Below are 41567 nucleotides of genomic sequence, written 5' to 3' on the forward strand. Positions count from 1 at the left end.
CCTGGCTCCCCGGGTAGGACTCGAACCTACAACAGCGCGGTTAACAGCCGCGTGCTCTACCATTGAGCTACCGAGGAATTTAAAAGCCCAGCGGAATGGGCTGAGAAATTCTGGCTCCCCGGGTAGGACTCGAACCTACAACAGCGCGGTTAACAGCAGGGCCGAGGCCGCCTCGATCAATTTGCGAAAGAATCTTGACGGTACCTGTTGAGGTGGTGGGTCGCGGGATTACATCCTCGACACGAAATGTTGATATGGCAACGTTCGAGTCAAGTGGTCGCGGCATGAAAAAACCCGCCGCATAAGCGACGGGTTTTACAACCTGGCTCCCCGGGTAGGACTCGAACCTACAACAGCGCGGTTAACAGCCGCGTGCTCTACCATTGAGCTACCGAGGAATAGGTGCGTGCTCTCAAGCAACGAAGTTTATTATACGGACGAATCAGCTTAGGGCAAGAACTTTTTTGAGATTTTTTCCGACCTAGTCATTGAGGACGTCCCCAATGACCACATGAAAGCGCCCCCAAGCGGATGTGCTTGAGGGCGCTTCTTGCTTGACTAGCTTTCGATATAGTCTTTGAGCTTGCTGCTGCGGCTCGGGTGGCGGAGCTTGGCCAAGGTCTTGGACTCGATCTGGCGGATACGCTCGCGCGTGACGCCAAACTCGCGGCCGACTTCCTCGAGCGTGCGGGGATGCCCGTCGACAAGGCCAAAGCGCAGCTCGATAACCTTGCGCTCACGATCGGCAAGCGAGTCGAGCACCTGGGTGAGCTGCTCCTGCAGCATGGAGAAGCTGGCGGCATCGGGCGGAACGATAGCCTGGGAGTCCTCGATGAAGTCGCCCAGCTGGGAATCCTCTTCCTCGCCGATGGGGGTCTCGAGCGACACGGGCTCCTGCGAAATTTTCTGGATCTCGCGGACGCGGTCGGCGCTCATGTCCATCTCGGCACCGATCTCCTCAGGGGTCGGGTCGCGACCCAGGTCCTGAAGGAGCTGGCGCTGCACGCGGACGAGCTTGTTGATGGTCTCGACCATATGCACGGGAATACGGATGGTACGGGCCTGATCGGCAATGGCGCGCGTAATGGCCTGACGGATCCACCACGTGGCGTACGTGGAGAACTTAAAGCCCTTCTGGTAGTCGAACTTCTCAACAGCGCGGATCAGACCGAGGTTGCCCTCCTGGATCAGGTCAAGGAACAGCATGCCGCGGCCGACATAGCGTTTGGCGATGGAGACGACCAGACGCAGGTTTGCGCTGATGAGTGCCTGCTTGGCTTCGAGGCCCACGTTCTCAATGCGCGTAAGACGACGCATCTCGGCACGCGTGAGCTCGAGCTCGCCGGCATCGGCAGCCTCGAGCTTCTCGGTGGCCTCGAGACCGGCCTCGATCTTCATAGCCAAATCGACCTCTTCGGAGGCGGTCAGCAGGTCGACCTTGCCGATCTCCTTGAGGTACATACGAACCGGATCGCCGGTCAGCATCACCGTGGAGGCATCGATGCCACGCACGCGGGAGCGTGAACGGGACGTGCGCACGGTGCGCTTCTTCTTGCTCTTGGAAGAACCCATCTCGGCGTCGGCCTGACGGGCCATCTTGAGCTCGTGATCGTCGAGCGAGCCGGAATCGTGCTCGTCGTCGTCATCGAAATCGTCAGTATCGGTATCGTTATCGTCATCGTCGACGTCCATGGGGGCGTCGTCGTTTCCGCTCGCGGAGATAATCTGGATGCCGCTGTTGCGCAGCGCGGAATACACCGCGGTGAGCTGCTCGTCAGAAACATCGATATCCTTCAGGGCGACCTGAATCTCGTCCTCGGTTACCGAAGTCCTGTTTGAGCCGTTGCCCATGAGCTTTGCAACGTAGGATTCCAGCCCAGTACCCGTGCTCTCAGTCTTTTTTGGCACAGATTCTCCCTTCATAGTCCACAGGACTCAATACTTTAGCACACACATAGGCGTCTATACCCAAAAAGAGGGCTGGATATAGGCGAGAATACGCTGGTTGACCACAACATCTAGGCCTGTTCGGTGCCTGCGGCCTCCAGACCGATCAAACGGAACGGGTCCGCCACGCCGCCGATAGACTTTTGCAGCTCGCGCTGACGCTGCGAATCCTGCGCGGCCTGCACGGTCAGCGCGCGACGGGCCTCATCATCGAGCGAACGGTCCTGGCGCAGCTTGGCCTGTGCGGCACGCATGCGGCGCTTGATGGTGTAGAGCTCGAGCGTATCGAGCATGAACACGATGTTCGTCTCGGTGGGGTGCTTGCTCGTCGCGGAGATGCGCCCGGCACTCACAAGCGTTGCCGCCTCGGGACAGACCGAGCGCGCCGCATCCATGCAGGCTGCAGGATCGGTTCCCGGCGGCGTTGCCAGAACGGCCCATGCGATGGACTCGTGACGTGGGTCAACCCACTCGATAGAGCAGATGCGGTCGGCATACGTGCGGAACAGGTCGGGGTAGCTCGTGAGCATCGTCAACAGCTCGCGCTCCCCTGCCAAGGACTTGCGCTCAAGATCAGTAAGAACCATCGGCGCCGCCGCAGCCGGAGCGCCCGAACCATCAGTCACAGGCACAGCACCCATACCATCAGGCACATCGATCGGCGGCAGGTCGTCGACGACCTCCACGGGCGCGGCACCGTAGGCATCGAGCGGGACGTAGTCATACGGCTCTTCTTCGACCGGCGCGGACACCGGCGGCGTCGCGCCCGATGCCCAAGCACCGCGAGATGCCCCCTGCGAACCAGACGTCCGACCGCCCGCGCTACCAGAGCGCTCGGCTTGCGCCCGCTGGCGTTCATAGTTCTGCTCACGACGTCGTTCCGCATCTTCGCGCTTGGCGACATCGCGAAACACGCGACCCGAACTCGCGCGAACCGTCTCCAGATCCAAACCCAGCAGATCGGCAATCTGAATAAAGTATGTGTCGATCATATAGCTATCGCGCAGCGGATAGATAAGCGTCAGCGCATCTTCCAGCGCCTTGGCACGACCGCCCGGCGTGGTGATGTCACTCGACTCCTGCAGCGAACGGTAGACAAAGTCCATGAGCGGCTCGGCAGCGTCGATGCGCGCCTGAAGCTCCTGTCCACCATGCGCTGTGATGAACTCCATGGGGTCGTTGCCGTCGGGCAGCACCACGCAGCGCAGGTCCATCGAATCCTGCTCGATAAATTGAATCGCGCGACGGGCGGCCTTCTGGCCCGCGGCATCGCCATCGAACATATACACGATACGCTTGGCAAAGCGGGTGAGCGTCTTGACGTGATGCTCCGTGAGCGCGGTGCCCAGCGTGGCGACAACGTTTTTGATCCCCGCCTCCCAGCAGGCGATGCAATCGGTATAGCCCTCCACCACGATGGCCGTATCCTGCGCGACGATAAACTCCTTGGCCCAGTTAAAGCCATAGAGGTTTCGCTTTTTATGGAACACGCTCGTCTCGGCGGTGTTGAGGTACTTGGGTTGGCCGTCACCCATGATGCGACCGCCAAAGGCGATGTTGTGACCCTGCTCGTCAAAGATGGGGAACATCACGCGGTCGTAGAAGCGGTCGGCAAGCTGCCCGCGCCCTCGACTCACGGCAACGTTGGCGTCGATCATCTCCTGCGGAGTAAAGCCCGCCTGCGACAGATGAGCCACCAGCATATTACGACCCGGCGCAAAGCCCAGGCAGTAGCGGCGGCAGACGTCGCCACCCATGCCGCGGCTGGCAAAGTACTCACGTGGACGGCCATCCTTACCGCGCATAAGCATGGTGTGGAAGAACTGGGCGGTCTCGGCACACAGATCGTAGATGCGGGCACGCTTGGTACCGCGCTCGCGGCGATCTCCGGTGTCGTGCAGCTCAATACCCGCGCGATCGGCCAAATAACGGATTGACTCGGGAAAGCTCAGGTTCTCGCGCTTCATGATATAGGTGAAGACGTCGCCACCCTCGCCGCAGCCAAAGCAATGCCACACCTGCGTGGCGGGAATAATGTGGAAGGACGGAGTCTTTTCGCCATGAAAGGGGCAGCAGCCCCAAAACTCATGGCCGCGGGGCTTGAGCTCAACCGTTTCCTGCACGATAGCAACTAGGTCGGACGCAGCGCGTACCTGGTCTTTTTCCTCATCGCTAATCACGGATGCCCACCCCCTGCTCACCCAAGTTGTGACGAATGTCCTCGATGTTACCCTCGACGGTCGCAATCAACTCATCCAGCGAATCGAACACGCGCGACGGACGCAGCCAGCGCGTAAACGCCAGCGAAACGGAAGCGCCGTACAGGTCGCCCGTATAACCAATTAAGTTAGCCTCGAGATGCGCAGAAGCCGCATCGTCGGCATACGTCGGCGGCAGTCCGACGTTGACGGCAGCGGGCCACACGATGTCGTTGACCAGCACCAGGCCCTCATACACGCCATCGGCAGGCACCTGAATGCCGTCGGGAACATGTAGGTTTGCCGTGGGAAAGCCCATGCCAGAACCCTCGTGACGGCCGCGAATAACACCGCCGCGCACCATATACGGGCGGCCGAGTAACTCAGCAGCAAGCTCCACATGGCCCTGTCCCAGCTCATGACGAATGCGGGTGGCGCAAATGGCCTCACCGCCCTCGCAAAGCAGGTCGTGCCCGTATACGTCAACGCCGCGCTTGGCACCCCAGGTGCGCATCTCGTCAACACCAGAAGCACCGCCACGACCCAGCCTAAAGTCGCTGCCAACGCGAATCGAACGAATGTCGACCACGCGTGACAGCAGTGCGAGAAAACCGACATGGTCGAGTGCCGCAACCTCAGGCGTAAAGGGAACGGCCACCACCGCATCGACCCCGGTCTGAGCCAAGGCATGTAGACGGTCGGACGTCGTCATCAATTTTTGAGCGGGCGAAGGACTCACCACAACGTCCGGATCGGGATCGAAAGTGACCACGACCGCCTTACAGCCATGGGCACGGGCGTCACGGACAAGCGCCGCAATGAGCTCCTGGTGTCCACGGTGCACGCCATCGAACACGCCAACGGCGATCGAGGCAGCACCCAGGTGCTCACACTTATCAAACGCATCGGCAGTAACGATGTGAGCCTCGTCCGACTCGCCCGCGAAAAAAATACGCGCGAGCTCGTGAGCGGACAACATCATCGAACACCGCCGATGGCCTGCGGAAAGACATGCTCCATGACAAAGCGGCCACCCTCGATGCGGGCGAGCGCCTTGAGTCCCCCATCGAGCACCAACGCAAACGGCGCCTTCGAGGCATCAAAATCGGCAAGCGCACGCTCAACGGGAATGCGTCGGCCGCAGAGCAGGTCGTCGGCAAGATTGCCCGGCAAGTCAACACGCGTGGCGCCCAGGGCCGCAATGGGATCCAGGGCAAAGCCAGCCGCGGACTCGGGAGAAAGCTCCTCGACCGCATGACAAGCGCCAATGGAAACAACACCGGAGGCCGTGCGGCGCAGCGCGGAAATGTGCGCGGCGCTCTCGCAGGCGCGGCCCAAATCGCGAGCGAGCGCACGGATATAGGTACCCTTGCTCACCGAGAACGCCACGGTCCACACACACGTATCACCTTCGCCTCCCACGGCGATCAGGTCGGCGGCATAGACCTCGACGGGGCGCGGAGGTAGGTCCACCGCATTGCCCTCGCGAGCAGACTTGTAGGCGCGAACGCCATTGACCGAGATAGCCGAAAACGCCGGCGGCACCTGCATCTGCGGACCCAGCATAGCGGCCAGGCGCTCACGGGCATAGGCAGGATCGCGGAGCTCGTTGGCAACAGCCACCGTGCGGACCGCCTCGCCCTCCGCATCATCGGTATTGGTCTCGGCGCCAAACGAGATGTCGGCGACATAGCTTTTGGTATCGAGCGTGAGCATGCCCAGCAGACGGGTGGCCTGGCCCACACCCACCACCATGACACCCGATGCCATGGGGTCGAGCGTGCCGGCATGGCCGACGCGTCGCTCATGGAGGGCGCGCCGGCATTGCGAAACCACATCGTGGGACGTGCAGCCCACCGGCTTATCGACGGCGAGCAGCATATTCAGTTGAGAAGGCGTACGACGAGCCATGTACCATCCAAAAAGTTAAAGCTCGACGGTCACCGAAGCGGGATCCTCCCCTACCAGTTCGGCCAGCATGGGAAGTGCCACGGTGAGCGTCTCGAGAATCGTTCCGTTGTTGGAGAAACCGGCGGCAGCAGAATGTCCGCCTCCGCCAAAGGCAGCAGCGATCTCGGACACGTTGAGATCACCCTTGGAGCGCAGGTTGCCGCGCACCTTGGTATCGCCCTCAATGCCCTTCAGGAACAGGCAGACCTCGACGCCCATCACCGAGCGCACCACGTCAACCAGACCGTCGCACTCATCCGAGGTGACACCGCACGCCTCAAGGTCACTCTGGTACGCGTAGCTATACGCGACGCGCCCGTGGGCCACCGTCTTAATGCGGCCCATAACGATGGACTTGAGGTGCAAAAACTCAACGCGCATGCTCTGGTAGACCTCGAGTGCCACACGCGCCGGATCGGCACCGTGGGCAACCAGACGCGAGGCTGCATGGAACGCGGCGGCGTCGGCGTTTTGGTACTGAAAACGGCCGGTATCGGTAACCAAGCCACACAGCAGGCAGGTTGCAACGCCATCACGTGCGACAATGCCGCAATTGTCCAAGAAGCGGTCGATGATCATGGCGCAGGCTGCAGCTTCGACGCGCCTCAGGCTGAGCTCGGCAAACTCCTCGCGCGCCGGATGGTGATCGAAGCACACCACATGCTTGGAGCGACGAAGCACCTCGGCGGAATTATTGAGACGCTCGACGACCGGCACGTCCACCGAGATGAACAGGTCCGGATTGCCGGTATACGCAGATGCCGGTACCAGGCGATCGGAGCCTTCCATAAAGCGGTAGATGCGCGGAACCGGATCATCGTCTGCCAGCAGCAGCGCAATGTCCTTGTTGGGGAAAAACTTCATGAGCGAAAGGCCCAGACCCAACACGGAGCCCAAGGCATCGCCATCGGGAGAAGTATGTCCCGAAATCGCAATGGAGGACGCACCCTCGATGAGCTCGAGGATGCGTCGCTGAATATCTGCAGACTCGCACGAGGCGAGGTCGGCGGAATTAGTCATCTAAAGCTGCCTCCTGGGCGGCATCCGCTATCGGATAGCCGTCCTCGTCCTTTTCGATCGCAAGCGTGGCGGGAACGTTTTCCAGCGCACGCGTGATGCGCTCGGCCTCATCGGTCGAACGATCGATGCGAAAATCGAGCTCGGGCGTGACACGCCAATCGAGCGAGCGAGCCAACAGGCTGCGAATACGGCCCTTGGCGCTTGCGAGCGCCTCCATGACCTCGTCGTAGCGGCTCGCATCGCACGACACGTACACACGCGCAAACGAACGGTCCACCGCGACCTCGACCGCGGTCAAAGTAACCAGGTCGAGACGCGGATCGGAAACCTCAAAGAGCAGGATATAACCAAGCTTCTCGCGAAGCTGCTCGCCCAGACGGCGGGTTGCCTGCGTTTGCTTCATAGCGCTACCCCCTACTCGGTACGGGCAACCTGGTCGATGCGGTAACCCTCGATCTGGTCGCCGGGCTTGATGTCCTGGAAGTTCTCCAGGCCAATGCCGCCCTCGGAACCGCTCTTGAGGCTCTTGGCCTCGTCCTTGTAGTGGCGCATCGAGGCGATCTTGCCGTTGAAGACCACGATGCCGTCGCGCACCAGACGCACGGAATCGGTCGCGGCGATCTCGCCCTCTTCGACACGGACACCGGCGGCGATACCGACTTTGGGCACCTTGAAGGTGTCCAGGACGGTCGCGGTACCCGTGGAGACCTCGACCTCGGTGGGCTTAAGCATGCCGATACGGGCAGCGTCGAGTTCCTCGAGGCACTTGTAGATGACGTCGTAGCAACGGATCTCGACGCCCTCACGCTCGGCGGCGGAGCGGGCCTTACCGTCGGGACGGACGCCAAAGCCGATGATGATGGCGTTGGAGGCGTCGGCCAGGACGACGTCGGTCTCGTTGATGGCACCAACGGCGGAGTGGATCGTGTTGATGCGGACCTCGGACTGATCCATCTTGTCGAGCGAATCCTGAAGGGCCTCGATGGAACCCTGGACGTCGGCCTTGATGATCAGGTTGAGCTCCTTGACCTCGGCGTCGGCAATGGTCTCGAAGAGGTTCTCGAGCGTGACGTGCTTGACGCGGCTCTGCTCCTCGATACGGGCCTTGAGCGAACGCTCGTCGGCGAGGGCGCGAGCCTCGCGCTCGTCCTCGAACACGCGGAACTCGTCACCGGCGTTGGGCACGGACTGCAGGCCCAGGATCTCGACGGCGTCGGAGGGACCGGCCTCGGTGACGGCGCGACCCTTGGGGTCGAGCATAGCACGGACGCGGCCGTAGGTAAGGCCGGCGACCAGCGTATCGCCCACGTGCAAGGTACCGCGGGTCACGAGCACGGTAGCGACCGAGCCGCGGCCCTTGTCGAGCTTGGCCTCGAGGACGTTGCCGGAGGCAAAGGTGTCCGGGTTGGCCTTGAGCTCGAGCACATCTGCCTGGAGCAGCACAGTCTCCAGAAGGTCGTCGATACCAATCTTCTGCTTCGCCGAGATGTTGACGAACATGTTCTGTCCGCCCCACTCCTCGGGGATGACACCGTACTCGGTGAGCTCCTGGCGCACGCGGTCGGGGTTGGCACCCGGCTTATCGATCTTGTTGACGGCGACGACGATGGGTACGCCGGCGGCCTTGGCGTGGTTAATCGACTCGACAGTCTGGGGCATGACGCCGTCGTCGGCAGCCACGATTAGAATGACGATATCGGTCACCTTGGCACCACGGGCACGCATGGCCGTAAAGGTGGCGTGACCCGGGGTATCGATGAAGGTGATCTTGCGGTCGTTGATCATAACCTGCGAAGCGCCGATTGCCTGGGTAATGCCGCCCGCCTCGCCGGCAGCGACACCGGTGTGACGGATGGCGTCGAGGAGGCTCGTCTTGCCGTGGTCGACGTGGCCCATGACGGTGACGACCGGGGCGCGCGGTTTAAGGTCGGCGGGATCGTCGTAGAACGAGAAGGTGTTCTCCTCCTCGGGGGTGATGATCTTGATCTGACGGCCCAGGTCGTCGGCAACGAGCTCGACGAGGTCGTCGGACATGGACTGCGTCATGGTGAGCGGCGTACCCAGCAGGAACAGGCGCTTGATGATGTCGTTGGCCGGAACGTCGAGGGCCTCGGCGAGCTCCTGGACGGTAACGCCCTGGGAGACCTTGATGGCATCGAGCTCCTCGGGGTTCACGCCCTGGGCCAGCGCCTCCTCTATCTTGCGCTCCTCCTGAGCCTTGGCAGCCTCGCGCTCGCGCTTCTCCTTGCGCTTCTTGCGGCGACCGGTGGACTCGCGAGAGGCCTCCTCGACGGCAGCACGAGCCTCCTCGAGCACCTTCTCGCGGCTGTACTCCTCGGCCTCGCGAGCCATGCGGCTATAGTGGTCCTCTTCATTGTTGTGACCGCCCTTGCGCTTCTTGCCCTTGCCCTGCTTATCGGGGTTGGGGAAGTCCATGCCAGCAGCGACATTGTTGCTGGCGTTGGTGCGATGGCTGTGCGGACGGCTCTCGGAGGCGTTGCGCTCGGAGTTGTTGTCGGAAGCACTGCGATCGTTACGACGGCCACCGCGGCGGTCGTTGTTGCCGCCACGACGGTTACCACGCTCGGCGGCGCGCTCGGCCTTGGCCTTGTCCTCGGCGTCCTTCTTCTCCTTGAGCACGGTCTCCTGTGCGGCGATCTGGTCGAGCAGCGAACGGAAGCGCGAACCGGAATCGGAAGCGGGAACGGCGCGGCGCTGGGCCTCGCGGGCAGCCTCCTCCTTCTCGCGAGCAAGGCGCTCCTGCTCGGCCTTCTTCTTGGCCTCGGCCTCGGCGCGGGCGGCCTCCTCGGCAGCCTGGGCTGCGGCAAACTGGCGGCGCTCCTCCTCGCGTGCCTTCTCGGCGGCGATGCGCTCGCGCTCGGCCTCGGCGGCGCGGGCGGCCTCCTCGGCGGCAGCTGCCTGCTCCTCGGCCTGCTTGGCGGCCTCGACTTCCTGAGCGCGGGCCTCGATCACCGAGGCGAGCTGCTTGCGGACCATGGCAACGTAGGCATCCTCCAAGGTGGAGGAAGCGGACTTAGCGGGAATCTTCATATCGGCGAGATGACCCATCAGTTCCTTAGAGGTCATGCCGAACTCTTTGGCCAGGGTGGACACACGGACTTTTGCCATATGACTTCACCTACCCTTTCTGGCACCTTGGGTGCCTAGAGACTGAACGAGCGTGGGAGATGCGCCGGGACCTGCCCGGCGCGACCGCGCGCTAGATCAGGTCCTCCGCATCATCGAAGGCGTCGGTGTCGTGGACACCGCAGAAACGGGAGCCGGGACGGGCCTGGTTGCGGCACTGGATGCCGTCCTCGGACACGTACTCGCAGCGACGGACGTCCTCGTCCTCCTCGTCACCGATCAGGTCGGCGGCGGGCTCCTCGTGAACGGGAACGTTCTTGAGGATGTCGGCGGCAAGCGTCTCGGACTTGATGTCGATGTGCCAGCCGGTCAGGCGCGCAGCGAGGCGGGCGTTCTGGCCCTCCTTGCCGATGGCGAGGGACAGCTGGTCATCGGGCACGATGACGCCGGCGTAGGCCTTCTCCTCGTCGATGAGGACGCGGGTGACCTTGGCAGGCGACAGGGCGTTGGCAACGTAGACGGCAGGATCGGCATCCCACAGGATGACGTCGACGCGCTCGCCACGGAGCTCGCCCACGACAGCGCGAACACGGCTGCCCTTGGGGCCGACGCAGGCGCCCACGGGATCCAGACGGTCGTCGAGCGAGTGGACGGCGACCTTGGAACGCTGGCCGGGCTCGCGGGCGATCGACTTGATCTGGACGGTGCCCTCATAGATCTCGGGCACCTCCTGCTCAAACAGACGACGCATGAGCTCGGGGTGGGTACGGGAGATGACAATCGGTGGACGGCTGTGCTCGCCACGAACCGGCTGCAGGTTGGAGTTGGGGTCGCGAACGTCGATGATCACGGCCTTGATGTGCTGGTTGTGCAGGTAACGCTCGCCCATCGGGCGCTCGTTGCGCTCGTTCTCGTAACGGCGCTGATCGAAGTGCGGCAGCTCGGCCTCGACGCCCTCGCGAATCTTGACGATCGTGAAGTCGGGCGTGGATTGCAGCACGGTACCGCTGATGAGGTCACCGATGCGGCCGGAGAACTCCTCGTAGATCTGCTCGCGGGCGGAGTTGCGCACGATGGCGTTGATCTCGGCCTTGGCGTGCTGGGCAGCGATGCGGCTCGTGTTCTTGGGGGTGACGTCGATCTCCTCGAACTCGGTGAAGTTGCCCTCCTCGTCCATGGAATCGTCGATCGGCTCCAGGCGGTAGACGTAGATCTTGCCGGTGGTGCGGTCGATGGTCACCTTGGCGCCCCACTCAAGATGCAGGATCTCGGCATAGCTCTTGGCGAGCGACTGCTCCAGGCGGTCGATCAGGTAGAGCTGGTCGATGTGCTTCTCCTGGCAAAGCTCCATCAGGGCGGACATCATGTCGGATGCTGCCATCTTACTTTCCTTCCTTCGCGGGCTTGAAGTCATAGGTGGGCTTCAACTTGCACTTTTTAACATCAGAGAAATCGAGGGTGACGGACTCGCCGTCCTCGAGCTCGAGGGTCACGTCGGTCTCGGTCGCAGCGGCAATCTTGCCGGCGTACTTGCGACGGCCCTCGGTGGCGGTGGAGGTGAGCTCACAATTCTCGCCCACAAAGCGGGCAAAGTCGCGCGGACGGCGCAGCGGGCGCGCCATGCCCGGGCTCGACACCTCGAGTGTATAGCTCGAAGAGATGGGGTCGAGCTCCTCGATTACATCGCCGACCCATTTGGTGTTGGCCGTGACGTCGTTGAGCGACAGGCTCTGACCCTCAGCACCCTCGATACGCACGCGCACGCAGGGGGCCTTGGTGGCGCCCACGAGCTCGACGTCGACGATGTCGACATCGTGCTGGGGAGCGACGGCCTCGAGCGCGTCGATGATCGCCTGCTCGGTCTTGGTCTTGACCATTGCGGCACCTCCATCCATACAAAAAAGAAGCGGGGCCGAAACCCCACTTCTTTCAATTACAACTTCATTTGCAAGCAAACTATACCAATAGCTGCGGAAACGTGCAAGCACCGTACGAATCTGCAGGTCAGCGTGCGCACAGGTTCTCCACAAGAATAGGACAATTGGCCGAGGAGCCCCATGCGGCGCACCCTCAACAGTCCCAAAACGGGCCATGCGTCCCAATCCACAGGTCTGTTCGGACCCCAAGGGCATTCCTCCCCGAGCCCTTATCGATCAGACTTACGCTAAGGGACATTCCGCAACAAGCCGGCCAGCAAGTCGCGCAACGACGAACCTTTCCAAATCCTCTACGGCAAGGAGGCACCTATGAAACGCCTAGGCACCCTCTGCATGACTGCGCTCGCCATCGCAACGTGCTCGTTGGCCCTCTTAGGCTGCGGCAAAACGAACAGCAAAACCGGAACATGCGAACCGGATCCTGGCAGCACCAAAGCCATCGAAAAAACCGAACCCCCGGTGAGCTTCGACAAAATAGACGAGGACATCGTCGATCCCCAGGGTTTGGGCCCCGACCCCCAAGAACAATTCCCCATCGACCTAGAGGCGGACGAGAACATCCATGTTACCTGCGTGGGCAAGGACGCCGACGGCTATGGCGACGCTGCGCTCATCTTTACGGTGAACAACAACACCGGTGTCGACATGATGTTTGGCGATGTGGACTCCTATGCCTACGTCAACGGCGTGGTCCGCGATGTGCGCATGCGCCAGCAGGTCGCAGCAGGCGAGGAAACGCGCGCCACGCTCACCTTTGTTGGCACCTTCGACGACCCGGACTTTGATGTGAACAACGACCTCAACGACATCTACCTCAACATTTGGATGTTCGAAGAGGCAACGGGCAACGTTTACTTTAGGGACCTAGTACACATCCCATAGAAGACGGTGCGACGCACCGACTAAGCAGGACACACAACAAAGACGAGGGGCGATCCCAACGGAATCGCCCCTCGTCTTTTACGAGTCAGCTATGCGCGCAGCGCTTACTTGACCACCAGGTTGACCAGCTTGCCGGGCACGCAGATGGCCTTGACGACCGTCTTGCCCTCGAGCCACTTGGCGACGGCGGCCTCGGCGGCAGCCTGCATCTCCTCATTGGAGGCATTGCGGGGCACCTCGACGCGGCCGCGGACCTTACCAAGCACCTGGACCACGATCTGCACCGTGTCCTCAACGGACTCGGCCAGGTCGAACTCGGGCCAGGCGGCGGTGTAGACGTTGCCCTCGCAGCCGAGCGCCTCGTGCCACAGCTCGTCGGCCCAGAACGGGCAGATGGGGGCAAGGACGCTCACGATATCCTTAGCCACGCCGTAGCACATCGCCTTGTCACGGGAAGCGCCCTCAGTAGCATTGAGGTAGGCACTCGCGGCATTGACGAGTTCCATGACGGCCGAGATGGCGGTGTTGAACTGGCCGCGATCGAAGTCCTCGGTGCACTTGGCGATGGTGCGGTGACGCTCGCGATAGAGCTTCATCGCAACCTCGTCGAGCGCGGACTTGTCGAAGGCAACGTTGGCGTCGCCGGACTGGACGAGCTGCCAAACGATACGCCAGGCGCGCTTGATGAAGCGGTTGGCGCCCTCAACGGCCTTGGGATCCCAGTCGAAATCCTTCTCGGGCGGGGCGATAAACAGGATCGCCAAACGCATGGTGTCGGCGCCGTAGGGCTCGATGACCGAGCTCGGGGGCACGACATTACCCTTGGACTTGGACATGGTGTCGCCGTTCTCGTCCTTGACCATGCCCTGGCACAGCAGGTTGGTGAAGGGCTCGTCCACACTCAGCAGGCCCAGGTCGCGCAGCGCCTTGGTAAAGAAGCGGCTGTAGAGCAGGTGCAGAATGGCGTGCTCGATGCCACCGATGTAGTTATCGACGGGCATCCAACGGTCGGCGGCCTCGCGGGAGAAAGGCAGCTCGGTGTTGTGCGGGTCGGTATAGCGCAGGTAATACCAGCTGGAGCAAGTGAAGGTGTCCATGGTATCGGTCTCGCGCTTGGCCGGGCGGCCGCAGACCGGGCAGGTGGTCTCGTAGAACTCCTTGCACTCGGCGAGGGTCTCGCCGGCGCCCAGGTCCAGGTTCTCGGGCAGCGTCACCGGCAGCTGGTCCTCGGGTACGGGGACGATGCCGCAGTGCTCGCAGTGGATGGCTGGGATGGGGTTGCCCCAATAGCGCTGACGGGAAATGAGCCAATCGCGCAGACGGAACTCGACCTTGCGACGACCGCAGCCCATGGCCTCGAGGTCGGCCACGATCGCAGCCTCGCCCTCGGAGTGCTTGCCGCCGCGCATGCCGGTGTACTTGCCGGACTGGACGAGCGTGCCCTCGGCAGCGTGGGCGCAATCCCAGTCGACGGTCTCGGCATGGAAGGTATCGATGGTCTCGCCGCTGGCCTCGACGGCTGCGCGGTCGTCATCGTCCAGGATGATCGGCACGATCGGCAAATCATACTTGCGTGCGAACTCAAAGTCGCGCTGGTCGCCGCAGGGAACGGCCATGACGGCGCCGGTGCCGTAGTCGGCAACAACGTAGTCGGCAACCCACACGGGGACCTTCTCGCCGTTGACCGGGTTCACCACGTAGCGGCCGGTAAAGGCACCGTGCTTCTCGAGGGTGCCCTGGGCACGCTCGACGGCGGAGATATGCTTGGAGTCCTCGACGATCTTGGTCACGGCCTCCTCGTACTCCGTGCCCTCGACGAGCTCGTGCAGACGCGCGTACTCGGGAGCCAGGACAAAGAAGGAGACACCGAAGAGCGTGTCGGCTCGCGTGGTGAAGACGGTGATCTTACCCTCGTCGCCCTCGATGGGCTCGCCATCCTGGTCGCACAGGGTAAAGTCGACCTCGGCGCCCTCGGAACGACCGATCCAGTTGGCCTGCATCTGCTTGACGCGCTCGGGCCAGCCGGGGAGCTTCTCCAGGTCATCGAGCAGCTCCTGAGAGTACTCGGTAATCTTGAAGTACCACTGCTCCAGGTCGCGCTTCTCGGGCTCGGTGCCGCAGCGCCAGCACTTGCCCTCGGTGACCTGTTCGTTGGCCAGAACGGTCTTGCAGGTGGGGCACCAGTTGACCGGGTTCTTCTTGCGGTAAACCAGGCCCTTTTCCCACAACTTCTCAAAGATCCACTGACCCCAACGGTAATAATCGGGGCTGCAGGTCTTGACCATGCGATCCAGATCGTAGGAGAAGCCCATGCGCTTCATCGTGGCGAGCGCCTGGTCCATGTTCTTATACGTCCAGGCGGCAGCCTGCGTGTTGTGCTTGATGGCGGCGTTCTCGGCAGGCAGGCCAAAGGCGTCAAAGCCGATGGGGTGCAGCACATCGTAGCCGCGCATGCGGGCCTGACGGGCCATGGCATCGCCGATGGTATAGTTGCGCGCGTGGCCCATGTGCAGGTCGCCCGACGGATACGGGAACATCTCGAGCACGTACTTCTTGGGCTTGCTGGCGTCGGTGTCGACGGCAAAGAGGTTGGAGTCCTCCCAGGCCTTCATCCACTTGGACTCAATGGCCTGCGCGTCGTAGGCAGGGATCTCATCCTTATGATCTGTGCAATCGCACATATCAGCTCCTTTAATCTTTAATGGGGTCGGTCGGCTTAGCTTTATTCGCTACTGCGGACAGTCCTGCGCAAGACGAAGAGCACATTAAGTGCTCTTCTTTGCGTGCGGAACTTGTAGCGAACAAAGCTAAACCGCCCGACCCTAAGGTTAACTTGACTGATGATAGCAAATACAACAAGCGAGATGTCTGCGACTTGCAGGCATCTCGCTTTATCTAAATAACGTGGTTGAGGCTCAACCTTTATGTGCAGGTCTTATCTTATCGATACGTTACGCTCTGTTGGGAGTCCTTGACTACGACGTCGTGGGCGCCGCCTTCGACGATCGAGGTCGAGCTTACCAGTGTCAGGCGTGCCTTTTCCTGGAGCTCGGGGATCGAGAGGGCACCGCAGTTGCACATCGTGGACTTGACCTTGTAGAGCGTGCCGCCCACGCCGTCCTTGAGGGAACCGGCGTAGGGAACGTAGGAGTCAACGCCCTCGACGAAGCTGAGCTTCGCGGCGCCGCCCAGGTCGTAGCGCTGCCAGTTGCGGGCACGCGCAGAGCCCTCGCCCCAGTACTCCTTCATGTACTGGCCGTTGACGTTGACGCGCTCGGTCGGGCTCTCGTCAAAGCGGGCGAAGTAGCGACCCAGCATCATAAAGTCGGCACCCATGGCAAGGGCGAGCGTCATGTGGTAGTCGTAGACGATACCGCCGTCGGAGCACACGGGCACGTAGACGCCGGTCTCCTCGTAATACTCGTCGCGAGCGCGGCAGACGTCGATCAGCGCGGTGGCCTGGCCACGGCCAATGCCCTTAGTCTCGCGGGTAATGCAGATGGAACCGCCGCCGATACCGACCTTGATGAAGTCGGCACCGCAGTCGGCCAGGAAGCGGAAGCCCTCGGCGTCGACGACGTTACCGGCACCGACCTTGACGTCCTCGCCGTAGTTGGCGCGGATCCACTCGATGGTGCGCTTCTGCCACTCGCTGAAGCCCTCGGAAGAGTCGATGCACAAGACATCGGCGCCGGCCTCGATGAGCAGCGGCACGCGCTCGGCATAGTCGCGGGTGTTGATACCGGCGCCGACCATGTAGCGCTTATCGCCGTCGAGCAGCTCGTTGGGGTTGGTCTTGTGGCTGTCGTAATCCTTGCGGAAGACGATGCCCATGAGGTGATCGTTGTCGTCAACGATAGGCAGAGCGTTGAGCTTGTTGTCCCAGATGACGTCGTTGGCAACCTTGAGGCTGATGTTCTTATCGCCCACGATGAGCTGCTCACGCGGGGTCATGAACTCGGAGACCTTCTTCTGGTGGTCATCGCGGCTGGGGCGATAGTCACGGCTGGTGACGATACCCAGGAGCTTGCCCTTGGGAGTGCCGTCGTCGGTGACCGGCATGGTGGAGTGACCGGTCTTCTCCTTGAGCTCGATGACCTGCTCCATGGTCATGTCGGGGGTCAGCGTGGAATCGGACTGAACGAAGCCGGCCTTGTGATCCTTGACGGCCTTGACCATAGCGGCCTCGGACTCGGGAGCCTGGGAACCGTAAATGAAGGACAGGCCACCCTCGGTAGCGAGCGCGACACCCATGTCGACGCCCGAGACGGACTGCATGATGGCGGAAACCATGGGGATGTTCAGGGTGATTGCCGGCTTCTCACCGCGTTTAAAGCGGGTTAGCGGCGTCTTAAGAGAGACGTTGTTGGGGATGCACTGCGAGGACGAGTAACCAGGGACCAGCAGATACTCCGAAAACGTGTGGGACTCACCGGGAAAGAACGTAGCCATGTTTCTCCTTTTTCCATGCGACCGGTCGGCTGCAGGCCTCGTAGGACCCAGCCCAACCTTGGGCGCCCAATACTGGGGAAGTATCTTAACGCACTTTGACTGCTACAATGCATGATTTAAGAAGAGCACACGAGGGTTTGACGCAGGCTTTGCGTTTGCCCAGCAAACACTTTAGCAGGGAGACGTGGAGCACATGGAGTACAAGACGACGGCAAAGTTGGTCATTCAAGCGTGCGACAAAGACCTGCCGGGCGTGTTTGGCCACGGCTGTGTCTTGCTGCTGCAGGGTATTGACCGAGAGCATTCGCTCAACCGCGCCGCCAAAAGCATGGGCATGGCGTATTCCAAGGCCTGGCGCATCGTGAACGAGGCCGAAGGACAGCTGGGCTGCAAGCTCATCGAGCGCGACGGCGCCCGCGGATCCACCCTCACCCCCGCCGGCGAGCGAGCCATAGCGGTGTACGAGGAGCTGCAGGCTGACATCAACCAGGCCATAGCCGCCAAAGCCGACGTCCTCATCGCCAGCATCAACGCGGAGTAGTCCTTTTAGGCGGTTTTTAGCCCACAGCGCCCTCGGGTTGAGGCTCGCGCCACAAAACGGGCCCATCTACTACGTTTAGTTGAATACCCACGACCATACCGGACATTATGAAATTAAAACCGCTGGTAAACAGCTTGGTAATTTTCAAAATAGGCGGGTGTGGTCGACCCCTATTGCTTAAACGTAGTAAATAGACCGTTTTCGTGACATAGACCCCGATTAGCTACTTGCGAAGGGCGTTATCGAGAGTGGCAGCCACCTGCAGAGGGTCGTCTGTGCCGGCGAAGAGGCGGATGGCGCTCCCCTGCTTACCGCGCGGGGCCGAAAGGCGCGTTGTTGAGCCGCCGGCGGGTGATGTGCGGAATTCGTCCGGCAAAGCGTCGAACAGCTCGCCCGCGCTACGCTCGATTAGGTCAAATTCTACTGCTGGGCCAAAGCCGTGCTCCAGGATTCCCGTTGCAGCCACATGGTCAGGATGCGAGCTCAGCCCGGGATAGCGTACGTTGCGCACCATCTCGTTGGCGGCCAGATACTCGGCGAGCGCACGGGCGCGATCGAAGTGGGCCTGCATGCGAGCGTCGAGCGAAGACAGCCCCCGCTCCAGCATGCAAGCCTCATTAGCAGAAAGGTCGAGTGCAGACGCACCGCAATCCGCAAGAAGCGCATGCGCACACTCGGCGGCGGCATCCACGCGATGGCGCTTAAGCTGCGAGCGCGCCACCGAAGCGGCGACGAGTTTGCGCGGCGCAACGCCGGCACACACACGGTCGAGTGCCTCGAGCGAAAGCACGGCGCCCAGACGCAGCGGGTTGCACCCAAAGACGCCTGACGCAGTGTTATCAACCACGAGCAGCGCATGCGGCTCACGAGCGGCGCGGCCCAGAGCGCGAAGGTCGGGCACACGCAGACCAAACCCGCCGATGGAGTTGACGAACCACCACAGGTGCGGCCCCTCGGCATCAAACGAAGCATCAAAGCCTTCGGACGCAGCAGCAAACGCCGCAGCCGCAGGCTCCCCCACCAGCGCAACATCGCAGCCATCAAAGCCGCAGGCAAATGCATCGGCAAAGTCGTCCGCAAAGGCCACCAAGCGATCGCCGGGCTGCACAATCCCCAGCATCGACAGCGCCGCCGGCACATGCGAGGCCGCAACAAGACGCGCCTCACGCGCACCAGCCCTGACAGCCCAGTCCTCTTCTAACTGTTGCACGTCCACGCAACACCGTCCCCAAAAACCGAACCGAATAAACCATCCATGAAGATCGTACGCCAGCGAGCGGGCAGCTGCCGTGGCGAGGTGCCGCGAAAGAGGAGCGACGCGTACTTTATGTACGCGAGCGACGGTTTGAGCGGCAGATCGCCCGGCAGATGTCCGCGCAGCGTCGAGCGGTCCGGCGTTTGTTAAAACGCCGGAACAAAATTAGCCGTGATATTCGCCGTTGTATTGGATCAACGTTAGATCTTCCACGCCATCGAGCGCGCGGATGGCGTCGGCGTAGGGCATGTCCACACCGTCCGAGAAGACCTCGACGGCCATCTCGACCTTGTCACCGCGCATCGTCTTGGATTTGACGGTGAACTTGGTGCGTCCAAACGCGCGAACGATATCATCGCCGGTGGTCTGCCCCGTGTAGTGGATGACCATCATGTACACGCGCGCCTTGTCCTGGTGGCTCGCAAAGCCGGCGATCATCACCACGATCACCACTGCCGTGAGTCCTACGAGCGCATACATACCGGCGCCTGCAGTAATGCCTGTGGTAATGGCCCAAAACAGATACAACAGGTCGAGCGGATCCTTGACCGCCGTGCGGTAGCGGACAATAGACAGAGCACCGACCATACCGAGCGAGATGACCACATTCGTCGAGATCGCGAGCGTGACCATGCAGGTGAGCACGCACATGCCAACGAGCGTTACGGCAAAACTGCGCGAATACACCACGCCGGTAAAAAAGCGCTTGTACACGTAATAGATCAGGATGCCCATGGCGAGCGCCACGAGCAGTGACAGGCCAATCTTGGCAGGGTCGACCTGACCAAACGCCTCCAAGACGGAGTTCTTAAAAAAGTCCCTGGTGCTCATGGTCTAAATATCCCCTCGGTTCTCAAAATCCGATTCCCAGTAATTAAATCCGCGCAGGTAGGCGGTCTTTTCGTAACACAGGCAGTACTTGGAGACCGCCGTAAGCTCGGCCGCACCTGGCGGCACCATATCGCGCACCAGCTGCGGGCAAAACTCGGTAAACTTGACCTCCATCACCAGCTTGCCGGGCTCCAGCACGGGCAACGCGGGCAACGTCGCGTCAAAGATGTCAAAGCTCCCCACCGCCGCACGCACGTTGCTATCAAAGGTAATGCGCACGGTTCCCTCGTCCATCACCCACGGCTCGCGCTCGTAGTCCACGATGGTCCGCGGGCGCATCATATTGCAGATGCACTCGATGTAGAACTCACGGCAGAGTTGGTGCGGACTCCTCAGCAAAAAGTCGTAGTCGCCGGCCAGAATCTGCTCAAACTCCCCACGCGTGAGCGGCGCGTCCTCCTTGTAGATCCAGCTGCCGTACTTCTTTTTACGCTCGAGCTTAATCACCTTGTCGCTGCCGTTATAGATGCGCACGCGATACTTTTTGCGCATAAGGATACCGGCGTCTTTTTCCTCGTAGGCCGAGTTGCAGTAGTCGTCAAAGTACAGGCTGCGGATGGTGTAGCCGCCCGCCCGCGCATGCTTATCCAGCTTAAACACCGGCGCCATGCGACAGGCAAGCGAGGCGTGCTCGCCCTCGTTAATAAGATATTTGAGCTCGTGGCGGTAACGCTCCTGCGTGGTACGCGCGGGAGGTGCCGCCAGGCGCTCAAGCAGCGCGCTAGCCCTCCTCATACGTGTCCTCCACGACCTTACCGCCGTCTTGCACGTAAAAACACTTCATGCCGTAGTGCTTGCCGTCGTCGGTCACATAGTAGTCAAACGCATCTTGCGTATAGCCATCTGAGTTGGTGGCGCGCACGCGCACAAAATACTGGCCGGCATCGGGAGCATCGCAGGTCACCTCGGGAAGCAGCACGTCCTCGGCCTTAAAAAGCACGTCGCTTATGGCATAGTCGCGCGCCAGCTCCACGGTATAGCGGATGTCACGCGCCTTAAAGTCGTAGGATGCATCCCAGTTCATGCGCAGCTTACCGTTATCGATCTGCGGCACGCCAATGTAGAACGGCATGGGCTTGTTATAGCTCTCGCAAAAGCTCTTGTAGTTCTCCTCAATCTCGGAGGGAATCGCCGCGGCGATTTGCTCGTATTGGTCCTTGGTGACAGGCAGATTGTCGATATCGGGCGAAGCAAAGACCAGCGATTCGGTCACCTCGCGATAATGTTTAATCATCTTGGCCAGGCGTGCCTCGGTCATATACGAGCGCAGGTCCTTGACGGCGCGGTCGAGCTCACTGCGGAACGATTTGCTGCGCAGCGCACGATTGAATAGCACGTTGCCCCAATAGTTACTTACGCCGCGCTCCCAGCTCGCATAGTCCGAGAACCCGGCAAGAGAAAGCTCCAGCTTACGCAGCATTCCGTCGTTATCCCAATCTAAAAAGTACCAGGTATTTGAGTTGAGCGGGCTGTACAGATAACAGTTACGGTTCTGAGTATCGCAGTTGCCCGTCAGGATCTGAAACGCCAGCCAATAGACCAGGTTCTCGGTATCAAAGTAGGTATCGAGCACGTCGTCGATCTTTTGCGATTCATCGTTGAGCGCGTCGAGCATCTCGATGAGCTTGGTGTGGTCCGAGTCGCCTTTGATCTCGAGCATGCCCTCAAAATTAGCCTGGTTGTAGTCGGGGTCGTCGGCAAGTTTTATGGTGTCCTCGTAGCGGTGGAAATCGAAGCTGTTCACCTTGTACAGATGCCCGTTCTTATCCAGGCCATGTGCCTTGAGCGCCGTTTTGTTGAGTTGCTCCACCTGCGTAAACAGGCCATAGTCCTCAAAGGTGTCGTTGGATTTCTCGGTCTGGTCGCACACCCATAGATGCACAAACTGCGTGCGCAGGCCCATCATCTGGGGAATCCCGCGAATAAGGTCATAGGCCATCTTGTTGCGAAAGCGCATGCCCTCGCCCATGTGCTTGTTGAGCGCAATCGCACGTTGCTGGCGCCAGGCACCCTTGCCCTTTTTGAGCTCCACCTTGTAATTCTTTTGCGTGTTGGAACTCGACGTCTGACCGCGCACCTGCACGGTGGCATTGGGCGCTTCCTCGCCATAGCCCACTTCGCCGGCCACGGGACCCTTTTCGTCGCCCGCCTGCAGCAGGCCCATAACCTGATAACGCGTCACGCCCATGTCGGCGTAGTCGTAGACCGAGTACGTGTTGATCTCGGCCCAGCTGTGGTCGGTGTTCTCGGAGCTGTTGCCGCGCGAGACCGTCAGGTACATGGTCACAATGCCCGAGTCGTCGTAAACCTCGTACAGCTCGTCCTTATCGCGGAGGTGCTTGGCTTCGCCCGAGGCCTCGGCCTTTTTGATCTTGCCCTGCTTTTTGGGCTTTTTGGTCGAGGATTCGTCCTGAGACGAGCAGCCCGAAAGTAGCAGCGCACCGGCAGCCGCTTCAAGCAGACGGCGACGAGACATCATCCTATCGGTCATCAGAACCTCCCCAATGGTTGCGATACACGCGGACCACCGTGCGCTCAAACGTGCCATGCGGCTCGCCGTTATGGCGAAGCTCCTCATAGCGCTGCTCGGCACGGTCGAGCAAGCGACCCAGCTGCGTAAAGCGACCCGTTTTGTCGGTCGCCACGATGGGCTGCTGGCTCAGGATACGATACGGCAAGTTGGCGGTATAGGTATCGAGCCGCAGCAGCGCCACAACAAAAAACACCGCCGCGCCCAACAAAAAGCCAAAGCCGTAAAACTGCTGCGGCAACAACAGCGACACGAGGGTCGCCAGCCCGGCCACGCCGGAAAACAGGCCCGAGGCCAGCACGGCCCCCTTGTAGTCGGTAAAGTACAGCAAGATGAGCATCACCGTATTGCCCACGGCATACAGTCCGTAGCCCACGCATAACGTGCGAAAATACCCGTGCATAAGGTTATTAAAGCCCAGCGGCAGGGCCGAGAGCACCGTGGTCTCGAGCGAAATGACCGCCGCGGTCACAAACAGCTGCTTGAGCGCACAAAAACGCAGTTCGCGGTTGAGCGTGGAGAGCATCTCCTCCTCGGCCACCACAATGTCGCCCACCACGCCGCCGTCGTTAAACAGGCTGTAGTAGTCGCGGTAGCGCGGATAGAAGTTGACCTCGACCGAGACCACAAAGTTGACGGTCGTGACTAGAATGGTCAAAAACGCGATAAGCGCCGGCACGTCGTGATAGGGCGCACCGTAAAACAAGCCCTTGACCTGCACGCCGATGGGCCCGGCCCAAATGATCACCAGATGTGCGAAGAGCCCCAGGTTGGTAAACAGGCCCGTGAGCGCCAACGGCAGAAACTGATCGAGCCACTGCAAAAAGAGCCAGGGGCTGCGATCGCTCTGCGGAAAATATCGGTACAGCAGCACCACGTCCCAGGCAAGCATCACGCCGTAGCCCAGAGCGATGGACGCCAGCAGGCCCTCGACCGGCGGCAGACCCAGCGCAAGAGCGGCCAGGGCGCACAGGCACGCCATGCCAATGGCAGCCGCAAAGCTGCACAGGATCCCTCGATAGTCCTTGATGGCCGTGAGATAGCTCATGCCGTTCCAGTTGACGATCATAATGTTGAACAGCCACAGGCACAGCAGCCCCTGCAGCAGTGTGGCGCCCGAGAACAGCAAAAAGATGCCGTAGAGCACCGTGCCCGCAACGAGCATGATGGCGTTGGAGCCCCAAAACGAGGGCAAGATCTCTTCCTCGCGCTCGGCAAAAAGCATGTCGGCCAAAAAGCGCGTGACGGGCATGGAAAAGAAGCTCGTAAGCGTGAGTGAGGCCAGCAGCGTATAGGTCACCATGCATACCAGCAGATCCTGGTTGGCGCGCCCGACGCCCCACAGGCCGCACAGCACCAAGATGCCCACTTGGAGTAGCACGCCCAGCAGCATGGGGCCCGTGCACACAATGCCGGCGTAGCCATAGGCGCGCATCGTGGCAAACAGGCCCTTGCGCCTAAACAGGCGCTTGAGCTCAAAACCGATTCCGGCCACCGGCTACTCCCCCTCTCTGGGCAGGTCGAACGCACGCGCCGTCTCGTCGTACAGTGCGCGATAGTTGGCGAGCATCTGCTCGTGCAAAAAGTACGTGGCAACACGGCGCTGGCCGCGCTCCCCCATCTCGATACGGCGGGCGCGACTCGCGCACATGCGCTCCATGGCGTCGGCCAAGCCCTTGCGATACATGGGCGGGCTCACAAAGCCCGCCACGCCAAAATCGTCGCCCGGGGCGCCTTCCAGCAGCTCACGGCAGCAGCCCACCTCGGTCGTCACGCAGGGACGACGCGCGGCGAGCGACTCCAGCACACTGAGCGGCTGGCCCTCGGAGATACTCGTCAAAATGGTAAAGTCGAGCTTTTCCATGTACTCGACCACGTTGACGCGCCCGGTAAAGATCAGATCGCGCACGCCCAGGGTATCGACCAGCGCGTGGCACTCGGCACCGTACTCCTCGTCGTCCACGCCGCCCATGATGTGCAGACGCACCTTGGGAAGGCGCTCGTGCAGCTCAAAGAAGGCATAGATCATGGTCTTGACGTCCTTGATGGGCGCCAGGCGCACCACCGCGCCAATGTCCACCCAGCCGTCATCGGGCTTTAAGGGAATGTCCTTAAAGCGGTCGAACTGGATGCCGTTGGGGATGACCAGGCATTTACCTGCATCGCAGCCCATATCGATCTGCGTCTTGCGGGCGTTATGAAACAAGCTCGTCACGCGAAAGGAGCGGCGGTAGATCTCCTCCGAAAGCAGGTAGAAAAAGCGAATCCAGCGGTCCTTAAACGACGGCACCACCCAGTCGGCGCGAATGATCTCTTCCTCGCGCTCGCGAGTATAAATGCCATGCTCGGTCAGCAGCACCGGCGCATGGTGAACGATTGAGCCCAGGCAGGCGAGCAGGCCACCGTAGCCGGTCGAGATGGCGTGGTACACATCGGCCACCGGCACCTCGCTGCCCAGAAGGTAGAGCACGGGCAGCAGCATGGAGCGCATGGTGTGGAATGCATCGGCAAAGGGCGTGTATGGGTACTCGGCCAGGCACACGTCGCGAAAGATATCCATAAAGGCGCGACTCTGCAAAAACGAGAGCGGATGCACGCGACGGCGCTGGAAGATATCGAACAACACGTCCCAGTCCGGATTGGAGAGCGATACCAGGCGGCGCAGCGCCTCGCGCTCGTGAGCGTTAAAGTCGGCCTCTTCTTGCTCGCCCGAAAGCCGCAGGGCGTCGTCCAGAAACACCTCGTGTACCTCGACCACGTTGCCGGGCAGCTCGTAGACAAACTTGCCGCGGTCGGCAGCATGCGCGCCGATCACCCACAGCACAAACTCGTGCTCGGGCATGGCCTGTATGTAGCCGTGCATCCAGGTGGACACGCCGCCGTGCACATAGGGGTAGCAACCCTCGAGTACCAAGCAGATTCTCATTTGTCGCCACCCTCCTTGCGTGCAATGGTCACCGTCTTGTCCGTGGCTTTGACCAGGTACAGGTCGCCCGTCAGATGCGTAATCTCGCCACCCGTGACTGCACCCGGGTCGCCGTTGTTGGCGCGAAACATGAGCCACGCCTCGTCGTGGAAATTGCCCAGGCTGAGCGTCCAGGCATCCGCACTTGTATCCACGCTCACCGTCACGGACGAAAAGCGCTGGATGGCGCCCGAGCATTCCGAACCGGTCTGGCGCCGCAGGTCGGGCGCAGACTTGGTAAGCCACTCCAGGTAGTTGGTCAGACCGCCCTTGTAGACATCCCAGCCCTCCTTGGCTCCGCGACCGGGATCCAGTAGGTCGTCCGGGTGCATAAAGTGCGTGCTCACGTAGTGCATGTTGAGCTCGGACACGGCTGCCAGGCGCATATAGGAATCGTCGACCATGCCGCCCGAGACAATACGAGGCTGCTCCACAATGCCATCGCTCGCCACGCCAAACTCCTGTACGTACGGCAGGTCGGTGCCATCCTCAAAATACGTACTGGCGATGGTCTTAATGCGCGGAACGTCGGTGCCGATAAGCTTGCGCGCACGGGCCGAAAGGATATTCGACGGTGGCACATAGACCGAGCCGTGCGCGTTGGGCAGTACCTCGTCCTGGAAGGCTATAAGCTCGTTGAGCGATGCGACGAGCGCCTCCTTGTTCTTCCACGTCTTGTAGTCGTACAGTGTGCCATAGTCGGTATCCCAGAGCGCCAGCGGCTGATGGTTGTAGCCGTGGAAACCCAGCTCTCCGCCCATCTGCAGCAGCATGCCGCCAAAGTAGCGGAACTGCGTGGTATCGGCCTGGCGCGCGGGCTCGGTCTGGTTGACCGCGTCCTCGTAGTTTTCGATCATCACGCCGGTAAAGCGAACGCCATATTTTTGCGCGAGCTTTTGAAGATCGGGCCACCAGACCTTGGCATAAAAGTCGGCGATAGAAAGCCCGTAGTCGCGCTTGATATAGGTGCCGTCGCCCGAGGGCACGGGGCTGGGAAAGTCGTCCAGATAGAAGACGGCGCTGTTGATGACGGGGTAGGCCGTGGCATCGCCCAGCAGGCTGATCGCCGCGGCGTAAAAACCGCGCATGACCTTGTCATAGATACCGATATTGCACACCACGGTGCGACCGCTACCGCAGTCATTCGACCAAATGAGCGGGGCGCCCGCATCGCCGGTCTTAGCCCACACACGAGCCGTCTCGCGCAGCGAAACCGAAAGCGACGAATCAAAGGGGTCCGAGAGCTCGTAGCGCTCTCCCCCGCCCAGCATAAAGTCCTCGCTCGGCACAATGCTCTCGGCTTTTACATAGTCATATCCGGCAGATTCAATGCCAAGCTTAGGAGCAATCACTTGCAGATAGCCCGAGTTATCCGGCGGCATGGCGAGCATAAGCGAACCGCCGGCACTCACCCAACTTATAATGTCGCTCAGGTGCGTACCGAGCCCATCGAGCGACGGCATGAGCAAAATCACGCGATCGTAGGAGGTCAGCGAGGGAATGGCATCCGCGCCGTCCAGGGCAAGGTCCACGTCGCGGTGCGCGATCTTCATGTCGAGCAGAATCTGGTCGAACTGCTCCTTTACGTCCTCGACGCCAGCTTGATCGGAATCGGTAATGACCAGGCACGTGGGCTTTTGGCCAAATATTGCCGAGGAAGCCGGCACCGCATCGTTGGCGGCCAGCATCCCCAGCTTATGCTGGCCCGCACTGTACTGTACGCCGGCGCGCTCCACCAGCAGCACGGCCGCCATGGCAATAAAGACCGCCCACACCACAAGCAGCCCCATCCAGCGAAAATGGCCCGCACGGTCGCGGATATGCTGTACCACGCTCATCGGGCCTCCTCTCCGTTGCGCCAAAACGCCAGTTCCTCGCGGTTGGCGGCGCTCAAGTATACATGCTGTTTGTCAATCGCATCGATCACGCGGTGGACCTCGTCACCGTCGCGGCGCATCACCGCGAGGCGCAGACAAAGCATCCAAACCTCCTGCTCCTCGGGCACATCGAGCACCAGCTGGTCGGTCACGGCCTGCGCCTCGTCGATCTGTCCGACATCGGCCAGCGCCGTCGCGTATCGAATGCGAAGCTCAAGGGTGTCCTCGCGCTCGCAGCGACGCGCAAGCAAACGCGCGTACTGTTGGCGCTGAATCTGAGCCACGCGCCCCTCGGCCAAGCCCGAGTCCAAGTATTCACCAAGAAAATCGCAATATTCGTTGAGGTTTTGCGCGCTCGGGTCTGTCTTAAAGGCACGCTCCAGCTGCTGCAGTTTAAGGTCGGACTCCTTGGAGATCTGCGCCACCGCCGTCGCGGCATAGTGCGCCACCTCAACGTCGTCGTTAAGCTTAGCCGCCTGCAGCTGCGGCAGGTACGCGTCGGGCTCCTCGGTGAGCATGGAGAGCATGAGGCGGCGCCGGTATGCCGGGTCGTTGACGATGAGCGCCTCCTCGAGCGGCACTACGCCTGCATCATCCTCACCACTCGGTACCGGCATACTGCGATGCAGGTCGTCGTTGAAGCGCAGCGACTCCAGCGCAGACTCTTTCAGTCCCTCGCCAAACACCGCGCTGCGGACCGATAGCAGAGCCACCAGCAATGGGCCCCACAGCGGCACCAGCACTATCACAGGCAGCATGTGCCCGCGCACCGGCAGCAGGCCCAGCTTCATGAGCGTCCACAGCACCAGGCAAACCAGCGCATGAATCAGCAGCAAGACGGCAGCAACGACAAGCGAGATCAAGCGGCACCCCCCCCCCTCACCGTCACCGGTGTAAGAGATGTGCTGCAACAGCGCCACGATGTCCTCGCCGTCGACGGGCTCCACCGCAATCTGCTTTGCGCTCAGGCGCTCGCGGATAATGGGCAGATCGCACGCCTTTGCCTGACGCATAAGCAGGTAGAGCACGTCGCCGTCGACCAAGCCCGCCGCATCGTTCTCGCGGATAGCCGAACCAATCGCGCCCACCAGCTCGCCGACAGGCTCCATGCCCGGCACCACGCGCAGGAGCAAAAAGCTCCCCATCTTGCTATCTGCCAACGCCTGCTCCGCCGCGAGCTCTTGGCCAAAGGCCGCCTGCTTGAGCACGCAAGTGCCGTCAACGCAGCGCTTATCCTGCGCCACCGCCTCATAGTCAAAGGCGCGCCCCAGCGCGCTTTCGACCAAGCCGCACAAGATGCGGAACAGGTTTTGGTAATAGAGCGTCATTTGATTCTGAGCCGCACGACGCACAGAGATCAACACGGCGGGTGCCCCGTCGCGCTCGATCGAGTATCCAAACATGGGCAGCCCCGGCGTCAATTCGCGATTCACCCACAGGTTCGAACGACCCCCGCCGCCCAAAAGGGGCGCAAGCTGCTCAAGCGAAAACGAGCGCGTGGCGTCTTCGGCAATCACGGGACTCGCCGCCACCAGACGTGCAAACGCCCCGCCCGAAACGTGGTAGATCGCCACCGAATCGTTTTCCAGAATCTCACCCATGAGCTCGCAGCACTTGCGATAGATGTCGCGCGGATTGAGCACGTCGAGCTCTTGCGTCACGGCAAAGATCTTGCCAAAGCTATCCTGACGCCCCACAATCTGGCGCTTGTGTGTGCGCTTGTCCTCGATGGCATCGTGGTAGAGCTGCGTAAGAAACGTATTGCGGTTGCGCACGAGCTCGTTTTGATCACGCTCCGCCCTAATGGCCTCGCTGTTACGCAGCTGCACATAGCCGCACACGGCACCCACCACAAAGTACGCGATAAACGGCAGCCAGTTGGACGGCTCATAGAACAGGCCCTGGAAGGTATAGCCGTACTGAGTAAAGTAGCTCGCGGCCAAACCCACCGACGCCAGCAGCGCCGCAACCAGGCCAAAGTCCAAGCCATACAATGTGCCGATCAGCACAACGTAGAGCAGGCGATAATCGAGCACGTTGAGCTGGGCAGATTGGGAGAACAGATGCTCCAGTACCTCGAAGAAAACCCAAGCAACGCCCGTCTCCAGGCATTTGATGGGCAGCGAGCGCATCTGGATACGGTCGATGGCGGCACGCAGCGGATTGACCTTTTTGATGCGTCCAGCGCCCCAGCGAGCTTGAATGGTCGAAAGATCGCGCAGCAAGTCGTAACGCTGAAACCAGCCATAGCGCACGCGAACGACGTCGCTGGCGGGCAGAGCATAGCCGGCAGAATCGCCATAGGCAACGTCAAGCCCTGGGAACAGCGCCTTGAGGGCCTCGCCCACCTCACCTGACGTGTGATGGAAGGCATCGGCAACGTCGAGCGTCTCAAAGTTACCATCCCAGCTGTCGAAGATACGGCGTACCAGCACCGCAAGCTCCTCGGCACACAGCAGGGGAAACGCCGCAGCTTGCGCGCCCTGCAGAGCGACCGATCCGGTTGAGCACGCGTCGAACAGCGGCACCAAAAACGGGTCCTCCAGCGCGGCAGACGCGGTATACAGGAACGGCACGCGCAGGATCTTGGTTTGAACGCCCTCGCGAGCAGCGTAGTAGCGGCACAGGTCGTTGGCTGCGTGCGCGATAATGCCTTTGCCCGTTTGTTCTGCGGCATCGGTGGCATCCTCAGCGCCCGCGGGCCCGGCTACAAACAGCAGCTGAACCCGGCGCCCCATGCACGCACGAAAGACCGAACGCAGAAGCTCGATATCGCCCACGGTATCGGTATGCGGGGTAAGGTAATTAGACAGGTAGACCACGCGGTCGAACTCGTAGGCCTGATCCAGGTGCTGGAGGAGCTCTTTCCACGAGGCATGGGGCGACGACTCATCGCGGCGCGCTTCCTGCGCGGCTACGACATTAACGTGGTCCTCGGGGAATGCCTTGGCGCAAAAGTCATCGTCAACATATGCGGTGTTGCCAACAACCAGCACCTCCATGGCGTTCCCCCTTTCATCAGATTTCAATCATGCAAAACATGCGTATTGTACGCTGCCAACGCGAGCTGGAACGCCTTTAAGGCTGTCTTAAGAACTTTTTTAGAGGATGTGGGAACTTCGAGAGTGTTAAATGAGCGCCCAATCCGGAAGTGCGGCGAAAATCCGAGATCGGCAGACCAAGCCCGGTTTTAGACAGCAGCGACCTGCGGTTTTGTTGGCAAAAATCGGTTTGTGCTCAGAGGTTTCCGATTTTCCCCGCACTTCTCCTACGCACTGGACTTGCAATAGCACAGTACAATCCGTCAATCGCCCTAACCGGAAAGCCAATCCACAGACTCGACTAGCCAACCAGATACGGCCCGATTACATCGAAAATTTCGCCCACCTTAGTTGCAGGGTTTTGCGCAGATGGCATAACGTTGCCCAGCCCCCTATGGTATGTAACGAGGCGCCCAACACGCTGCAATGCCTCGCCTCGTTTGCCGTCCACCACCTCGAACAGCCCGTCCAAGTTCTTGCGGTACTCGATGCCCAGGTCTCTCGACATCTCCTGCGCGAGGGCATGCTGGCAGTCGGACGCGGACATATGCGCGGTCGTGTAGCGAAAGTGCAGAAGAGGCCACAGCTCGAAGCAGGGGTTCGACCACAACGCATGGAAGGTCCTCGAACCATCGGAGAGCTCGTCGCATTTGCGCTCCATCGCGTCAAAGTCGGACGCAGGAAAGTCATCCTTGTCATACACGAGCCACACATGGTCGAATGTCTCGGGCGCATAGCGGCAGTGTTCGACGGCAAAGTCAAGTAGGTCAAGTGTGTGTTTGCCGGTCCCCTTAACGACAATGGCAACCTTACGCTCGTTCGCCGCACCCAACGCCGCACGCACACCCTCAAAGTAGCGAGGCTCGGTCTCCTTGCCCTCGCTCACTACAAGATGACGCGTCATCTGAACCATGCGCGAGCGGCCCTCTCGTTTGCCGCTACGCCAGCCCTTCGACTTCTTCGCCACCATGCTAATCCCACTCCTCGATGCGGGTGAGATACGGATCGGCGCCGTAGCGACCGGACAGGTATTGCTTGTCGAAAGCCGCGTTCTTGCTTACCAGATTACCGTTTGCCTCGTGGATGTCGGCGAGAGACCACAGTTGGCTCGCCTCCCCCTCGCCGCGCGCAGCGAACCATATCTCGTCACGGCGGAACACATCGTTTCGCATGGTTGACACATCCTGGGACGAGAAGATGAGCTGCGCGCCACTCTTGTTGACCCCAGGATCCTTAAACAGCAGAATCACATAGCGAAGAAGCTTCGGGTGCAGTTTGGCGTCGAGCTCGTCTACCACAACGGTGCCACCACGCTCAAGCGCTGTCATCAGATACGCAGCCAACCCCATGAGCTTCTGGGTTCCGGCAGATTCCTCGGATAAACGCAGCTCGTACGCCTTGCCGCCCACCTCGTGCCTCACGAAGACGCGCTGGCCGCGCCACTCCGGCGCCCTCTCCACTCTGAAGCCATCAATACGTACATCAACGGCGCGCAAAAAACGCGTGACCTCGGGTGAGTCATCCTCATCGAGCAATTGTTCGAGCATCTGCTCCAGATAGGAGCTGTTATAGTTCAGGAACACCCCGTCAAGAAACCAGCTGGCAGCCTCCTTGACCACCGGCGCGTCAAAGTTGATGCAGAGAAACGACAGGTACGGCAGCCTCGGGTTGAATCTCGCAGCCGTCACGAGCTTACGCAGCGTGGGACCGAGCTCAACCTCTGCGCCCTCACGCTCGAACAGCATCGCCGTGCGTGACGCTCCCAATTTTCGCCGCCATAGGCCTTCGGACACGATCTCGTCCGCATGCACGGACAGGGCATAGCGGTACTCGTGCTCACCCGCGCGATAGTAGAGCTCGAATTCGGTGGGCTCAGCAGCCGACACTTCATCGAACTCAAACGCAGAGCAACGTGGTATCGAAGGACGGTTACCCTCTGGCGCATCAGTGCTGGCAGACAGCAATCTGATCGGCCTGGCCACCGCCGAGCGAACGTAATCAAGCGCCTCGAGCAGATTAGACTTGCCGCCAGCGTTAGGCCCGTACACCGCAGCCACCGGAAGAAAACTCTGCCCGTCAGGGAACTCTATGAGGGAGCACTCGAACTCCCTCATCGATGTTGCCTGCATAGAAAGCTCGGTCTCGTCGCGATAGGATCTATAGTTCCTGAAGGTGAACTGACAAAGCATCGTTCTCAAAATTCCTTTCATTGTTTTGAAAAGATATTTCAGAGTTTTTATTTGATTATAGACTTTAAGAAACATCAATCAAGTGTTTACCACTCCCAAGACAACAGGTATAGGGCGCCGAACACGGAAGTGCGGTAAAAATGAGTCCATCGTCGAAGCGGACACGGCCGGCGTGCCAGACTTTAAACGCATAAAAAAGGGCAACACCCTCTAACTGAAAGCGTCGCCCTTAAAGCCCCAAAGAGCTTTTGTACTATGACTACGTACTATACACCTCAATAAGGTGAAGCATCATACCCAGTTCGCCCGCCACGAAAGCATCAATGCCCACAAGCTAGAGGATGATCGAATCAACCGCATACCAGGTTCTTCAACGTCGAGACGCATTGCTTTAGATCGGACGCTACGCCAACTTTCACGACATTACCCAATCCGGCACGCGGGTTTGAGGAGACGCTCTTATATTTGCACTAAGAACCTGAGCACATGACGAGGCTCGGGATACATCAACCAACGAGAGGACTCGCCATGCCAATAGACGGAATCATCTACCTACTGAAGTTCGCTCCCCAAGAGGCGTACATCGACGACCTGATGAACGGGCGCCTCTATATGAACGCCGCCGGCTACTATCACGGTCTGCCCGGAGAGCAGGGCGATCCGCTAGAAGCGTCTCTGGCATGCGGCATGGGCATCTACGCCCATTGGCTCTTGCCGATCTACTGCATGTACACGGTGTGGGAGAGCGACATCGTTGACAACGCTGTCGTAATTACCAAGCGAATGGTCGAGGAGTTCAGGTGTTCCGACGGCTGGATCGGCATCGTGCGGTATGACCGCTTTGAGCGGCTGCTAAATAGGAAGTTTGATTCGGGAGATGGCGTATCCCTGCACGGCCCCGTCTTTTACGGCGCCCCTAGTCCAAGCGTAACTGCCGAGGCATTCCAAGGCATCCCGGACAACCTTGTTATCAAAACACCCAAATTTGCATACCAACGGGAGTATCGAATCGTCGGATCGCAACCGGTCAAGTGGCGCCTTAAGCCCGACAAGAACAACCCTGACTACAAAATCGAAGAGTATGGACATGCGGAACTGGACTTAGGCGGCAGCCTTATGGACTTTTCCTGGAAGGTGCCGGTATCGAGCCTCACGGAGGTTAAAGGCGGCCTCATGCTTAAACTGCCGTTAGCTAAATAACAAGTCGACGAGCAAGCAATCGACCACTCGAAAAGCCACAATGGAACCCTACTCAATACCGCAAGGAACTAATGGAACTGGGGCACGGCGCAATCTCCGCCGCCCTCCGCAGACGACTCAAGCTCAAGCGAGAAAATACTCACGTTACATCGCCACGCGAACTCACAACTCTTGAGTCACTGCTTAATCGAACTTGACGGGAATGGAGCGGGTTCGCCTAATTGCTAGTCGGCAACTACACTCAATCATTCACTTGAATCGAACTCACGCCCCGTTCGCAATCATCACGAGAATCTCTCTCGCCTGATGAAGGCAGCTGCAGTGGCTTGTCAACATGAAAGCCCGGAGAAGAGCAGAGCGCGGTATCGATAACATATAACGGATCGCTCGAGCCGATTTCGATCCCCCGACTCGAGAACTTCAATCGCTGCGGGGCGGGCAGATAGCGAGGGGCCTCATCCGCATTGTGTTCATACTCATACCGATATAAACAGGAAAGGAGAACGAACAATCCTGAAAGCGCCTGGAGCACATTGCCAAGATTGGCTTCGGCATAGCTATCTAAGCGATGGTGTTTGACATTGTTATACGAGATCCACCATTCAGGATTCATGGTGGATTCGGTCCCATCATCTGCCCACCAAGATGACCAGGGGTTAATAACGATCTCGCTGGCATCAATAACAACCCAGCTAAAACGAAACTGTTGCGAGAAGCGAGCGTGAACCATCTCACGCGCTCCGGAAATGTTTTTAACCACACCCCAATTGACGCTCTCGTAACGCCCAACAAGGTGGTTAAGATCTTTAAAGGCGACGTCGATCTCGGAACAAATCGAGAGATAGGCTTTGACGAGCTCGGCGCCATAGGTGCCATAGTTCGCTTCGGTTGGCTCGATGTAATGCAATATACGAATGACATCTTCCTCGAGCAAAATGAAGTAATCCCAGTGTATTTGACTCATTGAAAGCGCCATCTAAACCATCCAATCAATCAGCATAACCAGTAAGCCCATTTTACGGTCTAGGCATTGTTAAACATTAAAAGGGTAAAACCTACGGATGGAAGCCAGATAAGAAGAGACCTACCGATCCTATTTACGGAAAGAATAAGACCGAAACACAATCTAAGACCACAGAAAGAAGGCGGCCACCATGAAACGAGTCGATGAGGAGCCCACGCCGAAAGCGATTGACAACGCCCTCAGCCAGGATCCGCTTCACCGCAAGAGAGAAATTGAGGACTTTCTAAAGATGCTCATTACAGTTGAGCCTCCGTATACCTTTGTTATTGACGCGCCTTGGGGATCTGGTAAGACATTCTTTGTAAAACAAGTAGCTAGAGTCCTGCAAATGGCAAATCCGACTCTCAACCACGATTTCGAGACACTTAACGCGACACTAGGAGAAACCGCAACAGAACTCCCCGCGACACCATGCCTCCCCATTTATTTCAACGCATGGGAAGACGACCATTTCGACAATCCGATCTTGCCTATATTGGCCTCTATCGCTAACGCCGTAGACGAACAGAGCGTCAAGGGAGGAAAGGATTTCGGCAAGGGAGTCATTAGCGTCATAGAAACCGCCGCCTCCATTATTGGATACGGCGTTGACATTAATGGCATCATTGAAAATTTCAGCGGCACCGATTTTCTCGAACAGTACAAAGCGGAAAAGAGCTTAGGAGCAAAATTGGCGAGCTCATAAAGAGCCATCTGCCCAAGGTAGCCAAACGAGCCATCATCTTTATCGACGAGCTTGACCGCTGCCGCCCCGAATTCGCTATAAAGGTGCTCGAGCAGACCAAAACCCTGTTTCAACAAGAAAGCATTGTTGTGGTTTATTCGACCAGCATCACGCAGCTTGCACATTCCCTCCAAGGCGTATATGGCCCAAGATTTGAAGGGAGAAAATACCTCGAGCGCTTCTACGACAAGCGCCTAGAGCTAAATCCGATAAAGCCGGCTGACTACCTTCTGTATAAAGGCATCAATACAATGGATGGATATACCTTCATGGATATAACCGTCGATTTGCTCAGCTACAAACATGCCTCACTAAGAGCCTGCAACAGGCTTATCGACTCTATAACAAGTCTGTCCGGATACATTACTAACCACTGGGAGCACTTTGGGGATGGAAGGGTTCAGCATTTCCAAGACCAGGGCCTGCTTCCTGTAATAAATATTCTTGCTTACTATGACCCGCTCGCCTGGCACGAAATGAAAACCAGCACTGACTTCGGGGCTGTCTACGAACTTGCGAAACACAGCAATCGCTTCATCCAATATCTTGATGAAGTGATTGAATCGGTATGGGGAGCCAATAAGGATGAACTTCCCTATAAGCAGGATATTGAAAATAGACGCAAGCGTATTGTAGAAGATCTATGCGCGTTGATATACGGCAACGATGACAGGGACCCACGGGTCAAAGAACTGGGCAATTGTGAACTTACCAGAATGTCTTTCAATCAGCAGCTATATCAGCGCCTGACGCCACCATCGTAGGGCGGCGGCGATCCGTCCAGTGGCCTTATGCACAGCTCCATGACGCCCGCATCCGGGCTCGAGGCAATGGCACTCGACCACTTCATCCGAGAAGAAGCAACCATCACGGACAAAGACGCACACGACACGACCCGCGCCAACATGAGCAAAAACAACACGCGGCAGCACCGCAGAGCCGAACGTTAGCAAGAAAAAGGCAACGAGGGCCCATGACGGCCACGGCGCCTAGGCGCAATGCTGCGGTACCACTTCGCAATATTCAACAGTGGCTAATTAAACAAACACCGCATCCTACCAAGACGCCAGTGCCCAAGCCGTTCTAGTCAAAGAGCAGCTTGGGCACACTCCATGAGACCATAGTAAGGGCCGCAACCGGACCTCGCGTCAGAAGCAGACACGCTCCATCCCACCGGCAATCACCCCTCCCCGTCCATGACCGTCCAGCTCACAGGCTCAATGCCCGGAAGAGACGTTAGGCAAGAGGGGCAGGCAACCTGATAGTTCCCGTAATTTGTTCTGCGCTGCATCGAAGCGGAGACGTATACCGCTTTGCGGGCGCGAGTGACGCCGACGTACAGCAGGCCTATTTCCTCAATAAGCCCATCTGGCATTTTCTTCGCATCAGCAATCTGGCAACCTCGCGCAGAACGTAAGCATATACCAGCATTTTCGCAACGAGAGCAAATCCCTCCAGGCCAATCGAAACGCGTAACGCCCGGAATGAAAACGGTGTCCCACTCGAGCCCCTTAGCGGAGTGAGCGGTCATCATGGAGATGCCCACATCAAGGTAATCGGAGAAACGTCGCAGGGAGCCCTCGGAAAAGATACTAACTATATAGTCGAAGCGCTCCGAAGGTCCCATCGCGACGCAGTCATTTTTAAGGTGTTTCCGCAGCGCTCCTAGAAGCATGGCATAGGACCGCCCATACTCGAACCTCTTGGAGCCAGTCAGCAGTTCATCAGAGATGGAGTCGATTATTTTGTCCGCAGCAGACCGGCTGACGCCCTTTTCTCCAGACACTGCATCAGTAATCCTGGATAAAGCAAACGCATTGAATTCGATGAACCCCCGACTTGTATCCGAGAAGAGTCCGTTGAAGTAAGAGATACCTTCTTTAGCAAGCTCTTCCATAATGAGATCGGCAAGGGCACCACGCTTACGAACAAGAATCGCAATCCTCCCGCCACTGCTTTGAGCGAGCGCCGTAACCTTGGAAACGATGGCAGTCGCTTCGTCTTGCTGAGTAGAGCCAACAAATATGGGAAGTCGGGGCGTACCGCCGGCAATGGTGCCCTTCATGTTGGAGCGAATCGCAGCACCGAGCTCTCCGACGATAGATCTCCCAGAAAACCTATGGTTATGCTCGAGTTCCAACGGCGTTAGACGCAGGTCGGTAGTGGCCTTTGCCTTTAAGCCTTCCATTGCACCAATAAAACCATAAACACGCTGAATGGGGTCGCCGAACATGCAGATCCCCGACTCATCAGAAATCAGACCCCTTAGGAAGACATAGCACAACGCATTCGTGTCCTGCGCCTCGTCGACAAGCACGACAGGATATGCTGCCGACAGATAGGACCTTAACTTGGGAAAATGAGCGAGCAATTCAATTGCAAGGGAAATCATTGCAGAGTATGGCAAGAGACCGTTCGATGCAAACCTTTCCTTGATGATCCTATTAAAGGAAAACATCACACGCCTCAAGTCCATTTCCTGACCGTTTCTCATGAAGCGGAGGAAGTCGTCAACGGCATTCTTTTCATCCCAGGTCAGCCTGCCACCTCGCGAAACCAGCTCGCTAACGGCGCTGTTGTCATCAACCATAGAGAGCTCGCCAACGTTCACTGGGAGCGAGAGCGATTTCCAGTATCTGCGTAGCAGAGCCCAAGCAAAGCCGTGGAAGTTGGTCGCCATGACGCTGTCCTCAAAACGCTTGGCCACGGGACCAGGAAGTGCCGACATAGTGATGCCCAAATTCATACGCATCCTCCGCGCGGCGGCAACGCTAAAGGTCAGGGCCAAAATCCTTTTTGGCGGATGGACTTCGCCAGATGCCAGCAGCCAGCAAGCCCGCCCAGTCATCACCGTGGTCTTCCCGTAGCCTGCCGGCGCCTCCACGAACACCCTCTTTGATGGCGAGAAAATCGCGGAGCACTGTGACGCATCCCCACCACAGCGCGCCTCAATCTCGGCTCTAACACTATCCCGCAGGTCAGTCTGACTCATCAGCATTCGAGCCCCACGGCCTTGCGAATAATACTTTTGTAACATGTGGGAACGCCATTAGCACCAAGAGCCTCCGCGAGGGCGACGCCAGACACGACGCCCTTGTTCGATGAAAGCCATGCATACATAAGCGCACGTGATTTGGGCGTGTCTGCGAATAACCCGTCAAACTCCGATCCCCGGAAATCGTATTCAGGGTCCCGCAAGTTAACGCCGTAGACAGCACAGGCGCTTTTCAAAGCTTTACTATTCCCCTTGATGCAAGTTGCCCTCTGAAGAGGATCAATCGACTCAAGAAGCGCAATAAACGCACCCTGGTTATCGCTAGCGAAGAACGAGTCAACGACCTCACCTTCGAAATCCCGTTCGGTTGTCGTTATATGGTCTTCAGAAGTTTCTTGCAGCTCATCCTCATCTCTGTCGACAATTGAATAATTTGGGATCTCGAACTTGCCCAGAAGTTCACAGAGTGGTTTAACGTTCTTTTTCCCGCCGGCCCTGATAGGCACAACTCCATAATCATCCAGATCCATCCCAAGGTTGCGAGCGAACACCGGAATGGCTCCAGACTCTGTCTGCCCCTCAAAAGCCAAAACCGACCGCGCGAAAAAGGCCTCTCGTATCGACTCAAAGTTCAGCATAAGATGCTTTTCAACCTTGTCGGACAGGTCAATATCCCTACCGCATATGACCTTCGGCGAATTTTCGCCCTGCCCGAATCGCACAATGTTCTTATAGCCGCGAGCCAGAATGTTAGGCGAATGCGTCACCATGATCAGCTGAGCTTTGATTGAATCAATTCCGAAATAGTCCTTTAGAAGAGCATTGAATCTATCATCCTTCCCTTCGCAAATCCTATGCAAGCTCTTCGAGAGACGCCTCTGCATATACGGGTGAAGGTGGGCTTCGGGTTCGTCATAAGCCAGAACGGCATGCAGCACGCGTCTGTCATCATCATCTGAGCAAAGGCTCTCTTGAAGGCGTTTAGGCGAAAGACGCATAATGCTCTCGATTATCGAGAGCGAGGCAATAGCGAGGTACTGCAAGCCTACCCCTGCCTTTTTAAAATGAACGCCCCTCTTGTCAAGCAAGGTAACCAAACTTCCAAGCGTTCCGCCATCCGATGAATCGACGCCAGGCCTCACACCATATGATGACAGGATCGGAACGTCGCCGACGATTTCGCCGAGATCTGCAACCAGACCTTCGAGCTCGCTCCCATCCAGAAAATCGGAGACCTCTTTACCCTCCTTATCTAGATAAAGAGCGATACCTTTGGAGAGAACTTTACCGACACCTCGGGTACCATCAAACGCCAGGTCTCCCCTATTAAAGGATGCAGTCGAGTACCTGAACATGTGAACGGATCGCATCAGAGAGGGTGGAATACTTTCTCCGCTCCCTTCGGCCTTAAATTCAATTCGAGAATCCGGGTCGTCAGCAAAAGCGCAGATGGTAATAGTGTTTCCGGTCGTAGGATCGATGTCGAGCCTCGTTATTCCGATCTCGTCCTCGTCCAACTTTAAAGTTACTAGAGCCCCTGCGCGCTTTTCAATGTCAGCGAAATCCTCTTCGCTAATCGTCGCTTGATTGAAAATTGTATTGAGCAAGTCAAGCACATTCGTTTTGCCGAGGTTGTTCTCGCCGACAATATAGCTCACGTCCTCGTCAAAACTAATCGACACTCCATCGAGATTCCGATAGTTCTCAATCCTCAGTTTAGAGATCCTCATGCGTCCTCCCGACCTTTATGGTTTTATGGCTTCCAACAATCTAACACGCCTCGTGTTGTACTGAACTTGAGGCACAGCCACTTCGAGAGGCTTGTAAATCATAAGAGTAGTCCTAAGAAGGTTGTTTACATGCACCAAGCCGTCTCCTAAGACTCCCCCTCCCCAACATTCCCCAGAAAGTTCGCTGATGTTGACTGGGGTTCCCGTAAAATAAACCCCAACAAAATATGTGCGGAGTGCTGGCCTGGAGCTGCCTTCGGACCCTATTGGCTGCTCACCGAGAGGCTCCGCTATGAAACGATCCCTTTACTACCTGCTCTGCGCGATCGCGTGCACGTCCATGGTCGGCGCGACGTTGCCTATGGCAGCCATCGCAGAAGCTATGCAGCCTCAAGAAACCGCCGGGCAGCAGGCGCAAGCCGACGCAACGAGCAGCGACGCAGGCAAGGCCGAAGACGGCACCAACACAAGCACGACAGCAGATACCGTAGAGGACAGCACCGCAACATCCACCGGCACCAGCGCCGTCAACACGGAAAGCGCCGACGGCACCGCCGCCGCAACCGGCACCCCCGCCCCATCCCTCCGAGCCCAAGCCAACCCCACGCCTGAGGCCATCTCCACCACGTCACAAACCACCTACGCCCACTCCGCCACGGCAAGCCAAAACGGCGTCACCTTCACCGTATCGTGGAACGACGCCCCCGCGGGCACCGCGACGACCTTCCACGTAACCCAAACCAACGGCTCGTCCCAGGCCAAGGCGCGCATGGACGTGCCCACCTATTGGGACGGCGGCAGCCAGGAAAGCGTCTGCGACCCGTCGCGCCAGGCATGGGCCAGCTACTACAGCCTTCGGGTCCGCGCTCGCGATCGGGCCCAAAGAATCCACGTGGGACCACAATTCACTTGCATGGAGCTAGCGAAGGTGCCTATCCCAAATCAGAAATGGTAAAACCAGCAGCAGTGCGATGCAGAGGGGCGCGGCCAGCAGGGTGGCCACGCCCGAGTTGATGCGCTCGCGAATTTCTTGGGAGCTCAAGAGATGAGCTCGTTCACGCGCTTTTGCACAGACGCATAGAGGCTTCCGAGCTTCTTTGAATAGCAGGGGCGCGCCGGCGTTTGCCGGCGC

The 41567-nt window shown here is 59.0% G+C and carries 30 protein-coding genes and 2 tRNA genes; 6 read left to right on the forward strand and 26 right to left on the reverse strand.

The window, feature by feature from the left end:
- Nucleotides 1–2 precede the first annotated feature (2 nt).
- From DXD48_RS08320 to rimP, 11 genes are all read right to left on the reverse strand, one after another.
- Nucleotides 3–77, reverse strand: a tRNA-Asn gene (locus DXD48_RS08320).
- 246 nt (nucleotides 78–323) lie between these two features.
- A tRNA-Asn gene (locus DXD48_RS08325) sits at nucleotides 324–398 on the reverse strand.
- A 160-nt stretch (nucleotides 399–558) separates the two neighbouring features.
- Nucleotides 559–1908, reverse strand: coding sequence for an RNA polymerase sigma factor RpoD (gene rpoD / locus DXD48_RS08330; protein ID WP_055286388.1), 1350 nt, complete (start codon nucleotides 1906–1908; stop codon nucleotides 559–561).
- A 110-nt stretch (nucleotides 1909–2018) separates the two neighbouring features.
- Complete coding sequence (gene dnaG, locus DXD48_RS08335) at nucleotides 2019–4127, reverse strand: DNA primase (RefSeq protein WP_117564811.1); 2109 nt, start codon at nucleotides 4125–4127, stop codon at nucleotides 2019–2021.
- Nucleotides 4120–5127, reverse strand: a complete 1008-nt coding sequence (gene ribF / locus DXD48_RS08340; protein WP_233502386.1) for a riboflavin biosynthesis protein RibF — start codon at nucleotides 5125–5127, stop codon at nucleotides 4120–4122. Before ribF ends, dnaG begins: the two co-directional genes overlap by 8 nt.
- On the reverse strand, nucleotides 5124–6056 hold the full coding sequence (truB, locus tag DXD48_RS08345; RefSeq protein ID WP_117564812.1) for a tRNA pseudouridine(55) synthase TruB: 933 nt from the start codon (nucleotides 6054–6056) through the stop codon (nucleotides 5124–5126). The genes ribF and truB overlap by 4 nt, the downstream gene beginning before the upstream one ends.
- A gap of 15 nt (nucleotides 6057–6071) precedes the next feature.
- Complete coding sequence (locus tag DXD48_RS08350; RefSeq protein ID WP_006234037.1) at nucleotides 6072–7115, reverse strand: bifunctional oligoribonuclease/PAP phosphatase NrnA; 1044 nt, start codon at nucleotides 7113–7115, stop codon at nucleotides 6072–6074.
- Nucleotides 7108–7518, reverse strand: coding sequence for a 30S ribosome-binding factor RbfA (gene rbfA / locus DXD48_RS08355; protein WP_006234038.1), 411 nt, complete (start codon nucleotides 7516–7518; stop codon nucleotides 7108–7110). The genes DXD48_RS08350 and rbfA overlap by 8 nt, the downstream gene beginning before the upstream one ends.
- An 11-nt stretch (nucleotides 7519–7529) precedes the next feature.
- On the reverse strand, nucleotides 7530–10244 hold the full coding sequence (gene infB / locus DXD48_RS08360) for a translation initiation factor IF-2 (RefSeq protein ID WP_117564813.1): 2715 nt from the start codon (nucleotides 10242–10244) through the stop codon (nucleotides 7530–7532).
- Between the two features lie 91 nt (nucleotides 10245–10335).
- Nucleotides 10336–11583 (reverse strand): transcription termination factor NusA, encoded by a 1248-nt coding sequence (gene nusA / locus DXD48_RS08365; protein ID WP_006234042.1) that lies wholly within the window; start codon nucleotides 11581–11583, stop codon nucleotides 10336–10338.
- Nucleotide 11584: 1 nt separating this feature from the next.
- Complete coding sequence (rimP, locus tag DXD48_RS08370) at nucleotides 11585–12079, reverse strand: ribosome maturation factor RimP (RefSeq protein WP_117564814.1); 495 nt, start codon at nucleotides 12077–12079, stop codon at nucleotides 11585–11587.
- A 369-nt stretch (nucleotides 12080–12448) separates the two neighbouring features.
- On the opposite strand from rimP, the gene DXD48_RS08375 reads away from it, so the two are divergent.
- A complete protein-coding gene (locus DXD48_RS08375) occupies nucleotides 12449–13021 on the forward strand; it encodes a hypothetical protein (protein WP_117564815.1) in 573 nt (190 codons plus the stop codon).
- A gap of 104 nt (nucleotides 13022–13125) precedes the next feature.
- Here DXD48_RS08375 and leuS read toward each other — a convergent pair whose 3' ends face one another.
- Nucleotides 13126–15702: a leucine--tRNA ligase gene (gene leuS, locus DXD48_RS08380; RefSeq protein ID WP_117564816.1), complete on the reverse strand. Its 2577-nt coding sequence runs from the start codon at nucleotides 15700–15702 to the stop codon at nucleotides 13126–13128.
- Nucleotides 15703–15961: 259 nt separating this feature from the next.
- Nucleotides 15962–17473, reverse strand: a complete 1512-nt coding sequence (locus DXD48_RS08385) for an IMP dehydrogenase (protein ID WP_117564817.1) — start codon at nucleotides 17471–17473, stop codon at nucleotides 15962–15964.
- A gap of 193 nt (nucleotides 17474–17666) precedes the next feature.
- On the opposite strand from DXD48_RS08385, the gene DXD48_RS08390 reads away from it, so the two are divergent.
- Entirely contained in the window at nucleotides 17667–18014 is a 348-nt protein-coding gene (locus tag DXD48_RS08390; protein ID WP_117564818.1) for a winged helix-turn-helix domain-containing protein, read from the forward strand.
- 223 nt (nucleotides 18015–18237) lie between these two features.
- Here DXD48_RS08390 and DXD48_RS08395 read toward each other — a convergent pair whose 3' ends face one another.
- The 10 genes from DXD48_RS08395 to DXD48_RS08440 form a co-directional block, all read right to left on the reverse strand.
- Entirely contained in the window at nucleotides 18238–19230 is a 993-nt protein-coding gene (locus DXD48_RS08395; protein WP_158548968.1) for a PLP-dependent transferase, read from the reverse strand.
- 204 nt (nucleotides 19231–19434) lie between these two features.
- Nucleotides 19435–20100 (reverse strand): DUF4956 domain-containing protein, encoded by a 666-nt coding sequence (locus DXD48_RS08400; RefSeq protein ID WP_089571688.1) that lies wholly within the window; start codon nucleotides 20098–20100, stop codon nucleotides 19435–19437.
- Between the two features lie 3 nt (nucleotides 20101–20103).
- Complete coding sequence (locus tag DXD48_RS08405) at nucleotides 20104–20895, reverse strand: polyphosphate polymerase domain-containing protein (protein ID WP_117564820.1); 792 nt, start codon at nucleotides 20893–20895, stop codon at nucleotides 20104–20106.
- Complete coding sequence (locus tag DXD48_RS08410; protein ID WP_117564821.1) at nucleotides 20882–22651, reverse strand: CotH kinase family protein; 1770 nt, start codon at nucleotides 22649–22651, stop codon at nucleotides 20882–20884. The genes DXD48_RS08405 and DXD48_RS08410 overlap by 14 nt, the downstream gene beginning before the upstream one ends.
- Complete coding sequence (gene pelG / locus DXD48_RS08415; RefSeq protein WP_117564822.1) at nucleotides 22641–24185, reverse strand: exopolysaccharide Pel transporter PelG; 1545 nt, start codon at nucleotides 24183–24185, stop codon at nucleotides 22641–22643. The genes DXD48_RS08410 and pelG overlap by 11 nt, the downstream gene beginning before the upstream one ends.
- A 3-nt stretch (nucleotides 24186–24188) precedes the next feature.
- Nucleotides 24189–25616, reverse strand: a complete 1428-nt coding sequence (gene pelF, locus DXD48_RS08420) for a GT4 family glycosyltransferase PelF (protein WP_117564823.1) — start codon at nucleotides 25614–25616, stop codon at nucleotides 24189–24191.
- Nucleotides 25613–27493 carry a DUF2194 domain-containing protein gene (locus tag DXD48_RS08425; protein ID WP_117564824.1) on the reverse strand — a complete coding sequence of 627 codons (1881 nt, stop codon included), beginning with the start codon at nucleotides 27491–27493 and terminating at the stop codon, nucleotides 25613–25615. The genes pelF and DXD48_RS08425 overlap by 4 nt, the downstream gene beginning before the upstream one ends.
- Entirely contained in the window at nucleotides 27490–30534 is a 3045-nt protein-coding gene (locus tag DXD48_RS08430) for a DUF4118 domain-containing protein (protein ID WP_117564825.1), read from the reverse strand. Before DXD48_RS08430 ends, DXD48_RS08425 begins: the two co-directional genes overlap by 4 nt.
- A gap of 340 nt (nucleotides 30535–30874) precedes the next feature.
- Nucleotides 30875–31543, reverse strand: a complete 669-nt coding sequence (locus tag DXD48_RS08435; RefSeq protein ID WP_117564826.1) for an RloB family protein — start codon at nucleotides 31541–31543, stop codon at nucleotides 30875–30877.
- A 1-nt stretch (nucleotide 31544) separates the two neighbouring features.
- On the reverse strand, nucleotides 31545–32762 hold the full coding sequence (locus DXD48_RS08440; RefSeq protein ID WP_158548969.1) for an ATP/GTP-binding protein: 1218 nt from the start codon (nucleotides 32760–32762) through the stop codon (nucleotides 31545–31547).
- A 528-nt stretch (nucleotides 32763–33290) separates the two neighbouring features.
- On the opposite strand from DXD48_RS08440, the gene DXD48_RS08445 reads away from it, so the two are divergent.
- On the forward strand, nucleotides 33291–33962 hold the full coding sequence (locus tag DXD48_RS08445; RefSeq protein ID WP_117564828.1) for a hypothetical protein: 672 nt from the start codon (nucleotides 33291–33293) through the stop codon (nucleotides 33960–33962).
- Nucleotides 33963–34203: 241 nt separating this feature from the next.
- Here the strand turns inward: DXD48_RS08445 and DXD48_RS08450 are convergent, their stop codons facing one another.
- Nucleotides 34204–34938, reverse strand: a complete 735-nt coding sequence (locus DXD48_RS08450) for a hypothetical protein (protein WP_117646607.1) — start codon at nucleotides 34936–34938, stop codon at nucleotides 34204–34206.
- 178 nt (nucleotides 34939–35116) lie between these two features.
- On the opposite strand from DXD48_RS08450, the gene DXD48_RS08455 reads away from it, so the two are divergent.
- Both DXD48_RS08455 and DXD48_RS08460 read left to right on the forward strand, forming a co-directional pair.
- The gene (locus DXD48_RS08455) at nucleotides 35117–35671 is read left to right on the forward strand and encodes a P-loop NTPase fold protein (RefSeq protein WP_117564830.1); all 555 of its coding nucleotides are present in this window, start codon (nucleotides 35117–35119) and stop codon (nucleotides 35669–35671) included.
- A gap of 32 nt (nucleotides 35672–35703) precedes the next feature.
- Nucleotides 35704–36474, forward strand: coding sequence for a P-loop NTPase fold protein (locus DXD48_RS08460; RefSeq protein WP_370446259.1), 771 nt, complete (start codon nucleotides 35704–35706; stop codon nucleotides 36472–36474).
- 416 nt (nucleotides 36475–36890) lie between these two features.
- On the opposite strand, the gene DXD48_RS08465 is transcribed toward DXD48_RS08460, so the two are convergent.
- Together DXD48_RS08465 and DXD48_RS08470 are read right to left on the reverse strand one after the other, a co-directional pair.
- Nucleotides 36891–38702, reverse strand: coding sequence for a UvrD-helicase domain-containing protein (locus DXD48_RS08465; protein ID WP_158548970.1), 1812 nt, complete (start codon nucleotides 38700–38702; stop codon nucleotides 36891–36893).
- On the reverse strand, nucleotides 38702–40435 hold the full coding sequence (locus DXD48_RS08470; protein ID WP_117564833.1) for an ATP-dependent endonuclease: 1734 nt from the start codon (nucleotides 40433–40435) through the stop codon (nucleotides 38702–38704). The genes DXD48_RS08465 and DXD48_RS08470 overlap by 1 nt, the downstream gene beginning before the upstream one ends.
- 292 nt (nucleotides 40436–40727) lie before the next feature.
- On the opposite strand from DXD48_RS08470, the gene DXD48_RS10330 reads away from it, so the two are divergent.
- On the forward strand, nucleotides 40728–41390 hold the full coding sequence (locus DXD48_RS10330) for a hypothetical protein (RefSeq protein WP_117564834.1): 663 nt from the start codon (nucleotides 40728–40730) through the stop codon (nucleotides 41388–41390).
- The last annotated feature ends 177 nt before the right edge of the window (nucleotides 41391–41567 follow it).

This window comes from Collinsella sp. TM05-37 (genome assembly GCF_003436455.1).
GTDB lineage: Bacteria > Actinomycetota > Coriobacteriia > Coriobacteriales > Coriobacteriaceae > Collinsella.

Excerpts from the sequence above, each read along its gene's own strand:
- truB (WP_117564812.1), bottom strand. The coding sequence starts at position 6,056 with ATGGCTCGTCGTACGCCTTCTCAACTGAATATGCTGCTCGCCGTCGAT.
- nusA (WP_006234042.1), bottom strand. The coding sequence starts at position 11,583 with ATGGCAGCATCCGACATGATGTCCGCCCTGATGGAGCTTTGCCAGGAG.
- DXD48_RS08445 (WP_117564828.1), top strand. The coding sequence starts at position 33,291 with ATGCCAATAGACGGAATCATCTACCTACTGAAGTTCGCTCCCCAAGAG.
- DXD48_RS08390 (WP_117564818.1), top strand. The coding sequence starts at position 17,667 with ATGGAGTACAAGACGACGGCAAAGTTGGTCATTCAAGCGTGCGACAAA.
- DXD48_RS08410 (WP_117564821.1), bottom strand. The coding sequence starts at position 22,651 with ATGACCGATAGGATGATGTCTCGTCGCCGTCTGCTTGAAGCGGCTGCC.
- DXD48_RS08455 (WP_117564830.1), top strand. The coding sequence starts at position 35,117 with ATGAAACGAGTCGATGAGGAGCCCACGCCGAAAGCGATTGACAACGCC.
- DXD48_RS08385 (WP_117564817.1), bottom strand. The coding sequence starts at position 17,473 with ATGGCTACGTTCTTTCCCGGTGAGTCCCACACGTTTTCGGAGTATCTG.
- DXD48_RS08350 (WP_006234037.1), bottom strand. The coding sequence starts at position 7,115 with ATGACTAATTCCGCCGACCTCGCCTCGTGCGAGTCTGCAGATATTCAG.
- DXD48_RS08375 (WP_117564815.1), top strand. The coding sequence starts at position 12,449 with ATGAAACGCCTAGGCACCCTCTGCATGACTGCGCTCGCCATCGCAACG.
- rbfA (WP_006234038.1), bottom strand. The coding sequence starts at position 7,518 with ATGAAGCAAACGCAGGCAACCCGCCGTCTGGGCGAGCAGCTTCGCGAG.
- DXD48_RS08400 (WP_089571688.1), bottom strand. The coding sequence starts at position 20,100 with ATGAGCACCAGGGACTTTTTTAAGAACTCCGTCTTGGAGGCGTTTGGT.
- pelF (WP_117564823.1), bottom strand. The coding sequence starts at position 25,616 with ATGAGAATCTGCTTGGTACTCGAGGGTTGCTACCCCTATGTGCACGGC.
- ribF (WP_233502386.1), bottom strand. The coding sequence starts at position 5,127 with ATGATGTTGTCCGCTCACGAGCTCGCGCGTATTTTTTTCGCGGGCGAG.
- DXD48_RS08440 (WP_158548969.1), bottom strand. The coding sequence starts at position 32,762 with ATGCTTTGTCAGTTCACCTTCAGGAACTATAGATCCTATCGCGACGAG.
- DXD48_RS08465 (WP_158548970.1), bottom strand. The coding sequence starts at position 38,702 with ATGAGTCAGACTGACCTGCGGGATAGTGTTAGAGCCGAGATTGAGGCG.
- infB (WP_117564813.1), bottom strand. The coding sequence starts at position 10,244 with ATGGCAAAAGTCCGTGTGTCCACCCTGGCCAAAGAGTTCGGCATGACC.
- DXD48_RS10330 (WP_117564834.1), top strand. The coding sequence starts at position 40,728 with ATGAAACGATCCCTTTACTACCTGCTCTGCGCGATCGCGTGCACGTCC.
- DXD48_RS08430 (WP_117564825.1), bottom strand. The coding sequence starts at position 30,534 with ATGGAGGTGCTGGTTGTTGGCAACACCGCATATGTTGACGATGACTTT.
- DXD48_RS08450 (WP_117646607.1), bottom strand. The coding sequence starts at position 34,938 with ATGGCGCTTTCAATGAGTCAAATACACTGGGATTACTTCATTTTGCTC.
- DXD48_RS08425 (WP_117564824.1), bottom strand. The coding sequence starts at position 27,493 with ATGAGCGTGGTACAGCATATCCGCGACCGTGCGGGCCATTTTCGCTGG.
- rimP (WP_117564814.1), bottom strand. The coding sequence starts at position 12,079 with ATGGTCAAGACCAAGACCGAGCAGGCGATCATCGACGCGCTCGAGGCC.
- DXD48_RS08435 (WP_117564826.1), bottom strand. The coding sequence starts at position 31,543 with ATGGTGGCGAAGAAGTCGAAGGGCTGGCGTAGCGGCAAACGAGAGGGC.
- leuS (WP_117564816.1), bottom strand. The coding sequence starts at position 15,702 with ATGTGCGATTGCACAGATCATAAGGATGAGATCCCTGCCTACGACGCG.
- DXD48_RS08470 (WP_117564833.1), bottom strand. The coding sequence starts at position 40,435 with ATGAGGATCTCTAAACTGAGGATTGAGAACTATCGGAATCTCGATGGA.
- DXD48_RS08405 (WP_117564820.1), bottom strand. The coding sequence starts at position 20,895 with ATGAGGAGGGCTAGCGCGCTGCTTGAGCGCCTGGCGGCACCTCCCGCG.